This is a genomic window from Nocardioides sp. URHA0032 (genome assembly GCF_000620645.1).
GTDB lineage: Bacteria > Actinomycetota > Actinomycetes > Propionibacteriales > Nocardioidaceae > Nocardioides.
Genome location: NZ_KK211160.1, coordinates 169,927 through 227,597 on the forward strand (window position 1 = coordinate 169,927; position 57,671 = coordinate 227,597).

The 57,671-nt window shown below is 71.4% G+C and carries 50 protein-coding genes and 1 tRNA gene (2 of these 51 only partly in view); 33 read left to right on the forward strand and 18 right to left on the reverse strand.

The features are described from left to right. Positions 1-557 carry the start of a sigma-54-dependent Fis family transcriptional regulator gene (locus tag N538_RS0118895; protein WP_028638598.1) on the reverse strand. 1,243 nt of this gene lie to the left of the window's left edge, so only the first 557 of its 1,800 coding nucleotides appear in the window; the start codon lies at positions 555-557; its stop codon lies off the left edge, out of view. A 233-nt stretch (positions 558-790) separates the two neighbouring features. Between N538_RS0118895 and N538_RS0118900 the strand changes: the two genes are divergently transcribed. Further along, positions 791-2,431, forward strand: coding sequence for a flavin-containing monooxygenase (locus N538_RS0118900; RefSeq protein ID WP_051549441.1), 1,641 nt, complete (start codon positions 791-793; stop codon positions 2,429-2,431). After that, positions 2,428-3,288 carry a 3-oxoacyl-ACP reductase FabG gene (gene fabG, locus N538_RS26215; protein WP_231496273.1) on the forward strand — a complete coding sequence of 287 codons (861 nt, stop codon included), beginning with the start codon at positions 2,428-2,430 and terminating at the stop codon, positions 3,286-3,288. The genes N538_RS0118900 and fabG overlap by 4 nt, the downstream gene beginning before the upstream one ends. Here the strand turns inward: fabG and N538_RS26220 are convergent. After that, complete coding sequence (locus N538_RS26220) at positions 3,203-3,505, reverse strand: LapA family protein (RefSeq protein WP_051549442.1); 303 nt, start codon at positions 3,503-3,505, stop codon at positions 3,203-3,205. The genes fabG and N538_RS26220 overlap by 86 nt on opposite strands. Positions 3,506-3,714: 209 nt before the next feature. On the opposite strand from N538_RS26220, the gene N538_RS0118915 reads away from it, so the two are divergent. Next, entirely contained in the window at positions 3,715-5,085 is a 1,371-nt protein-coding gene (locus N538_RS0118915) for an FAD-binding oxidoreductase (RefSeq protein ID WP_028638600.1), read from the forward strand. Here the strand turns inward: N538_RS0118915 and N538_RS0118920 are convergent. Continuing rightward, entirely contained in the window at positions 5,082-6,449 is a 1,368-nt protein-coding gene (locus tag N538_RS0118920) for an NAD(P)-binding protein (RefSeq protein WP_028638601.1), read from the reverse strand. The genes N538_RS0118915 and N538_RS0118920 overlap by 4 nt on opposite strands. A 75-nt stretch (positions 6,450-6,524) precedes the next feature. Continuing rightward, the gene (locus tag N538_RS26225) at positions 6,525-7,016 is read right to left on the reverse strand and encodes a cupin domain-containing protein (protein WP_036571303.1); all 492 of its coding nucleotides are present in this window, start codon (positions 7,014-7,016) and stop codon (positions 6,525-6,527) included. 59 nt (positions 7,017-7,075) lie between these two features. Between N538_RS26225 and recC the strand changes: the two genes are divergently transcribed. From recC to N538_RS26235, 4 genes are read left to right on the forward strand one after another with little or no spacing between them, the layout of a single operon-like run. Beyond that, positions 7,076-10,354: an exodeoxyribonuclease V subunit gamma gene (gene recC, locus N538_RS0118930; protein WP_028638602.1), complete on the forward strand. Its 3,279-nt coding sequence runs from the start codon at positions 7,076-7,078 to the stop codon at positions 10,352-10,354. Beyond that, positions 10,351-13,695: a UvrD-helicase domain-containing protein gene (locus tag N538_RS26230; RefSeq protein ID WP_081790584.1), complete on the forward strand. Its 3,345-nt coding sequence runs from the start codon at positions 10,351-10,353 to the stop codon at positions 13,693-13,695. The genes recC and N538_RS26230 overlap by 4 nt, the downstream gene beginning before the upstream one ends. Further along, positions 13,692-15,452, forward strand: a complete 1,761-nt coding sequence (gene recD / locus N538_RS0118940; RefSeq protein ID WP_028638603.1) for an exodeoxyribonuclease V subunit alpha — start codon at positions 13,692-13,694, stop codon at positions 15,450-15,452. The genes N538_RS26230 and recD overlap by 4 nt, the downstream gene beginning before the upstream one ends. 45 nt (positions 15,453-15,497) lie before the next feature. Continuing rightward, positions 15,498-16,124 carry an amino acid-binding protein gene (locus N538_RS26235; RefSeq protein ID WP_036571307.1) on the forward strand — a complete coding sequence of 209 codons (627 nt, stop codon included), beginning with the start codon at positions 15,498-15,500 and terminating at the stop codon, positions 16,122-16,124. On the opposite strand, the gene N538_RS0118950 is transcribed toward N538_RS26235, so the two are convergent. The 3 genes from N538_RS0118950 to N538_RS0118960 form a co-directional block, all read right to left on the reverse strand. After that, positions 16,099-17,403, reverse strand: coding sequence for an MFS transporter (locus N538_RS0118950; protein ID WP_028638604.1), 1,305 nt, complete (start codon positions 17,401-17,403; stop codon positions 16,099-16,101). The genes N538_RS26235 and N538_RS0118950 overlap by 26 nt on opposite strands. A 92-nt stretch (positions 17,404-17,495) precedes the next feature. Beyond that, positions 17,496-18,869: an alpha/beta hydrolase gene (locus N538_RS0118955; RefSeq protein ID WP_028638605.1), complete on the reverse strand. Its 1,374-nt coding sequence runs from the start codon at positions 18,867-18,869 to the stop codon at positions 17,496-17,498. A gap of 30 nt (positions 18,870-18,899) precedes the next feature. Continuing rightward, a complete protein-coding gene (locus N538_RS0118960; protein ID WP_028638606.1) occupies positions 18,900-19,343 on the reverse strand; it encodes a nitroreductase family deazaflavin-dependent oxidoreductase in 444 nt (147 codons plus the stop codon). A 55-nt stretch (positions 19,344-19,398) separates the two neighbouring features. On the opposite strand from N538_RS0118960, the gene N538_RS0118965 reads away from it, so the two are divergent. Further along, positions 19,399-20,316 (forward strand): 1,4-dihydroxy-2-naphthoyl-CoA synthase, encoded by a 918-nt coding sequence (locus tag N538_RS0118965; protein ID WP_028638607.1) that lies wholly within the window; start codon positions 19,399-19,401, stop codon positions 20,314-20,316. Between the two features lie 68 nt (positions 20,317-20,384). On the opposite strand, the gene N538_RS0118970 is transcribed toward N538_RS0118965, so the two are convergent. Next, positions 20,385-21,026, reverse strand: coding sequence for a class I SAM-dependent methyltransferase (locus tag N538_RS0118970; RefSeq protein ID WP_028638608.1), 642 nt, complete (start codon positions 21,024-21,026; stop codon positions 20,385-20,387). A 48-nt stretch (positions 21,027-21,074) separates the two neighbouring features. Then, a complete protein-coding gene (locus tag N538_RS0118975) occupies positions 21,075-21,989 on the reverse strand; it encodes an NADP-dependent oxidoreductase (RefSeq protein ID WP_028638609.1) in 915 nt (304 codons plus the stop codon). Between the two features lie 124 nt (positions 21,990-22,113). Between N538_RS0118975 and N538_RS0118980 the strand changes: the two genes are divergently transcribed. Beyond that, positions 22,114-22,503 carry a winged helix-turn-helix transcriptional regulator gene (locus tag N538_RS0118980; RefSeq protein WP_197025416.1) on the forward strand — a complete coding sequence of 130 codons (390 nt, stop codon included), beginning with the start codon at positions 22,114-22,116 and terminating at the stop codon, positions 22,501-22,503. Positions 22,504-22,527: 24 nt separating this feature from the next. Here the strand turns inward: N538_RS0118980 and N538_RS0118985 are convergent, their stop codons facing one another. Continuing rightward, positions 22,528-22,821 carry a nuclear transport factor 2 family protein gene (locus N538_RS0118985; protein WP_231496274.1) on the reverse strand — a complete coding sequence of 98 codons (294 nt, stop codon included), beginning with the start codon at positions 22,819-22,821 and terminating at the stop codon, positions 22,528-22,530. 75 nt (positions 22,822-22,896) lie between these two features. Between N538_RS0118985 and N538_RS0118990 the strand changes: the two genes are divergently transcribed. Genes N538_RS0118990 through N538_RS0119005 form a run of 4 tightly spaced genes read left to right on the forward strand, consistent with a single transcriptional unit; the run spans position 22,897 to position 26,036 of the window. Next, positions 22,897-24,030, forward strand: coding sequence for a GTPase family protein (locus N538_RS0118990; protein ID WP_028638612.1), 1,134 nt, complete (start codon positions 22,897-22,899; stop codon positions 24,028-24,030). Beyond that, positions 24,027-24,641 (forward strand): class I SAM-dependent methyltransferase, encoded by a 615-nt coding sequence (locus N538_RS0118995; protein WP_036571312.1) that lies wholly within the window; start codon positions 24,027-24,029, stop codon positions 24,639-24,641. The genes N538_RS0118990 and N538_RS0118995 overlap by 4 nt, the downstream gene beginning before the upstream one ends. Next, positions 24,638-25,324 carry an NAD-dependent deacylase gene (locus tag N538_RS0119000; RefSeq protein WP_028638614.1) on the forward strand — a complete coding sequence of 229 codons (687 nt, stop codon included), beginning with the start codon at positions 24,638-24,640 and terminating at the stop codon, positions 25,322-25,324. Before N538_RS0118995 ends, N538_RS0119000 begins: the two co-directional genes overlap by 4 nt. Before the next feature lie 10 nt (positions 25,325-25,334). Then, positions 25,335-26,036 carry a hypothetical protein gene (locus N538_RS0119005; RefSeq protein WP_028638615.1) on the forward strand — a complete coding sequence of 234 codons (702 nt, stop codon included), beginning with the start codon at positions 25,335-25,337 and terminating at the stop codon, positions 26,034-26,036. Between the two features lies 1 nt (position 26,037). Here N538_RS0119005 and N538_RS0119010 read toward each other — a convergent pair whose 3' ends face one another. Genes N538_RS0119010 through glgX form a run of 4 tightly spaced genes read right to left on the reverse strand, consistent with a single transcriptional unit; the run spans position 26,038 to position 33,246 of the window. Next, complete coding sequence (locus N538_RS0119010; protein ID WP_028638616.1) at positions 26,038-27,054, reverse strand: nitronate monooxygenase; 1,017 nt, start codon at positions 27,052-27,054, stop codon at positions 26,038-26,040. Then, positions 27,051-28,796: a malto-oligosyltrehalose trehalohydrolase gene (gene treZ / locus N538_RS0119015; protein ID WP_028638617.1), complete on the reverse strand. Its 1,746-nt coding sequence runs from the start codon at positions 28,794-28,796 to the stop codon at positions 27,051-27,053. The genes N538_RS0119010 and treZ overlap by 4 nt, the downstream gene beginning before the upstream one ends. Further along, the gene (treY, locus tag N538_RS0119020) at positions 28,793-31,054 is read right to left on the reverse strand and encodes a malto-oligosyltrehalose synthase (protein WP_028638618.1); all 2,262 of its coding nucleotides are present in this window, start codon (positions 31,052-31,054) and stop codon (positions 28,793-28,795) included. The genes treZ and treY overlap by 4 nt, the downstream gene beginning before the upstream one ends. A gap of 5 nt (positions 31,055-31,059) precedes the next feature. Then, on the reverse strand, positions 31,060-33,246 hold the full coding sequence (gene glgX / locus N538_RS0119025) for a glycogen debranching protein GlgX (protein WP_028638619.1): 2,187 nt from the start codon (positions 33,244-33,246) through the stop codon (positions 31,060-31,062). Positions 33,247-33,366: 120 nt separating this feature from the next. Between glgX and N538_RS0119030 the strand changes: the two genes are divergently transcribed. Then, positions 33,367-34,824 (forward strand): MDR family MFS transporter, encoded by a 1,458-nt coding sequence (locus tag N538_RS0119030; RefSeq protein ID WP_036571322.1) that lies wholly within the window; start codon positions 33,367-33,369, stop codon positions 34,822-34,824. On the opposite strand, the gene N538_RS0119035 is transcribed toward N538_RS0119030, so the two are convergent. Beyond that, on the reverse strand, positions 34,790-35,098 hold the full coding sequence (locus tag N538_RS0119035) for an ArsR/SmtB family transcription factor (RefSeq protein WP_028638621.1): 309 nt from the start codon (positions 35,096-35,098) through the stop codon (positions 34,790-34,792). The genes N538_RS0119030 and N538_RS0119035 overlap by 35 nt on opposite strands. A 94-nt stretch (positions 35,099-35,192) precedes the next feature. On the opposite strand from N538_RS0119035, the gene N538_RS0119040 reads away from it, so the two are divergent. From N538_RS0119040 to N538_RS28650, 7 genes are read left to right on the forward strand one after another with little or no spacing between them, the layout of a single operon-like run. Then, positions 35,193-36,407, forward strand: coding sequence for an MFS transporter (locus N538_RS0119040; RefSeq protein WP_028638622.1), 1,215 nt, complete (start codon positions 35,193-35,195; stop codon positions 36,405-36,407). 52 nt (positions 36,408-36,459) lie between these two features. Beyond that, entirely contained in the window at positions 36,460-37,200 is a 741-nt protein-coding gene (locus tag N538_RS0119045) for a VIT1/CCC1 transporter family protein (protein ID WP_051549443.1), read from the forward strand. Further along, positions 37,197-37,778, forward strand: coding sequence for an RNA 2',3'-cyclic phosphodiesterase (gene thpR, locus N538_RS0119050; protein ID WP_028638624.1), 582 nt, complete (start codon positions 37,197-37,199; stop codon positions 37,776-37,778). Before N538_RS0119045 ends, thpR begins: the two co-directional genes overlap by 4 nt. A gap of 10 nt (positions 37,779-37,788) precedes the next feature. Next, positions 37,789-38,928, forward strand: coding sequence for an NAD(P) transhydrogenase subunit alpha (locus N538_RS0119055; RefSeq protein ID WP_028638625.1), 1,140 nt, complete (start codon positions 37,789-37,791; stop codon positions 38,926-38,928). Next, positions 38,928-39,251 carry an NAD(P) transhydrogenase subunit alpha gene (locus N538_RS26240; protein WP_036571325.1) on the forward strand — a complete coding sequence of 108 codons (324 nt, stop codon included), beginning with the start codon at positions 38,928-38,930 and terminating at the stop codon, positions 39,249-39,251. The genes N538_RS0119055 and N538_RS26240 overlap by 1 nt, the downstream gene beginning before the upstream one ends. After that, the gene (locus tag N538_RS0119065) at positions 39,251-40,630 is read left to right on the forward strand and encodes an NAD(P)(+) transhydrogenase (Re/Si-specific) subunit beta (protein WP_036571328.1); all 1,380 of its coding nucleotides are present in this window, start codon (positions 39,251-39,253) and stop codon (positions 40,628-40,630) included. Before N538_RS26240 ends, N538_RS0119065 begins: the two co-directional genes overlap by 1 nt. A gap of 49 nt (positions 40,631-40,679) precedes the next feature. Then, positions 40,680-40,850, forward strand: a complete 171-nt coding sequence (locus N538_RS28650; protein ID WP_155992248.1) for a hypothetical protein — start codon at positions 40,680-40,682, stop codon at positions 40,848-40,850. A gap of 128 nt (positions 40,851-40,978) precedes the next feature. Here the strand turns inward: N538_RS28650 and upp are convergent, their stop codons facing one another. Then, positions 40,979-41,620 carry a uracil phosphoribosyltransferase gene (gene upp / locus N538_RS0119075; protein WP_028638627.1) on the reverse strand — a complete coding sequence of 214 codons (642 nt, stop codon included), beginning with the start codon at positions 41,618-41,620 and terminating at the stop codon, positions 40,979-40,981. A 99-nt stretch (positions 41,621-41,719) separates the two neighbouring features. Between upp and N538_RS0119080 the strand changes: the two genes are divergently transcribed. From N538_RS0119080 to N538_RS0119110, 7 genes are all read left to right on the forward strand, one after another. Beyond that, positions 41,720-42,205, forward strand: a complete 486-nt coding sequence (locus N538_RS0119080) for a tRNA adenosine deaminase-associated protein (protein ID WP_028638628.1) — start codon at positions 41,720-41,722, stop codon at positions 42,203-42,205. Positions 42,206-42,228: 23 nt separating this feature from the next. Continuing rightward, positions 42,229-42,660 (forward strand): nucleoside deaminase, encoded by a 432-nt coding sequence (locus N538_RS0119085; protein ID WP_028638629.1) that lies wholly within the window; start codon positions 42,229-42,231, stop codon positions 42,658-42,660. 26 nt (positions 42,661-42,686) lie between these two features. Beyond that, positions 42,687-43,997 carry an FUSC family protein gene (locus N538_RS26245; RefSeq protein WP_231496275.1) on the forward strand — a complete coding sequence of 437 codons (1,311 nt, stop codon included), beginning with the start codon at positions 42,687-42,689 and terminating at the stop codon, positions 43,995-43,997. 187 nt (positions 43,998-44,184) lie between these two features. Then, entirely contained in the window at positions 44,185-45,375 is a 1,191-nt protein-coding gene (locus N538_RS0119095; RefSeq protein WP_269320361.1) for an alpha-hydroxy acid oxidase, read from the forward strand. A gap of 42 nt (positions 45,376-45,417) precedes the next feature. Then, positions 45,418-47,274 carry a CocE/NonD family hydrolase gene (locus N538_RS26250; RefSeq protein ID WP_197025399.1) on the forward strand — a complete coding sequence of 619 codons (1,857 nt, stop codon included), beginning with the start codon at positions 45,418-45,420 and terminating at the stop codon, positions 47,272-47,274. A 44-nt stretch (positions 47,275-47,318) separates the two neighbouring features. Beyond that, the gene (locus N538_RS0119105) at positions 47,319-47,891 is read left to right on the forward strand and encodes a TIGR03086 family metal-binding protein (RefSeq protein ID WP_028638631.1); all 573 of its coding nucleotides are present in this window, start codon (positions 47,319-47,321) and stop codon (positions 47,889-47,891) included. A 76-nt stretch (positions 47,892-47,967) separates the two neighbouring features. After that, positions 47,968-48,057: transfer RNA gene (locus N538_RS0119110), tRNA-Ser, on the forward strand. A 254-nt stretch (positions 48,058-48,311) separates the two neighbouring features. Here the strand turns inward: N538_RS0119110 and N538_RS0119115 are convergent. Continuing rightward, on the reverse strand, positions 48,312-50,459 hold the full coding sequence (locus N538_RS0119115) for a hypothetical protein (RefSeq protein WP_155992250.1): 2,148 nt from the start codon (positions 50,457-50,459) through the stop codon (positions 48,312-48,314). Continuing rightward, entirely contained in the window at positions 50,456-51,646 is a 1,191-nt protein-coding gene (locus N538_RS0119120; RefSeq protein ID WP_155992252.1) for a tyrosine-type recombinase/integrase, read from the reverse strand. The genes N538_RS0119115 and N538_RS0119120 overlap by 4 nt, the downstream gene beginning before the upstream one ends. A gap of 518 nt (positions 51,647-52,164) precedes the next feature. On the opposite strand from N538_RS0119120, the gene N538_RS0119125 reads away from it, so the two are divergent. From N538_RS0119125 to N538_RS0119145, 5 genes are all read left to right on the forward strand, one after another. Further along, positions 52,165-52,569 (forward strand): helix-turn-helix domain-containing protein, encoded by a 405-nt coding sequence (locus N538_RS0119125; RefSeq protein ID WP_028638634.1) that lies wholly within the window; start codon positions 52,165-52,167, stop codon positions 52,567-52,569. Continuing rightward, positions 52,569-53,075 (forward strand): hypothetical protein, encoded by a 507-nt coding sequence (locus N538_RS0119130; protein WP_155992254.1) that lies wholly within the window; start codon positions 52,569-52,571, stop codon positions 53,073-53,075. The genes N538_RS0119125 and N538_RS0119130 overlap by 1 nt, the downstream gene beginning before the upstream one ends. A 251-nt stretch (positions 53,076-53,326) precedes the next feature. Next, entirely contained in the window at positions 53,327-54,922 is a 1,596-nt protein-coding gene (locus N538_RS0119135) for a type I restriction-modification system subunit M (RefSeq protein ID WP_197025400.1), read from the forward strand. After that, positions 54,919-56,091, forward strand: a complete 1,173-nt coding sequence (locus N538_RS27605; protein WP_081790587.1) for a restriction endonuclease subunit S — start codon at positions 54,919-54,921, stop codon at positions 56,089-56,091. Before N538_RS0119135 ends, N538_RS27605 begins: the two co-directional genes overlap by 4 nt. Then, a protein-coding gene (locus N538_RS0119145) for a type I restriction endonuclease subunit R (protein WP_028638638.1) crosses the window boundary here: on the forward strand, positions 56,091-57,671 show its 5' portion. The gene runs 1,500 nt beyond the window's last position; 1,581 of the gene's 3,081 nt are visible here — the first part of the coding sequence; it begins with the start codon at positions 56,091-56,093; the stop codon falls past the right edge of the window. Before N538_RS27605 ends, N538_RS0119145 begins: the two co-directional genes overlap by 1 nt.

The following is a 57,671-nucleotide window of genomic DNA, read 5'->3' on the forward strand; positions in this document are numbered from 1 at the left end:
GTGAGCAACGGGTTGCCGGACGTGGCACGGCAGTTCATGGTGATGACGCCCTCGAGGCGCCGGGTGATCGGGTGGTGCACGGGCACGCCCACGCAGGTGAACGGCCGCAGCGCCTCCGCGAGGTGCTCGGGCCCGGAGATCTGGATCGGGCCGTCGGCCTCGATGACGCTGCCGACGCCGTTCGTGCCGATGGTCTCCTCGCTGATGCAGAAGCCGACGTTCGAGTTGATCCGGTCCATCAGCGGCAGGATCCCGGCGTCGGAGACCCAGCGCTGGACGACGATCGCGTCGTGGTCGGACAGCAGCACGCCGGCGTTGAGCCCGGCGAGCTCCTCGGCCAGTCGGGACAGCACCGGGTCGGCGGCCTGCCGCAGCGCGGCGCGGGCGTGGTGATCACCCTTGAAGACGAGGGCGGGGTTGGCGATCTGGGCGCCGCTCAGCAGCGACCGCTTCCAGGACTGGAGCACCTGCGGCCGCACCGACCGGGCGAGGTGCTCGGGGATCACGCCCTCCGCCAGCAGGTGCTCGCGGGCGGCGTCGACCTGTCGCAGCGTCATGCAGTACTCCCTCGACAAGCCCGAGACTGGACCCCCGTGTGACAGCCATTACACCCGCCGATGGTTGAGGAATCCACCACTGTTCCAAATTGGGACACCTGACCTGTCCCAGCGACCGTCCCACTCCCGTCCCGAAATGGGACAACCCCGGGCCGGACCCTCCGCTGACGATGTTGCCCGCCCTCGAACAGGGCCACGAACAAGCATCGACAGCGAGCGAAGGGACTACCGCGATGAGCGACGAGGCGACGTTGGACGGACAGCTCACGGAAGTGGACGCCGTCGTCATCGGGTCCGGGTTCGCCGGCCTGTACAGCATCCACCGGTTGCGCAACGTGCTCGGTCTCGAGGTCCAGGCCTTCGACAACGCCGGCGGCGTGGGCGGCACCTGGTACTGGAACCGCTACCCGGGCGCCCGGTCCGACACCGAGGTCAACGCCTACTGCTACTCCTTCGACAAGGAGCTCTTCCACGAGTGGAAGTGGTCGGAGCGCTACCCGCGGCAGAGCGAGATCCTCGCCTACCTGAACCACGTGGCGGACCGCCACGACCTGCGGCGGAGCATCACGTTCAACACCCAGGTGACGGACGTGACGTGGGACGACGAGCGCGGCCGCTACCTGATCACGACCGACGAGGGGAAGCGGTACGCCGCGCAGTTCCTCGTCGAGGCCGTCGGGCTGCTGTCGGCGACGAAGATCCCCGACTTCCCCGGCCAGGACAGCTTCCGGGGCGAGATCTACCACACCGCCCGGTGGCCGCACGAGAAGGTCGACCTGGCGGGCAAGCGCGTCGGCGTCATCGGCACCGGCTCCAGCGGCATCCAGGTGATCTCCGAGATCGCGCCCGAGGTCGGCCGCCTGACGGTGTTCCAGCGGACCCCGCAGTGGGTCGTGCCGTCGCGGCACCGGCCGATCGCGCCGGGCCTGCTCGAGAAGATCGAGAACGACTACGAGGGCTACTGGCACGACGTCCTCTACTCGACGACCTGCTTCGGCTTCGACGAGAGCGACGTGGCCGCTGAGAGCGTCACCCCCGAGGAGCGGGCCCGTCGCTTCGAGGAGGTCTACGAGGACGGCGGCGGCTTCCAGTACATGTTCCGCGCGTTCAACGACGTCGCGACGAGCCGCGTCGCGAACGCGGCGGCGACCGACGTGATCGAGAAGAAGATCCGCGCGACCGTCACGGACCCGAACCTGGCCAACCAGCTCATCCCGGGCGACCTCTACGCCAAGCGCCCGCTGTGCTGCGACAACTACTACGAGACCTACAACCGCGACAACGTGTCGCTGGTCGCGGTCAAGAACAACCCCATCGTCGAGGTCACTCCCGAGGGCGTCCGGACCGCCGACGGCGTCGTGCACGAGCTCGACGTCCTGGTGCTGGCCACCGGCTTCGACGCGGTGTCCGGCAACCAGCTGAAGATCAAGCACACGGGACGCAACGGCGTCAGCCTCCAGGGCAAGTGGCACGACCGCCCGCGCACCCACCTGGGCCTGATGACGACCGGGTTCCCGAACCTGTTCATGATCTACGGCCCGATGGGACCGTTCACCAACCAGCCGCCCGCGCACGAGGCGCAGGTCGAGTGGGTCGCGCGCGCCATCGAGTTCGTCCGCGACCGGGGCGCCGGCTCGATCGAGGCCATTCAGCAGGCCGAGGACGCCTGGGTCGCCGAGTGCGACGAGATCGCGAACCAGACGCTGTTCTCCGTCGTCGACTCCTGGATCAACGGGTCGAACATCCCCGGCAAGCCGGTGACCAACATGTTCTACATGGCCGGGATGGCGGCGTACATGGACAAGATGCAGGCCGAGGAGGACTCGGAGTACGCCGAGAACTTCGTGCTCGGCAACGCCACCGTCCCCGCGTGACCGGGCTGCTGAGCGGGCGCACCGCCGTCGTCACCGGCGGTGCGCAGGGGCTCGGCCGGGCGATCGCGGAGCGGTTCGTCGCCGAGGGCGCCCGGGTGGTCGTCGGCGACGTCGACGTGGCGGCGGCGGAGTCGTGCGCTGCCGCTCTGGGCTCGGCGCTCGCCGTCCGCTGCGACGTGACGTCCGAGGAGGACGTGGCGGCGCTCGTCGACGCCGCGGTCACGACGTACGGCGGGCTCGACGTGATGGTCAACAACGCGGGCGTGCTGCGGGACGCGACGATGCGCAAGATGTCGCTCGACGACTTCCGGCTGGTGCTGGACACCCACGTGCAGGGCACCTGGCTCGGCACCCGGGCGGCCGCCGCGGTGATGCGGGAGGCCGGCACGGGCTCGATCGTGAACATGTCGTCGATCTCCGGGAAGGTCGGCAACGTCGGCCAGACCAACTACAGCGCCGCGAAGGCGGCCGTCGTGGGCCTCACCAAGGCCGCCGCGAAGGAGGTCGCCCACGCCGGAGTCCGTGTCAATGCGATCCAGCCGGGCCTGATCCGCACTCCGATGACCGAGGCGATGCGGGAGGACATCTGGCAGCAGCGGCTCCGCGAGATCCCGATGCAGCGCTTCGGCGAGCCGTCGGAGGTGGCGGCGGTGGCGCTCTTCCTCGCCAGCGACCTCGCGAGCTACCTGACGGGGAACGGTGTTGGAGGTCACCGGCGGCCGGCACATGTGACGACCACCCGGGAGCCGCCGGCCCGCCCGGCTGGGCGGATCACGGCTGCTGGTCGCGGCGTACCCGCCGGCGCAGCTGCAGGATCCGCAGCGTGCCGACCACCGCGGTCAGCGCGATCCCGATGACGGCGGCGACGAGCAGCGCCACGGACAGCGGGGCGCTGCCGTCCCACCACAGGAACGACAGGTGCGCGTCCTGGGTGTTCTGCGCGATGAAGACCACCAGGAGTAGCAGCAGCAGCGCGGCGGCGACCACCCCGATCCAGGCCCCGCTGGTGCGGGACCGGCGGAGCGGGTCCTTGCCGTTGGTGAGGGTCTCGGAGGTCGTCGGCTGGTCGGTCATGCCGACCGGTACCCGAGCGGGATCCCGTTCAGTCGGTGCCGTCCGAACGGCACGCGAAATGGCCCACCTGAGCGATGCGGCCCGGCAGGTCCCGGGCCTAACGTCGATGGGGACAAGTCCTGCCGCGCCCTGCTGCGCCTCGTGACGCCCTGACTCTCCTCGACGCCCCTGTCGCTCCGGACGCGACCACACCTGCCCGAGGAGGGCGCATGAGCATCAATCTGGACACGTTGCGGGAGTCGATCAGAGGCACCGTCACCGGACCGGACGACGACGGGTACGACGCTGCGCGGGCGGTGCGGAACGGCATGATCGACAAGAGACCCGCGGTCATCGTGCGGGTGGCCAGTGCAGGCGACGTGATGACCGCCGTGCGGTTCGCCGCCGACAGCGACCTGAGCGTCGCCGTACGCGGCGGCGCCCACAGCGTCCCGGGCTTCGGCACCGCGGACGACGCCCTCGTCGTCGACCTGTCCGCCATGCGCGGGGTGCGGGTCGACCCGATGACCCACACGGCGCGCGTCGAGGGCGGCGCGACGTGGGGCGACATGAACGCGGCGACGTACCCGTTCGGCCTCGCGACCACCGGCGGCATCATCTCGACCACCGGCGTCGGGGGCCTCACCCTCGGTGGCGGCATCGGCTACCTCGCACGCGGGCACGGGCTGTCCCTGGACAACGTGGTGGCCGCCGACGTGGTCACGGCCGACGGCAGCTTCCACGTCGCGAGTGAGAAGAACGACCCGGACCTGTTCTGGGCGATCCGCGGTGGTGGCGGCAACTTCGGCGTGGTGACGTCCTTCGAGTTCCGGCTCCACCCGGTCAAGGACATCTACGGCGGCCCGATGTTCTTCGAGCTCGACAAGGCCGGAGACGTGCTGCGGTTCTACCGGGAGTTCATCCAGGACGCACCCGAGCAGCTCGGCGTGTTCCCGGCCTACCAGATCGCCCCGCCGCTGCCGTTCATCCCGGAGGACCGCCACGGAGAGCCGTTCATCGCCATGGTGGCCTGCTGGGCCGGCGATCTCGAGGCGGGGGAGAAGGCACTGAAGCCGATCCAGGACATTGCGCCGCGGGTAGCCGAGATGGTCGGCCCGATGCCCTATCCGGTGCTCAACAGTGCCTTCGACGCGCTGGTCCCGCCGGGGCTGCACCACTACTGGAAGGCCAACTTCGTCAAGGAGCTCACCGACGACGCGATCGCCGCGCACCTCGAGCACGGGCCGAAGCTGCCGGCGGTGAACTCCACCATGCACATCTACCCGATCAACGGCGCCTGCCACCGGGTCGCCCCGGACGCGACGGCGTTCGCCCACCGCGACGCCACCTTCGCGACCGTCATCGCCGGGATGTGGCCACCCGACCAGGTGGACGACGCGACGGGCACGGCCTGGGTCCGCGACTACTACGACGCCACGGCGCCGTACTCCGAGGCCGGCGGCTACACCAACTTCGCCGCCGAGGACGACCAGGACCGGGTCCGCGCGAACTACGGGCCCAGCTACGACCGGCTGCGGGAGATCAAAATCAAGCTCGACCCCGGGAACCTGTTCCGGCACAACCAGAACATCGTGCCCTAGCCACTCAGCTCGACGAGGCGGGCCACGCCCGGCCGGGTGTGGGCCGCCAGCCGGGCGAGCGCGTCGTCGAGCCGGGCGGAGGGTGCCGTGTCCAGCGGGACGCGCGCCGGGTTCAGCGCGACCCGGTTCGACCACTCCTTGATGTCCGGCTCGGCCCCGAAGGCCGCGGTCGCGCGGAAGCCGGTGACGTTCATCTGCGCCCAGTCGACCAGCGTGTTGCCGTACGACGACGGCGGGCACAGCCGGTTCTTCTCGGCGTCGTCGTCGCGGGTCGCCTCGACGTACCCGCTGACGGCCGCGCCGAAGCAGGGGAACCCTGCGCGCACCGGCTGCAGCGTGATCGCGCCGGGCTGCCAGATCGGGACGCGGCCCGGCAGCTTCAGCCCGTCCGCCGCGCAGTGGACGACGACCGCGTCGGGCCGGACGGGCACGTCGCCACCCTCGAGCTCGAGCCGGCCGCGGCTGACGGCTCGGACGTGGCCGAGGCGGACGACGTGCTCGATGCTGCGCAGCAGGTCGAGCTCCCACCGGCCGAGCGTCGGCGCCTTGGCCATCGTCGGGGTGACCGTGCGGTCGATGCGCAGCATGATCCCGAGCTCCTCGAGCCGCAGGAACAGCTCCGGCAGGGACGGCGCGGCCGCGGTTGCCTCCATCAGGTCGGCGACCATGGCGAGGTAGATGGAGGGATCGGGCTGGATCAGCGCGCGGTCGAGCATCCACGGGTCGCGGGGTCGCACCCAGACGATCGCGTCCGGGTCGACGCCGTGACCGAGCAGCCAGATGCAGGTGTCGGTCGCGGTCTTGCCCGACCCGACCACGACGTACTGAGACGGTGCCTCCTCGACGGCGACGACGCCGTTCGCCGGGATCACGCGCGCGCCGTCGCCGATCGCGAAGGGCGGGGGCGTCTCGGCGGGGATGTCGGGGGACAGGTAGCGGGCGTCGACGATCCGGCAGTCGTCCGGAACCACGAACTCCTGCCCGGACACCCGGGACACGAACGTGCGGTCGCCGCGGTAGTCGCAGCCGCTGAAGAGCTCGACCCGGCCGGTGTCGACCAGCCGCCGCAAGGCGCTGCTGTAGTAGGCGGCGATCGCCGGCTGGTCCGCGCGCTCGTGCAGGCCCGCCTCCGGGCCGTGCTCCTGGAGCCGCCCGCCGAGCACCGTCGAGGGGACGCCGTAGAACGTCGAGGACTGGTGCAGCCGGACGAACGGGTACGCCGAGAGCCAATGCCCTCCCGCCGCGTGACGACGGTCGACCATCGCCACGCGTACGTCGGCGTGGTCGACCAGGGCGTCGGTGAACGCCATGCCCATGGCGCCGGCACCGACGACGAGGTAGTCGGCCTCGACGGTTCGGGTCACGCCGTCACCAAAGCACCGCGTGCCCGCGCCCGTCCAGCATCGAGCGCGGTGGGCCAGAGCGGTCGCGCGGCCGGCTCAGTCCGGGATGGCGGCCGGTTCGCCCGTCTTCAGCAGCGTCGAGAGGTAGAGGATCACCGGGGTATCGCCGCCGTTGCGGGCGTGGTGGATCTCGCCCTGCTCCTCGACGAGCCACTGGCCGGGGCGCACCTTGACGGTCATGCCGGGCCTGATCACCTTGACGAGCGTCGGGTCGTCGCCGGAGCCCTTCATCAGCTTCGCCTGCTTGGTCTCGACGGTGTAGGTGAGCACGCCCTCGGCGACGTACCCGAGCTGGGATCCGGGGTGGTGGTGCGAGGCGAGCTGGGCGCCGGGCATGACGACGACCTTGCTGAGGCCCAGGGTCCGGCCGTGGCCGCCCGTCGGGTCCGGGACCTCGGCCAGCGACTGGCGGGTGACGGAGACGGGGGCGGCGGGGTCGTCCGCGGCGGTCGCGGACACGGCGATGCCGGCCCCGAAGCCCGCGGCGACCAGTGACAGCCCGGCGGCCGGGAGGAGAAGACGCTTCATGGCTCGCAGCCTAGGGACGCCGTGACCCCCTGTCCCCGCTTCGCCGTAAGGTGCGCGGCGTGACCCTTCAGCTCCACCGCGCCGCACGCACCGACGTGCTCGCGGACCGGCTGGGGGACCTGCTCGCGACGCCGCTCGACGACCCCTTCGCCGAGGAGGTCGTCGTGGTGCCCGCGCGCGGGGTGGAGCGGTGGCTGACCCAACGGCTGAGCCACCGGCTCGGCACCGGGCCACGGGACGGTGACGGGGTCTGCGCGGGGGTCCGGTTCCTCACTCCGCCGTCGCTCGTGTCCCTGCTGCTCGGGCGCGAGCGCGACGACCCGTGGGACCCCGAGCGCCTCGTGTGGCCGCTGCTCGCCACCATCGACGACAGCCTCGACGAGCCCTGGTGCGCGCCGCTGGCCGCGCACCTCGGGCACGGCAAGGAGGGGGCCGACGACGAGCTGCGGCGAAACCGGCGCTACTCGGTCGCGATCCGGCTGGCCGCCCTGTTCGCGTCGTACGCCCGGCAGCGGCCGTCGCTGATCGCCGGGTGGCGCGCCGGGCAGGACGGTGACCTCGCCGAGGACCTGCGCTGGCAGCCCGAGCTCTGGCGGCGGCTGCTCCCGCGCGTCGACGCGCCGCCGCCCGACGTCCGGCACGCCGCGACGATCGAGGCGCTGCGCGCGGGCGGGCGCGAGCTGCCCTTGCCCGGCCGGCTGTCGCTGTTCGGCCACACCCGCATCCCCCTCACCGAGGTCGAGCTGCTGGTCGCGCTCGGCGAGCACCGCGACGTGCACCTCCACCTCCCGCAGCCCTCGCCCGCGCTGTGGGACGCCCTGGCCGGGCTCGGCGGCGTCGTCGCCCGAGAGGACGACACCTCCGCGGACCGGGTCGGCCACCCGCTGCTCGCCTCGCTCGGCCGCGACGCACGCGAGCTGCGCCGCACCCTCGACGGCATCGGCGCCGAGCTGGTGCGCGTGGACGTGCCGGCGCCCACCACCATGCTCGGCTGGCTCCAGCAGGACCTGCGCGCCAACCACGCCCCGTCGTACGACGAGCGCGCCGACCGCCACCTCGCCGACGGCGACCGCACCCTCCAGGTGCACGCGTGCCACGGGCCGGCGCGGCAGATCGACGTGCTCCGTGAGGTCCTGGTCGGGATGCTCCAGGACGACCCGACGCTCGAGCCCCGCGACATCCTCGTGATGTGCCCGGACATCGAGACGTTCGCCCCGCTGATCTCGGCCGGCTTCGGGCTCGCCACGACCGCCGGCCACCCGGCGCACCTGCTCCGCGTGAAGCTCGCCGACCGCGCGCTCACGAGCACCAATCCGCTGCTCGCGGTGGCGGGCTCCCTCCTCGAGCTGTCCGGCGGGCGGGTCACCGCCTCCGACGTCCTCGACCTGGCGGCGACCGAGCCGTGCCGGCGGCGGTTCGGGTTCACCGACGACGACCTGGACCGGGTCAGCCGCTGGGTGTCGCGCGCGGGCGTCCGGTGGGGGCTGGACGAGGAGCAGCGGGCGGCGTTCCAGATGGAGCGGTTCCCCCACAACACCTGGCGGATGGGACTCGACCGGATCCTGCTGGGCGTTGCGATGAGCGGCGACGACCACCGGCACCTCGGTCGCGGGCTGCCGCTCGACGACGTCGGCAGCAACGAGATCGACCTGGCGGGCCGGCTCGCCGAGCTGGTCGACCGGCTCGACGCCTGCCTCACCGGGCTCGCCGAGGCCCGCACGGTCGCGGAGTGGAGCGAGCGGCTGCGCGACGGCGTGCGCGGGCTCACCGACGTCGCCGCCGACGACGCCTGGCAGCTGCCGCAGTTCGAGCGCGAGCTGGCCCGCGCCGCGGCGTCCTCGCACGAGGGCGAGATCGAGCTGCGCCTCTCCGACGTCCGCGCGCTGCTCCAGTCGCGGCTGGCCGGCCGTCCCACCCGCGCGAACTTCCGCACCGGCACCCTCACCGTCTGCACGATGGTTCCGATGCGGTCCGTGCCGCACCGGGTCGTCTGCCTGGTCGGCCTGGACGACGGCGTCTTCCCGCGCGCCGCCGCGATCGACGGGGACGACGTCCTCGCGCGCCGGCCGCTGACCGGCGAGCGGGACGCCCGCAGCGAGGACCGGCAGCTGCTCCTCGACGCGGTGATGGCCGCGACCGAGCACCTCGTGATCACCTACACGGGCGCGAACGAGCAGTCGGGGGCGATTCGCCCACCGGCCGTACCCCTGGGCGAGATCCTGGACGCCGCGGACCGCACCACCGCCGAGCCGGTCCGCGACCGGGTGCTGACGCGGCACCCGCTGCAGCCCTACGACGCCCGCAACTTCGTGCCCGAGGCGCCGTTCAGCTTCGACGCGGCTGCGCTCGCCGGCGCGCGCTCCGCCTGGTCGGTACGCCGCGAGCCGCCCCCGCTGCTGACCGCGCCGCTGCCCCCGCGGCCGCGCGACGACGTGTCGCTGACGGACCTCAAGGCGTTCCTGGTGCACCCGGTCCGCGCGTTCCTGCGCGACCGCCTCGAGGTCTCGACGCCGTTCGAGCCCGACGACCTCGCCGACGCCATCCCCGTCACCCTCGACAGCCTGGAGAAGTGGCAGATCGGCGACCGCCTGCTGCGCGAGCTGCTCGCGGGCCAGGACGCGATCGCGGTGATGACCGCCGAGCAGCTCAGCGGCACGCTGCCGCCGGGCGGGCTCGGCACCGTCGCGCTCAACGAGGTGGTCGAGGAGTGCCAGAAGCTGTGGGCCCGGACCGCCGAGCTCCGCGCCGGCGAGCGGCGCTCGGTCGACGTCGACGTCGACCTCGGGGACGGCCGCCGGCTCACCGGCACCGTGCCCGGGGTGTACGGCAACCGCGTGGTCTCGCTCGGCTACTCCCGGCTCGGCGCCCGGCAGCGCCTGCAGGCCTGGGTCGACCTCCTCGCGCTGACCGCCTCGCACCCCGACGAGCACTGGACGGCGCATGCCGTCGGCCGCGAGCGGGCCGGGCCCAAGCGGGCGCTGTCCGGGCCGCTCGACCACCGCGCGGTGGACTGGCTGCGCGACCTGGTCGAGCTGCGCGACCGCGGGCTGTGCGAGCCGCTGCCGGTGCCGGTGAAGGCCGGCGCCGCGTGGGCCGACGCGCACGTGCGCGAGCTGATGGGCCAGGACACCCCGCCGTACGCCGCCGCCCTGCGCGAGTGGGAGACCGACCCCTTCAACCAGTTCGGCATCCAGGGCGAGGACGCCGACGCCTACCACCAGCGGGTGTACGGTTCCCGGGCGCCGCTCGACGTGCTCGTCGACGCCGGCCTCGGCGAGCACGCGTGGCGGATCTGGGAGCCACTGCTCACCGGCGCGGAGAAGGTGGGCCCGCTGTGAGTCCGTTCCACATCCGCGACCCGCTGCCCACGGGCACCGTGCTGCTCGAGGCCAGCGCCGGCACGGGCAAGACCTGGACGATCGGCGCCCTGGTCACCCGGTACGTCGCCGAGGGGCGTGCCCGGCTCGAGGAGATGCTGATCGTGACGTTCGGGCGTGCGGCCAGCCAGGAGCTGCGGGAGCGGGTGCGCACCCAGCTGGTCGAGGCCGAGCGGGTCCTCTCCGACGACCCGGCCGCCGTCGCCGCCGGCGACTCCGAGCTGGTCGCGCTGCTGCGCGAGTGGGACCCCGAGCAGCGCCGCCTCGGACACCGGTGGGTCACCGAGGCGCTGGCCGGGTTCGACGCCGCGACGATCGCGACCACCCACCAGTTCTGCTCCATGGTCCTCGACTCGCTCGGGGTCGCCGGCGACACCGACTCGCGCGCCCGCCTCGTCGAGGACCTCGACGACCTGGTGAAGGAGACCGTCGACGACCTCTACCTCCGCGCGTTCGCGTTCGACCCCGGCGGCCCGGTCTTCAGCCACGCCGAGGCGCTCGCGATCGCCCGCGCCGCGGTCGGCGACCCGCAGGCCCGGCTGGAGCCGGCCGGCGAGGACCGCACGACCCCGGCCGGTCGGCGGGTCAGCTTCGCCGATGCCGTGCGCACCGAGCTCGACCGGCGCAAGCGGCGGCTCGGCGTCCTGTCGTACGACGACCTCCTCAGCCAGCTCGCCGACGCCCTGGCCGACGACGAGGGACCCGCCGCGCAGCGGATGCGGCAGCGGTGGAGCATCGTGCTCGTCGACGAGTTCCAGGACACCGACCCGGTGCAGTGGGAGGTGCTCGACCGGGCCTTCTCCGGCCACGCGACGATGGTGCTGATCGGCGACCCGAAGCAGGCGATCTACGCGTTCCGCGGCGGCGACGTCACGACGTACCTCCAGGCGGCGGAGACCGCCGCGACCCGGCAGACGCTGTCGGTGAACTGGCGCAGCGACGCGCCGCTGCTCGACTCCTTCCAGGCGCTGCTCGCCGGTGCCGCCCTCGGCGACGAGCGGATCGTCGTGCGCGACGTCGAGGCCCACCACGGCGAGAGCCGGCTCGCCGGTGCGCCGAACCCCGCGCCCTTCCGGGTGCGCGTGGTCCGCCGCGAGGACTTCCGCCGCGGCGGCAGCGCGATGCTCACCGTCGGCCAGGTCCGGCCCCACATCGCGAAGGACCTCGCGCTCGACGTACGCCGGCTGCTCGCCTCGGGGGCGACGTACTGCGGCGAGCGGCTCCGCCCGCGCGACATCGCGGTGATCAGCTACCGGCACGCCGATCTCGCCGACGTCCGTGAGGCACTGCTGGCCGAGGGCGTGCCAGCGGTGATCGCCGGTGGCGGCAGTGTGTTCGCGACACCGGCGGCCGTGGAGTGGCTGACGCTGCTGGAGGCGCTGGAGCAGCCGCACCGCAGCGCGCGGGTGCGGTCGGCGGCGCTCACCTGCTTCCTCGGCCACACCGCCGCCGAGCTCGACGCCCGAGGCGAGGACCTGACCGACGAGGTCGCCGACACCCTGCGCGGCTGGGTCGAGCTGTTCACCAACCGCGGCATCGCCGCGGTGCTGGAGGCCGCCAACGTCGCCGGCCTCCCCGAGCGCGTCCTCGCCGAGGTCGGCGGAGACCGCCGGCTCACCGACCTGCGGCACATCGGCGAGGCGCTGCACGAGGTCACGCTCACCGAGCGGCACGGCCTGGTCTCGCTGCTGACCTGGCTGCGCGACCAGGTCTCCGAGGGCCGCTCCGGCCGGGGGGTCGAGCGCACCCGCCGGCTCGACTCGGACGCGGCCGCCGTCCAGCTCGTCACGATCCACGCCAGCAAGGGCCTGGAGTACCCCGTCGTCTACCTGCCCGCGCTGTCGGACCGGTTCGTCCCGAAGCCGACCCGTCCGCTGTTCCACGACGACCAGGGCCGGCGCTGCCTGAACATCGGGGCGGGCGGCGCCGATTGGGCCGAACACTGCCGGCGGTGGGCCGACGAGGAGGCCGGCGAGTGGCTGCGGCTGCTGTACGTCGCGATGACCCGCGCGCAGTCGCAGGTCGTCGCCTGGTGGGCGCCGACCAAGAACGCCCTCGCGTCCCCCCTGCACCGGATGCTGATGCGCGACGCCGGCGGCTCGGTGGCCGCCGACGTCCCGGACACTCCGCCGGTCCCGGACGACGACGAGGTCGTCGCGCTGTTCGCCCGGTGGCGGGACCGGGGCGGCCCGACGCCGGAGCTCGCCAGGCACGCCGACCCCGGCGCCGACCCGCCGCACCCCGCGCCTCCGGGCCTCGCCGCCCGGGTCTTCACCCGCGAGGTGGACACCGAGTGGCGGCGGGCGTCGTACTCCTCCCTGAGCAAGCTCGAGGTCGCCACCGGCCCTACGGGCGCGGTCGTGAGCGAGCCCGAGGTGAGCGGCAAGGACGACGAGCCGGTGGCGCCAGAGGTCGAGGTCGCGGCCGCGCCGATCGCCGGTGATGTGCCGTCGCCGATGGCCGGGCTCCCGGTCGGAGCGACGTTCGGCTCGCTCGTGCACGCCGTGCTGGAGCACGCCGACCCGGACGCCCCCGACCTGCGAGCCGAGCTGCTCGGGCACATCGACGACCAGCTCGGCTGGTGGCCGGTCGAACTCGACCGGGAGGAGCTCGCCGACGCGCTCGTGGCGGTCTGCGACTCGCCGCTCGGTCCCCTTGCCGACACCACGCTCCGGCAGGTCCCGCTCGCCGACCGGCTGCGGGAGATGGACTTCGAGCTGCCGCTCGGCGGCCGCACCCTCGGCGACCTCGCCCCGCTGCTGGAGCGGCACCTGCCGCCCGGCGACCCGGTCCGTGATTACGCCCGCACGCTGGCCGGGCCGCTGGGCGAGCAGTCCCTGCGCGGCTACCTCACCGGCTCCGTCGACGTGGTGCTGCGGATGCCCGGGCCGCGCTACCTCGTCGTCGACTACAAGACGAACTGGCTCGGTCCGGCCGACGAGCCGCTCACCGCGCACAGCTACCGCCCCGAGGCGCTGGACGCCGCGATGGGCCACTCCGACTACCCGCTCCAGGCGCTGCTGTACGCCGCCGTGCTGCACCGGTTCCTGCGCTGGCGCCAGCCCGGCTACGACCCCGAGCAGCACCTCGGCGGCGCGCTCTACCTCTACCTGCGCGGCATGTGCGGCCCGGAGACCCCGCTCGTCGACGGCGCCCCGTGCGGCGTCTTCGCGTGGCGGCCGCCCGTCGCGCTGGTCGAGGACCTCTCCGACCTCCTGGACGGGGATTCACCCCACGAAATCGCACGCCTCCCCCGCTCCGCTCCTCCGTCGCACGATTCCGAGGGGACCCCGACTCCGTGACCGAGCTGTTCGAGCCGGTCGGTGAGCACGACTGGCGGATCGCCACCACCGCGACGGGTCTGCTCGCGTCCTTCAACGCGGCCGGGCTGCTCACCTCCTCCGACATCCATGTCGCGACCCGCCTGGGCGCGCTGGGCGGCGAGGAGGACGAGCGCGTGCTGCTGGCCGTGGCGCTCGCGGTCCGCGCCGTACGCCGTGGCTCGGTGTGCCTCGACCTGGCCGCCGCCCGCGACGGCGCCCCCGAGCTCGACTGGCCCGACGAGTGGCCGCTCGCGGAGTCGCCGCTGGTGGCCGCCGGCGTGCTGCGGTGGGAGTTCGGGCTCTTCTACCTCGACCGCTACCACCGGCTCGAGACCCAGGTGCACGACGACCTCGCCGCCCGGCTCGCCTTGGCCACGCCCGCCGTCGACGAGGCCCGGCTGTCGGTGGCGCTCGCGCAGGTGCGCGCCGGGCACTTCAGCCCCGAGCAGGAGGCGGCGGTCGTGGCCGCCGTGCACCGGCGTACGACGATCCTCACTGGCGGCCCCGGCACCGGCAAGACCACGACCGTGGCTCGGCTGCTCGCGCTGCTCGCCGACCAAGCGGGTGGCGGCCTCTCGATCGCGCTGGCCGCGCCGACCGGCAAGGCCGCGACCCGGCTCCAGGAGGCGGTCACCGCGGAGCTCGACGCGGTGGCCGCGACGTGGCCGGAGGCTCCCGGCCTGGTCGGCCGCCTGACCGGCCTGACCCTGCACCGGCTGCTCGGGTGGCGCCCCGACAACGCGACCCGCTTCCGCCACGACCGCGCGAACCGGCTCAAGTACGACGTCGTGGTCGTCGACGAGTCGTCGATGGTCGAGCTCACGATGATGGGCCGGCTGCTGGAGGCACTGCGCCCCGAGAGCCGGCTGGTGCTGGTCGGCGACCCGCGGCAGCTCACGTCGGTCGGCGCCGGTGCGGTGCTCAGCGACCTGGTCGCCGGCTACGACGGCCGCCCCGACTCGCCGGTCGCGGCGCTGACCGAGAACTTCCGCTCCGAGGAGGACATCAAGGGGCTCGCGGCGGCACTGCGCGACGGCGACGCCGACCAGGTCCTCGCCGTGCTGCGCACGCCCTCGGAGCAGGTCTCGTTCGTGGAGGCCGGCGACGAGGCCACGATCGAGGCGGCGCTCCGGCCCGACTCGACGGCTGCCGCCCGCGCGGTGTGGCGCGCCGCCGTGGACGAGGACCCGGCCCGGGCCCTCGCGGAGCTGGACCGCTACCGCCTCCTCTGCGCGCACCGCGAGGGACCGTACGGCGTCCGCCGCTGGAACCACCTCGTCGAGCGCTGGCTGGCCGAGGATCCCGAGGTCGACGCCCAGCAGCTCGGCTACGCCGGGGAGTGGTACGTCGGCCGTCCGCTGCTCGTCACGAGCAACGACTACGCCCTCGACGTCTACAACGGCGAGACCGGGGTGGTCGTGCGCCGGGGCGGGCGGCCCCGGGCCTTCGTCGCCGGGTCCGAGCGGCTCAAGGAGTTCGCGCCCGGCCGCCTCGACGCGGTCGAGACCATGCACGCGATGACGATCCACAAGAGCCAGGGCAGCCAGGCGGACCGGGTCACGGTGCTGTTGCCCGACGAGGGCTCCCGGCTCCTCACCCGCGAGCTGTTCTACACGGCCGTGACGCGGGCCCGGCTGAACGTGCGCGTGGTCGGCACCGAGGCGGCCGTACGCGCCGCCGTCGGGACCCGCGCGCTGCGGGCCACGGGGCTCCGGCTGCGTCTGGCCGGGGAGTGAGAAGCCGAAATACCGGCGCAACAGGACCCGGCTAGGGTCGAGGGCATGCCGTACCTGCTGCGCGTGGAGCTCCCCGACATCCGCGGGTCGCTGGGTCGCGTCGCAACGGCGATCGGTATGGCGGGCGGCGACATCGAGGCGATCGAGATCGTCGAGAAGCGGGACGGCACCGCGGTCGACGACGTACTGCTCGAGACCGCGCCGCAGGTGATGCCCGACTCGATCGTCTCCGCGTGCAACGCGCTCGACGGGGTCCGGGTCGTCTGGATCAGCCGGTACGCCGCGGGTGGCAACCTGGTCCTCGACCTCGAGGCCGTCGAGGAGCTGAGCGCCCGCCCCGAGGGTGCGCTGGACCGCCTCATCGAGCTGCTGCCGGTGACGTTCCGCGCGGACTGGGCGGCCCGGGTGTCCAGGACCGACGGGCTCGGGTACGCGACCGAAGCGGCGCCGTCGACGCTGGACTGGACACCGATCGACCGCGCCGCGATGCTCGAAGCCGTCGACGAGAACACCCTCATGTGCGGCGCGAAGCTCAACAAGACCGAGATCGTCGTCATCGGCCGCCGCGGCGGGCCGGAGTTCCTCGACTCCGAGCTCGCGCGGCTCGGCCACCTGGTCGGCCTGGCCATGTCGATCTCGCGGCGGGCTACGGCACCGAGCGGATCCGCGTGACGAACACCGAGCCGAGGATCGCGGCCACGAACGCGCTGGCGTAGACCGCGCAGTAGCCGACCGAGAACCGGCCGCCGTTCGTCTCGGTCACCCCGCCGAACGCCTCGACCACGATGAGGATGAGCGCCGCGACCGGCGGCGCGACCACCTGCGGCAGCGCGTTGGCGATGTTGATGACGCCGAGGTCCTTCGCGCGGTCCTCGGCGCCGGGCAGCACCTGGGTGATGAGGGCGAAGTCGACCGAGGTGTAGATGCCGTACCCGATCCCCATCAGGACCGCGGCGACGACCGCGGCCGGCCAGGTCTGCACGAGGGCGAGCACCAGCGTCGCGCACGCGCCGACGATCCCGGACCAGATGACGAACACCTTGCGCTTGCCGCTGCGGTCGCTCCAGATCCCGAACGTCACGGCCGTGGCCATCAGCACGGCGGCGTACGTCGCGGTGAGCACGAACACCCGGTCGGCCGCCTGGTCGGAGGTGAAGCCGATCGCGTCCTGCAGGTAGTAGAGGAGGTAGAGCAGGCCGAGCGCGTTGCCGAGGTTGACGAGGAACCGGGTGATCCAGGCCCAGGCGAAGTCGGGGTGCGCGCGGGGTGAGATCCAGAAGGACCGCAGGAACGCGCCCCAGTCGAGCGCCGGCGGCCGCTCCTCCGGGGCGAGCGGGATGTCGCGGGACTGCAGGGAGTACGGCACGGTCAGGGCGAGCAGGACCACCGCGGTCACGGCGTACCCCGCCGCGATGCTGCCGGTCGCCGAGGCGATGCCGGTGCCGCCGACCACGCCGACGGTCTGGGCGATCGCGAGGATGCCGCCGATCCTGCCGCGGCTGCCCACCGGCACCTGGTCGGGGATGGTCGCGGTGACCGCGGCCAGCATCGCGTTGAGGGTCGCCTGGACGCCGCACCAGCCAAGCGCCATCACCACGACGTTGTCGGCGACCGCGAGCAGGAGCAGCGAGAGCGCGCCGCCGACGGCGCCGGCGACCACCCACGGCACCCGGCGCCCCATCCGCAGCGTGGTGCGGTCGGAGAACGCGCCGAAGACCGGGTTGCACAGGACCGAGACGAACGCCCCGAGGCCCAGCACGACCGCGAGGATGACCTTCTTGTTGTCCTCGTCGATCGCCTCGGCCTGCTGGGCGAGCAGCACCTGGATCGGGCCGAAGAACCCGGCCCACAGCCCGACGCTGCACAGCGTCAGGCAGGCCACCCAGCGCGCGGGTGGGCTCTCGGTCGGCTCGGCCAGCGCCGAGCGGCGTACCGGTGTCTCGGCCGTCACCTGCGCATCGTGGCGCACCTGCACCGTCGAGTGACGTGAAATGGTCGTGAAACCGGGGTTTCCTCAGCCAGTACCCGTCACTCGACGGGAGATCAGCAGCCGACGCGGGTGATGTCGCCGCTGCTGACGAGGCCGCCGGCGGTGTGGAGGCCGTACGCCGAGCAGTAGTAGAAGCTCAGGTTGTCGTCGCGCCGGAGCCGGACCGGCTGCCAGGTGTCGGCGCCGACCGGCTCGAGGTAGCGGAACGACGTGTCCAGCAGCGGCCGCGCCGGCTCGTGCTTGAGGTAGTGGCCGAGCCACCGCTGGACGTAGACGCTGGTGAGGTCCTGGCCGTAGCGGCTCGCAGGCAGCGCCAGCGGGATGTCGGTGTACTCCAGGTGGGTCGACGACCTCGGTACGACGAGCATCGAGTCGACCCCGGCCCGGCGCCAGGCGTCGTACCCGGTCTCCCGCTCGCGCATCGGGTCCGGGCCGTCCGGGCTGGGCTGCGGACTGAGTGAGCTGCCGCCGGAGAGGAACCACGGCGAGACCGTGAAGCCGTACTCCGACTGCACCGCGAGCGCCGGGACGGTCGGCAGGTTGCCCGTGCCGTCGAGCGCTCCGCTGGACCCGGGACCGGTGAGCTTGTCGAGGGCGACGACCGTCGCGACCCGGTCGTCGGTGCCCTGCACCTTCGACACGGCCGCCGCTCCCATCGAGTGCCCGACGATCGCGATCCGCGTCGTGCGCCCCGGCGTGAACGGGTCGGGGTCGGGGGAGCGGTCGAAGAACCGCAGGAACGGGTTGGCGCGGGAGGTGAAGAAGTCGAGCGCGTCCTCGGTGCCGGTCGTGAAGTTGTCGAGCTGCTGCGACGGCACGCCCGGGCAGCACTCCCCGTGCGGCAGGGTCTCGCTGGTGCCCTGGCCCTGCACGTCGTAGGTCATGGTGACGTAGCCGCGCTCGGCGAGGTCCTCGGCCAGCCAGGCATACATCTGCTCCGAGCCCTGCACGGAGCCCTCGGTGATCACGACGCCCGGGTACGGCGGGCGCAGCGTGGCGCCGGTGTAGGGGTCGGTCGCGCCGGGCAGCGGCCGGTAGACGTGGCCACGGAGCTGGGCGCCGTACTGGCTGGTGAAGGTGACCGCCCTCGCGATGCCGCGGGTGCCGCTCCAGCCGGCCCGCAGCGGGTTGCCGACGTTCCAGCCGGGTAGCAGGTTGCCCGGCGTGATCGCCGGGTGGTCCTGGGACGCGGCCTGGGCCAGCAGCTGGTCGACGTACTCCGCGTTCGTCGCCTGCACCAGCGCGGGGAGGTACGCCGGGTTCTGGAGCTGGCCGCCCGGGCCGGTGATCCGGCCGTAGGCGTCGGCGACGTTCTGCGCGTCGCGCGCGGTGTAGGCGGGGTCGCTCGGACTCGGGTCTGCGCCGCTGGCCGGCGCCGCGAGGGCACCCGCGAGCAGGAGGGACAGGATGGCGGTCAGCGCACGCATGGCCGGTCAACGACCGACCCCGCGTGCGGGCTACACGCGCTCGAGCAGGAAGACCGGGATCTCGCGGTCGGTGTTCTCCTGGTACTCGGCGTACGGCGCGTACTGCGCCACCGCGCGCTCCCACCACTCCGCGCGCTCCTCGCCCTCGGCGACGCGCACCCGGTAGGTGTGCTTCTCCGCGCCGTCCTGGAGGTCGACCTCCGGGTGCGCGATGAAGTTGTGGTACCAGGTCGGGTTATCCGGGGTGCCCCCCTTGGACGCGACCGCGGCGTAGACGCCGTCGTGCTCGACGCGCATGACCGGGTTCTTGCGGAGCTTCCCGGACTTCGCGCCCCTGGACGTGATCACCACGATCGGCCAGTCCGGACGGCCCCGCAGGATGTTCGCGCGCGCGCCGTTCGATGCCTCGAACTCCTCGACCTGCTCACGGACCCAGCCCTCCGGGCTCGGCTCGTACTCGCCTTCAAGTGTCATGCCTCCACCATGCCCGTCCGGCGGTCGGCATGCCACCGGCGATAGCCTCGCCGGCATGACTGCGATCGACGGGGTGTCGGAGATCTTCGACGCCGACGACTGGGACGCGGTGCCCGGCTTCGAGGACCTGACCGACCTGACGTACCACCGGGCGAAGGCGCACGGCACGGTCCGCGTCGCGTTCGACCGGCCGGACATCCTCAACGCGTTCCGCCCGCACACCGTCGACGAGCTGCTCCGCGTGCTCGAGCACGCGCGCACCAGCTCCGACGTGGGCTGCGTGATCCTGACCGGCAACGGGCCGAGCGCGAAGAACGGCAAGTGGGCGTTCTGCACCGGCGGCGACCAGCGGATCCGCGGTCGCGCGGGTTATCAGTACGCCGAGGGTGAGACGGCCGAGACCGTCGATGCCGCGCGACTGGGGCGGCTGCACATCCTCGAGGTGCAGCGGCTGATCCGCTTCATGCCGAAGATCGTGGTCTGCGTGGTCCCGGGCTGGACCGCCGGCGGCGGCCACAGCCTGCACGTCGTCTGCGACCTCACCCTCGCCTCGGCCGAGGAGGCGCGGTTCAAGCAGACCGATGCCGACGTCGGGTCGTTCGACGGCGGCTTCGGGTCGGCGTACCTCGCCCGCCAGGTCGGCCAGAAGTTCGCCCGCGAGATCTTCTTCCTCGGCCAGGAGTACTCCGCCGAGGACGGCGTCCGCATGGGCACCGTCAACCGCGCCGTCCCGCACGCCGAGCTGGAGAAGGTCGCGCTGGAGTGGGGCCGCCTGATCAACGGCAAGTCGCCGACCGCCCAGCGGATGCTGAAGTACTCCTTCAACCTCATCGACGACGGCCTCGTCGGCCAGCAGCTGTTCGCCGGCGAGACGACCCGGCTGGCGTACATGACCGACGAGGCCCAGGAGGGCCGCGACCAGTTCCTGGAGAAGCGCGAGCCGGACTGGTCGCCGTACCCCTGGTACTACTGAGGCGCCGGTCCTCGCCGGGTCGTCCGCCTCTGGCACGGGTATGAGCCACCCTCAGGCGGACGACCCGATCACGCCTGACGCCGCGCGAAGACCATCGCTCCCGGGCGGTCGGCGTACGGCTGGGTGAGCAGCTCCGCCTCGATGCCGAAGCCCGCGTCTCGCAACCAGCCGCTGACCTGCTCCGGGCGGCGGTGGTGGCTCTCGACGTGGATCGGGCGACCCGTGTAGCCGGTCGTGGACGTGCGCGTCCCCTCGCCGACGTGGAACCCGACGAGCACCGGTCCCCCGGGGCACAGCACGCGGTGGAACTCGGCGAAGACCCCCGGTACGGCGCGGTCGGGCACGTGGATGACAGACCAGAACGCGAGGAGGCCGGCGACCGAGCCCGCGGCCAGGTCCAGGTCGGTCATGGTGTCCACCTCGAACCGGAGGCCGGGGTGGTCACGCCGGGCGAGGGCGACCATCTCGGGCGCGAGGTCGATCCCGAATGCGTCCACGCCGAGGTCGTGGAGGTGGCGCGTGACGTGGCCCGGGCCGCAGCCGACGTCGGCGACCGGCCCGCCGCCGGCGTCACGCACCAGCTCGGCGAACAGCGCCAGGCCCGCACGCAAGTACGGGCTCGCGCCGAGCAGGTCGCGCACCTGCTCGGCGTAGCCCTCGGCGTCGGTGTCGTACGAGGTGCGGGTCTCGCCCAGCCAGTCGTCGGTCACCTGCGTGGTGACCGGTGGCGGCGCCGGAACTCATCGTGCCCGGGTGGCTCAGGGCCTCAGCACCCACCGCCCCCGGACGCCGCCCTTCGCCACGAGGCGGTGGGCGTCGGCCACGTCGGCCAGCGGCAGCTCGCCCGCGACGCGCGTGACCAGCTTCCCCGCGACGGCGTCGGCGAGCAGGCCCGTCGTCCGGGCGCCGTCGGGCACCACGCCGACCACGCGGATCTCCACCCCACGCTCGGATGCGGGCGGGGCCGACGGCTGCACCCCGACGAAGACGCCGCCGTCCCGCACCAGGGCAACGCCGGCGTCCTGCATCACGGCCCCGTCCGCCACCGCGTCCCAGCCCGGCTCGGCAGCAGCGGTGAAGTCGGCGCCGAGGCCGCGCATGAACTCCGCGTCCGCGGCGCGGGCCAGGCCGGTGACCCGCCAGCCGCGCTCGAGTGCCATCGGTACGACGTACCCGCCGACGGCACCGGCGGCGCCGGTGACCAGCAGTGAGCGCCCGCCCCCGTCCCCGAGGAGGTCGACCAGCTGCGCCGCGGTGAGGGCGTTGAGGGGGAGCGTCGCGGCGGCGACCAGGTCCAGGTCGGCCGGGACCAGGCCGACGTCGGACGCGGAGAGCACGAGCTGCTCGGCGTACGTGCCGAAGTCCCGGTCGAAACCGCCGACCAGGCCGGCGACGCGGGTGCCGACCGGGAGGTCGACGCCCTCGCCCGCCGCCTCGACGGTGCCGGAGAAGTCCCAGCCCAGGCCGGTGCGGTCGGGCTGGTCGATCAGCCCGATCCCGTGGAAGTAGCCGTCGGCGACCGCGAGGTCGACGGGGTTGACCGGGGCCGCGGCGACCCGGACCCGGATCTCACCGGGTGCGGGGTCGCGGACCGGGAGGTCGACGAGCTCGATGGCGTCGGGGCCGCCGGGCGTGCGGACGACGGCGGCGCGGAAGGTCTGGGTCGTGGTCATGGAGCGCTCCTCTTGTGGACGTGGTGTTACGTAGTCCACGATGGCGGGGTAACTCTCCATTGGTAAGTAGGCACCTGGAAGTGCGTAACTTGCCCCGAGGTGTCCGGGAGGACCCGTGTCGACGATGACCGCCGCCCAGCAGCGCGAGCAGGCGAAGGTCGCCTACGACGCCTTCGTGGCCGGGTGCCCGAGCCGCCAGCTCCTCGACCGGATCTCCGACAAGTGGGTCGCGCTCGTCCTGGCGGCGCTCGCCGACGAGGGCACGATGCGCTTCTCGCAGCTGGGCCGGCGGCTCGCGGGCGTCAGCCAGAAGATGCTGACCCAGACGCTGCGGTCCCTCGAGCGCGACGGTCTGGTCGTCCGCTCCGTGACACCGACGGTCCCGGTCACCGTCGACTACACCCTCACGCCGCTGGGTGAGTCGCTGGACGAGCTGATGCGCGGGCTCAAGGCCTGGGCCGAGGCGCACATGGACGTCGTCCAGGCGGCCCGCGACGAGTACGACGCCCGCTGAGCGCCGAGATGCCCACGAGCGTCCTCAGTCGGGGCGGATGACCATGGAGCGGATGCGGTCGCCGCGGACCTCGAAGACGAACTCGCTGGTGCCGTTGAACCCGTCACCGGTGACCGTGAGCGTCACGACCCAGGCGTCCCCGTCCTGACGAGTGCCCTCCACCCGGAAGTGCGTGTGCTTGCCGATGTTGTCGGTCTCGTCCCAGGACGCGACGCCGTCGTGCCCATGGAACTGGCGACCCCAGTCCTCCAGGTAGCAGTCCTCGGTGAAGCAGTCCACGAACGCCGCATGGTCACCGGCGTTGGTCGCGTCGACCATGCGCTGCACTGCAGGTGGGGCATCCACGTCTCCCATGCTGCCACGGCCCTTGACCGGCTCTGGGACTCTGGTCCCATGGCGACACCCGCGGACGACTGGTTCCGCCAGGCCTTCGGCAAGGCCTGGAAGGACAAGGCCGACGAGGTCGGACGCTTCAACCTGGCCATCTTCGGCAAGACCGGGGTCGGCAAGAGCACGCTGGTGAACGCCATCTTCGGCACCGAGATCGCGCAGACCGGCATCGGCGAGCCGGTGACCCGGCAGGCGCACCTCTACCTCCACCAGTCCGGGACCCTCGGCGTGCTCGACACCCGCGGGCTCGAGGTCGGCACGGACAACGACGCGCTGCTCGCGGAGCTGCGCGACTACCTGCACGGGATGCGCCGCAAGCCGCTGTCCGAGCAGCTGCACGTCGCCTGGTACTGCGTGCGCGCCGGCGACCGACGGTTCGAGACGACCGAGGCGGAGTTCGTCCGGGCGCTGGCCGAGCTGGGGATACCGGTGATCCTGGTGCTGACCCAGGTGCCCCGATCCGGGCAGCAGGTGCACCCCGACGCCGAGGCGCTCGCGGCCAGGATCGCCGACCTGCGGCTGCCGATCGCCGACGGGCTGATCCACTACACGATGGCCCTGGCGGACGAGTTCACCGGGCAGTCGGCCTACGGACTGCGGGAGCTCCTCGATGCCACCTTTCGAGGTGCGCCTGCGGGCGTTGCCCACGCGATCACGGCGGCTCAACGCATTGACTTCGACCGCAAGCGGGAGCGTGCGGAGGCTGCGATCAAGGTGGCGACGGGAGCCGCCACCACCGCCGGCGCCTCCCCGATCCCCTTCTCCGACGCCGCCATCCTCGTCCCCCTCCAGCTGACGATGATGGCCTCGATCGCGGTCACCTACGGGATCTCCCTCGAGCGCTCGACGGCCGCGTCCCTGGCCGCGACCGCCGCGGCGACGACGGCCGGGCGCTCGCTGGTCGGCAACCTGATCAAGTTCATCCCCGGCGCCGGGACCGCGGTCGCCGGCACCATCAACGCCACCATCGCGGGCACGTTCACCTATGCGATGGGCCACGCCTGGCTGCGCGTCTGCGAGCGGATCGCGCGCGGCGAGCTCCGCGCCGTCGGCGGCGCGCTCGACAGCGACTCGATCCGGCGCGTCTTCATGGACGAGTTCAAGAGCCAGGCGGCGCGCCGGAAGCTGTCGTCGTGAGCACCCGCTGGGAGCAGATTGCCCTCGACACCGTGGGCGAGGGGTACGCCGCCGCGTACGCCGAGCGCTTCCGCCGGCTGGCCGAGGACGGCGCCGAGGTGCACGGCGAGGCGACGTTCGCGGCGTCGCTGGTGCCACCGCCGGCGCGGGCCCTGGACGCCGGGTGCGGCACCGGGCGGATCGCCGTACGCCTGCACGAGCTCGGGTACGACGTGGTCGGGGTGGACCTCGACGCCTCGATGGTCGCCGAGGCCCGCGCCGCGGCGCCCGACCTGGACTGGCGGGTCGCCGACCTCGCGACGTTCGACCTCGGCGCGGTGTTCGACCTGGTCGTCGTCGCGGGCAACACGATCCCGCTGCTGGACGAGGGGACCCTGGCCGCGGCCTGCGACCGCCTCGGCGCGCACACCGCGCGCGGCGGTGTGCTCGTCACGGGGTTCGGGCTCGATGCCGCGCACCTCCCGGGTGACTGCCCGGTCACCCCGCTGCCCGAGGTCGACGCCGCGATGGCCGCGGCCGGTCTCGCGGCCGGCGAGCGCCACGCCACCTGGACCGGTGACCGCTTCGACGACGGCGGGTACGTCGTCGCGACGTACCGGAGGGTGCCGTGAACGTCGTCGTCCTCACGGGAGCCGGCATCTCCGCCGAGAGCGGGGTGCCGACGTTCCGCGACGCGGACGGGCTGTGGGAGGGCCACCGCGTCGAGGACGTCGCGACCCCAGAGGGCTACGACCTGCAGCCCTCGGTCGTGCACCGCTTCTACGACGAGCGCCGGGCATCGCTCAGCCGCGTCGAGCCGAACGCCGCCCACCGGGCGCTCGCCCGGCTCGAGGACCAGCTCGGCGACCGGCTCCTCGTCGTGACGCAGAACATCGACGACCTCCACGAGCGGGGCGGCTCCACCCGGGTGCTGCACATGCACGGGGAGCTCAGGTCTGCGCTCTGCCGGGCCTGCCGAGGCCGGACGCCGTGGGAGCACGACCTCGCCGACTACCCGCCCTGCCCGCGCTGCGGGGTGAGCGAGCTCCGGCCGGACGTGGTGTGGTTCGGCGAGATCCCGTACCAGATGGACCGGATCCAGGACGCCCTCGACGCGGCCGACCTGTTCGTCTCGATCGGCACGTCCGGGGCCGTCTACCCGGCCGCCGGCTTCGTCCAGTTCGCCGCCCGGGCCGGTGCCCGCACCCTGGAGCTCAACCTGCAGCCCAGTGCGGGCACGCACCTGTTCGACGACGCCCGGCACGGCCCGGCGTCGTCGCTCGTGCCGGCGTGGGTGGACGACCTGCTGCGATAGCGTGCGCGCCATGGCACGCATCGCACTGGCACTGGCAGGCATCGGCGCGATGGCGGTCCTGACCGCGTGCGGTGGCAACGACTTCGCCGACGGGTCGGCCGACTCGATCGTGAAGTCCTCGAAGGACGCCATGGGCGGCCTGAAGGCGGTCAAGGTCGAGGGCGACCTCACCACGAGCGGCCAGGCGATCTCGATCGACCTCCAGGCCAACTCGGACGGCGACTGCACCGGCTCGCTCGGCATCGCGGACGGCACGGCCGACCTTCTCGGCGTGGGTGGCGTCACCTGGATGAAGCCCGACGAGGCGTTCTGGCGGTCCTTCGCCGGTGACACCGCGGACCAGGTGATGGCAGTCGTCGGCGACAAGTGGGTGGTCGTGCCGGACGGCGAGGACTCGATCAAGCAGTTCTGCGACGTCGACGAGCTGCTCGACCAGCTGCTGTCGGACACCGAGGGTGAGAAGGCGACGTTCAGCAAGAACGGCACGGACACCGTGGACGGCGACGACGTCGTCAAGGTCGACCGCGAGGACCCCGAGGACGGCACCTCGACCGGGTACGTCCTCGTCGACGACCCGCACTACCTGGTGAAGATCGAGAAGACCTCGGGCGACGACACCGGCACCGTCACGTTCTCCGCCTTCGACGAGGAGTTCGACGTCTCCGCGCCGTCGGACGACCAGGTCGTCGACCTCAGCAGCCTGGCCGGCTGACTCAGGGGCAGAGCGACCCGAGGATGTCGCGCGCGGCACCCGGGCGGATCGCGCGGTGCCCGGCGCCGGCCCACAGGTGCAGCAGGTCCGGCTCGTCGTTCGCGGCCGCCCAGGCGCGCAGCGGCGCCGTGAGGTGGTGGACGGCGGGGTAGCCGACCGGTGCGCCGTCGTCGTACGTCGTGCTGAAGCGGTTGCGCAGCCCCCGGGCGACGCGGCCGGTGAAGGCCCGCATGGTCACCGTCCCGGGGAAGCGATCGGGGGCGGCGAGCGCGGCCCGGTGGACCGGACGGGTGCCGGCCTCGTCGGCGAGCAGCAGCATGGTGCCGACGGCCACGGCCTCGGCGCCGGCCTCGAGCAGCGCCGCCACCTGATCCGCCCCGGTGACGCCGCCGGCGGCGACGACCGGCAGCCCGGTCGCCGCGCGCACCCCGGTGACGAGGTCGAGCAGCGGGACGTCGTTCGGCGTCCGGTGCTGGTCGAAGGTGCCGCGGTGCCCGCCCGCGTCCTGCGACTGGACGACGAGCCCGTCCACCCCGAGCGCCGCGGACTCCCGGGCCTCGTCGACGTCGGTGACCGTGGCCAGCAGGCGCGACCCGGCCCGGCGCAGCCGGTCTGCCGTCGCCGCGTCGGGGAGGCCGAACGTGAAGCTGACCCACGGGACCGGCTGCTCGACGAGCAGGTCGACCTTCGCGGGCCAGTCGTCGTCGTCGGACCAGCGCGGCTCGGGCACGGCGATCCCGGCCCGCTCGTACTCCGGTGCGATCCGGTCGCGGTACGCCGTCACCGCCGCCCGGTCGAACGGCGCGTCGTCCGGCACGAACAGGTTCACGCCGACGTCGTCGGTGTGCTCGCGCACTGCCGCGAGGTCACCGGCCAGCTGCTCGGCCGATCGGTAGCCGGCGGGCAGGAAGCCGTACGACCCGGCCGCGGTCGCGGCCGCCACCAGCTGCGGTGTCGACGGCCCGCCGGCCATCGGCGCGGCGAGCACCGGGAGTCCGCCCAGGCCGAGCCCGGTCACCCGAGCACCGCGCCCGCGTGGGCCGGCAGCACCAGCCGGCCGTCGGCCAGGGTCGCGCCCGCCGGCGTCGCGAAGAGCAGCTCGCCGCTCTCCACGGGCAGGCCGGCCTCGGCGTCACCGAAGTTCACGACGACGAGCATCCCGCCCCGGCGCATCGTGAAGAGCCGGGACTCCTCGTCGGCGGTGCACGCGACCGATCCGAAGGACGGGTCCGTCAGGTCCGGGTGCTCACGGCGCAGGCGGGCCAGGTCGCGGTAGGCCTCGAGCAGGACGGCGTGTCGCCCGGTCGCGGCCTCGGCCCAGTCGAGCTTCGAGCGCGTGAACGTCTCGGGGTCCTGGGGGTCCGGCACCACGGCCGGGTCCCAGCCCATCTTCTCGAACTCCCTGATCCGGCCCTCGGCCGTCGCGCGGCCGAGGTCGGGCTCGGGGTGGGAGGTGAAGAACTGGAACGGCGTGGATGCGGCCCACTCCTCGCCCATGAAGAGCATCGGCGTGAACGGGCCGCACAGCGTCAGCAGGGCCGCGCACGCCAGCTGGTCGTCGTCGAGCACCTCGGTGATCCGGTCGCCGCGGGCGCGGTTGCCGACCTGGTCGTGGTTCTGGTTGCACACGACCAGCCGCCACGTCGGCATCGCGCGCACGTCCACCGGGAAGCCGTGCGGACGCCCCCGGAACGACGACCAGGTGCCGTCGTGGAAGAAGCCGCGCTCGCACACCTTCGCCAGCGAGGACAGCGGCTCGAAGTCCGCGTAGTAGCCGGTCGTCTCGCGCGTCAGGGCGACGTGCACCGCGTGGTGGAAGTCGTCGCTCCACTGGGCGTCCAGCCCGTAGCCGCCCGCCTCGCGCGGCCGCACCAGGCGGGTGTCGTTCAGGTCGGACTCGGCGATGAGGGTCAGCGGCCGGCGCTGGTGCGCCGACAGCGCCGCCACCTCGATGGCCATCTCCTCGAGCAGGTGCTGGTGCGCCGCGTCGTTGAGGGCGTGCACGGCGTCGAGCCGCAGGCCGTCGACGTGGTAGTCGTCGAGCCACATCCGGACGTTGTCGAGGATGTAGCGGCGCACCTCGTCGGAGCCTGGCCCGTCGAGGTTGAGGAAGTCGCCCCACGTGTTCGCGCCCTGCTTGAGGTAGGGCCCGAACTCCGGCAGGTAGTTCCCGGACGGGCCGAGGTGGTTGTAGACGACGTCCTGGATCACGCCGAGGCCGGCCGCGTGGCAGCCGTCGACGAAGCGCTGGTAGGCCTCCGGGCCGCCGTAGCCCTCGTGCACCGCGAACCAGCCGACGCCGTCGTACCCCCAGTTGTGGGTGCCGTTGAAGGCGTTCACCGGCATCACCTCGACCAGGTCGACGCCGATCTCGCGGAGGTGGCCGAGCTTCTCGAGGGCGGCGTCGAAGGTGCCCTCGGGCGTGAAGGTGCCGATGTGCAGCTCGTAGACCACGGACCCGGCCAGCTGCCGACCGGTCCAGGCCCCGTCGTTCCAGGTGTAGCGGGACGGGTCGTGGGTTCGCGAGCGCTGGTGGACGCCCGCCGGCTGATGCCGCGACCGCGGGTCGGGTCGGGGCGTGTCCGCGTCGTCGATCAGGTAGCCGTAGTCGACCTCCTCTCCGGCCCGGTCGGGAACGGGCTGCGCCGGTGTCCACCAGCCGTCGACTCTTCGGGTCATCTCGACGGTGGCATCCCCCACCGACAGCCGCAGCCGTCGTGCACCGGGCGCCCAGACGTCGAACGGTCCGCGGGTCGTCATGCGTCCTCCCTCACCAGCAGCGCGACCGGGTGGGTGTCGAGCAGGTCGGCGAGCCGGCCGTCCGTGGCCGACCCGGTCAGCACGTCGTGCCACCGCCCGGGGGGCAGCTCGAGCACGGTGTCGCCCCAGCCGCCGCGCGCGGCGAGGCCGGCCGGCAGCCGGGTGGCGACGGCGACCGCGCCGCCGCGGTCGAACGCGAGCACGTGGTCGGCGGCCGGTCCGGAGGCAGCCACCGGCGTGTACGTCGTGAACAGGTCGGCCCGGTCGCGCCGCAGCCGCAGGGCGGTGCTGGTGACGTGCAGCTTCTCGACCGCGTCGTCGCCGTCCTCGCCGGCGAGCACCGCGGCCCGGTGGTCGAAGTCGACGGGGCGGCGGTTGTCCGGGTCCACCAGCGACGTCTCCCAGAGCTCGCTGCCCTGGTAGACGTCCGGCACGCCGGGCATCGTGATCGCGAACAGCTTCAGGGCCAGCGAGTTCGACCGGCCCGGTGCGTCGACGAGGGCCGCGAGCTCGCCCAGCACCCGCTGCACGTCCGGGGACTCGAAGACCGCGTCCACGGCGGCGTGCACCGCGGCCTCGTACTCCTCGTCCGGCTCGGTCCACATGGTGCGGTCGCCGGCCTCGCGCATCGCCTTCTCGGCGTACCCGTGCAGACGGTCGCGCAGGTCGGGGAGGTGGTCGGTGGTCCACGCGCCCAGGACGGCCTGCCAGAGCAGCGAGCCGAAGCCCGGGTCGGGGACCGGCGCGAGCCGGAGCAGCTCGGCCAACGCGGTCTCCCACGCGTCCGGGATCTCCGCGAGCACGGTGATCCGGGCGCGCACGTCCTCGCCGCGCTTGGTGTCGTGGGTCGACAGCGCGGTCATCGCGTGCGGCCAGTCGCGCTGACGCCCGGCCATGGCGTCGTGGAAGTCCGCGACCGACACCGAGAAGACCGACGGGTCCGCACCGACCTCGTTCAGAGACGTCAGCCGGGACCAGCGGTAGAAGGAGCAGTCCTCGACGCCCTTGGCCATCACCATGCCGCTGGTCTGCTGGAACCGCCGGGCGGGCTGCGAGTAGGGGTCGGACAGCACCGGCAGCAGGGCGTCGTACGTCGCGGCCAGGTCGGGCCGGTGCTTCCGGGCGAGGTCGAAGGCCTCGTCGAGGTGCTCGCGGCCACCGGGCAGGTAGGAGCGGTAGACCGGGAAGCAGGCGAGCAGCTCGGCGACCGCGTCCTCGACGTCGGCGAACGGGAGCGGGACGATCCGCAGCACCTCGCGGGTGATCCGGCGGACCTCGGAGTGCAGGATGCCGTCGGCGACGGCGCGCTTGTTGTCGTGGACCATCGCCGCCCAGTCGACCGGCGCTCCGCGGAGCCGGGCCTCCAGGGCATCCAGCGGGGCCTCGCCCGCCGGGTCCGTGAGCACCCGGTCGAGCAGGACGAGAGCGTCGTACCCCGTCGTGCCCTGCGTGGCCCAGCCGGCCGGGAGCGCCTCGCCGGGCTCGAGGATCTTCTCGACGAGCACGTAGGCGCCGCCGGTCATCGCGGCGAGGTCGTCGAGGTAGCGCCGCGGGTCGCGCAGGCCGTCGGGGTGGTCCACCCGCAGGCCGTCGACGAGCCCCTCGTCGAGCCAGCGCCGGATCTCGACGTGGGTGTCGGCGAACACCTCCGGGTCCTCGACGCGCACGGCGGCGAGCGTGTTGACCGCGAAGAACCGCCGGTAGTTGAGGTTGTCGTCGGCCTCGCGCCAGTTCACCAGCCGGTAGTGCTGCTCCTCGAGCGTGGTCGTGCCGGGCGCAAGCGGGAAGCGGTGGTCGTGGTAGCGCACCTCGCCGTCCTCGATCCGGATCGCGCCCTCGTCGCCGTCGCCGACCACCGGGACCAGGAGCTTCCCGTCGCCCGCGGCCCAGTCGACGTCGAACGCGGTCGCGTGCTCGGACTCGCGGCCCAGCGCGAGCAGGTCCCACCACCACGGGTTCTCGGCCGGCGTGGCGACGCCGACGTGGTTCGGGACGATGTCGACGAGCACGCCCATGCCGAGGCGTCGCGCCTCGGCGGACAGCGCGGCGAGACCCGCGGCGCCGCCGCGCTGCGGGTCGACGCGGTCGAACGCGACGACGTCGTACCCGTGCTGGCTGCCGGGCTCCGACGCGAGGAGCGGGGACAGGTAGACCCAGTCCACCCCGAGGTCGTGGAGGTACGGCAGCCGCCGGGCGGCCTCGAACAGGTCGAACTCCGGCGTGATCTGGAGCCGGTACGTCGAGACGGGGACTCGCACCGCGATCAGGCCTTGCGCGCCTGGGAGGCGGCGACCGACGCCGCGACGGAGAGGTCCGGCTCGTCCTCGGCCTCGATGTGCTCCCGCAGCACGACCATGCTGCGGGACGGGATCGTGAACGTCTCCCCCGCCGCGAACGTGCCGTCCTCGTCGGCCGAGCCGCCGGTGTCGATGACCACGTCCCACGCGTCGGCGTACTCATCGGGCGGCAGCGTCACCTGCGCCTCGCCGTCGGCGTTGAAGTACAGGAGGAAGTGGTCGTCGACGATCTTCTGCCCGCGCTCGTCGAGGCCGGCGATCCCGTGCCCGTTGAGGTACATCCCGAGCGCCTTCGCCCCGTCGGCCCAGTCCTCGTCGTCCATCGGCCGGCCGTCGAGGTGCAGCCAGACGATGTCGTTGAGCCGGTCACCGTCGCCGCCGTCCGGCACGCGCACGGTGCCGCCCGTGAAGAACCGCTTGCGGCGGAACGTCGGGTGGTCGCGCCGCAGCCGGGAGACCGCGGCGGTGAACTCGACGAGCGGCCCGTCGGCCTCGTCCCAGTGCACCCACGACAGCTCGTTGTCCTGCGCGTACGTGTTGTTGTTGCCCTGCTGGGTGCGGCCGAGCTCGTCGCCGTGCAGCAGCATCGGCACGCCCTGGCTGAGCAGCAGCGTCGCGATGAAGTTCCGCTGGGCCCGGGCGCGGGCGGCGAGGATGTCCGGGTCGTCCGTCGGGCCCTCGACGCCGTGGTTCCAGGAGCGGTTGTGGCTCTCGCCGTCGTTGTTGTCCTCGCCGTTCGCCTCGTTGTGCTTCTCGTCGTACGACACCAGGTCGCGCATCGTGAAGCCGTCGTGCGCGGTGACGAAGTTGATGCTCGCGAACGGGCGCCGGCCGGAGTGCTCGTAGAGGTCCGACGACCCCGACAGGCGGGACGCGAACTCACCGAGCGAGGGCTCGCCCCGCCAGAAGTCGCGGACGGTGTCGCGGTACTTGCCGTTCCACTCGGTCCACTGCGGCGGGAAGCCGCCGACCTGGTAGCCGCCCGGGCCGATGTCCCACGGCTCCGCGATCAGCTTCGCCTGGCTGACGACCGGGTCCTGCTGCACGAGCTCGAAGAACGTCGAGAGCCGGTCGACGTCGTAGAACTCGCGGGCCAGCGTGGACGCGAGGTCGAAGCGGAACCCGTCGACGTGCATCTCGGTGACCCAGTAGCGCAGCGAGTCCATCAGCAGCTGGAGCGAGTGCGGGTGCCGGACGTTCAGGCTGTTGCCGGTGCCGGTGTAGTCCATGTAGTACCGCTGGTCGTCCTCGACGAGGCGGTAGTACGCCGCGTTGTCGATGCCCTTGAAGCTCAGCGTCGGGCCGAGGTGGTTGCCCTCGGCCGTGTGGTTGTAGACCACGTCGAGGATGACCTCGATGCCGGCGGTGTGCATGGCCTTGACCAGCGACTTGAACTCCTGCACCTGCTGCCCGAGCGCGGCCTGCCCGTCCCGCGCCGCGGAGGAGTAGTCGGCGTGCGGGGCGAAGAACCCGAGCGTGTTGTAGCCCCAGTAGTTGCGCAGCCCCTGGTCCAGCAGCGTGCTGTCCTGCACGAACTGGTGCACCGGCATGAGCTCGATCGCGGTCACGCCGAGCTTCATGAGGTGCTCGATGACGGCCGGGTGCGCGAGGCCGGCGTACGTGCCCCGCAGCTCCTCCGGTACGTCGGGGTGCAGCTGGGTCAGCCCCTTCACGTGCGCCTCGTAGACGACGGTCTCGTTGTACGGGTAGTCGAGGCGCCGGTCGCCCTCCCAGTCGAAGAACGGGTTGATGACCACGCCGTGCGTCATGTGCGGCGCCGAGTCGTCGTCGTTGCGCGAGTGCTCGTCGCCGAAGTTGTAGGAGAACAGCGCCTGGTCCCAGTCGATCTCGCCCGCGGTCGCCTTGGCGTACGGGTCGAGCAGCAGCTTGCTCGGGTTGCAGCGCAGCCCCTGCTCGGGGTCCCACGGTCCGTGCACCCGGTACCCGTAGCGCTGCCCCGGCTGCACCGTCGGCAGGTAGCAGTGCCACACGTACGCGTCGACCTCGGTGAGCTCCACCCGGGTCTCGGCGCCCTCGGCGTCGAAGAGACACAGCTCCACCCGCTCCGCGACCTCGCTGAACAGCGCGAAGTTCGTGCCGCTCCCGTCGAATGTCGCTCCCAGCGGGTACGCGCGCCCCGGCCAGACCTCCACCACGTTCTCCACCCTGCCAGTCCGCTCGATTGGATCGATCAAAGCACGGTGTACCCCCCACCGGCACCCGCCGAACCTCCGGGGGAACAAATCACACCCGGCGGTAGGTTGCCGCGGGACATGGCCGTCAACGAGATCTCCCGCGCCAGCGTCGGACTGCGCAGCGAGCGCGGGCCGGTGCTGCTCGCGGTCATGCTCAGCATCGGGCTGGTCGCGATCGACTCGACGATCCTCGCGACGGCGGTGCCGGCGGTCGTCGCCGACCTCGGCGGCTTCAGCCAGTTCCCGTGGCTGTTCTCGATCTACCTGCTGGCCCAGGCGGTCACGGTCCCCGTGTACGCCAAGCTCGCGGACCTGGTCGGCCGCAAGCCGGTGATGCTGGTCGGCATCGGGCTGTTCCTGCTCGGCTCGCTGCTGTGCGGCCTCGCCTGGAGCATGGGCGCGCTGATCGCGTTCCGGGCCGTCCAGGGCATCGGCGCGGGCGCGGTCCAGCCGATGAGCATGACGATCGTCGGCGACATCTACACGCTCGAGGAGCGCGCCAAGGTCCAGGGGTACGTCGCGAGCGTGTGGGCGCTGTCGGCGGTGGTCGGCCCGACGCTCGGTGGCGTCTTCACCGACTACCTCTCGTGGCGATGGATCTTCTTCGTCAACCTGCCGCTCGGCATCGCCGCGTTCGTGGCCCTCTGGCGCCGGTTCGAGGAGCGCGTGGAGCGGCAGCGGCACACCATCGACTACGCCGGCTCGCTGCTGCTGACCGGCGGCGGGATCCTGCTGCTGCTGGCACTGCTCGAGGGCGGCGTGCGCTGGTCCTGGGACTCGGCCACCAGCGTCTCGCTGTTCGCGGTGGCCGCCGTGCTGCTGGTCGGCTTCGTGCTCGCCGAGCGCCGCGCGCCGGAGCCGGTGCTGCCGATCTGGGTGTTCCGCAAGCGCGTCCTGCTGTCGGCGATGCTCGCCTCGCTCGTCGTCGGCGTCCTGATGATGGGGCTGTCGTCGTACATCCCGCTGTACGCGCAGAGCGTGCTCGGCCACGACGCCCTGGTGTCCGGCCTCGCGCTGGCCGCGATGACGCTCGGCTGGCCGATCGCGGCGTCCAACTCGGGGCGGCTCTACCTGACGATCGGGTTCCGGGCCACGATGCTGATCGGCAGCGTCATCGGCTTCGTGGGCGCCGCACTGCTGCTGCTCATCGACACGGACAGCTCGATCTGGCTGCTGGCCGCGCCGTGCTTCGTGATGGGCCTGGGCTTCGGCCTGGTCGCCAGCCCGTCGGTCATCGCGGCGCAGTCGTCGGTGACGTGGCAGCACCGCGGCGTCGCGACCGGCAGCACCATGTTCGCGCGCTCGGTCGGCAGCGCCGTCGGCGTCGCGGTGTTCGGGGCGATCGCCAACGGCGTCGTCGCCTCGAGGCTGGGCCGCGGCGTACCCGACCTCGAGCACCTGACCCCGGACGTCCTCAACCCGGCCATTCACGCGGTGTTCGTGGCGTCGGCGGTCTTCGCCCTCGCGCTGCTGCCGGTCGGCCTGCTCATGACCCGGAGGATCAGCGAGCCGACGGCACCGCCAGGATCGAGCTGAGCACGCCGGGGTAGGCCGCCTCGACGTCGGCGAGACGCAGCCGCTGGTGGGTCTTCCCGGCGATCAGCTCGACCTCGATCACCCCGGCCTCGCGCAGGATCTTGAAGTGGTGGCTGGCGGTGGACTTGCCGATGCCGTCGTAGAGCTGCCCGCACGCCACGGGCGCGCCGTCCGGATCGAGCCGCCGGAGCATCTCGAGCCGCACCGGGTCGGAGATCGCGGCGAGGACGTCCTGCAGGGGCGCCACGGGCGGCCGCTCCTGGTTGTCGCTCACATGACCCTCCTCACATCGGTTTGATATCCATCGAACCGGAGTCTACGGTGATGCCTGTTCGATCTACGTCGAACTTAGCACGAGGAGGAAGCCGATGAGCACCAGCACCGCCGCCCGGGCCGCCGAGGCACACCGGGCCGAGCAGCGTTGGGCCTACCCCCTGCTCATCGCCCTCCTGGCCGCGTCGCTCGGGGTGTCCGGGGCTCCTGCTCCGCTCTACGGGCTCTACCAGCAGCGCTGGGGCCTGGCCCCGATCACGACCACCGTGGTCTTCGCGGCGTACGCCGTGGCGGCGCTCGGTGCCGTGCTCGTCGCCGGCCAGGCCTCGGACAAGTACGGCCGCAAGCCGCTGCTGCTCGGCGCGGCGGTGGTGATGGTCGCCGGGCTCGCGGTCTTCATGACGGCGGACGGCGTCGCCGCCCTGCTCGTCGCGCGGGTGCTGCACGGCGCGGCGGTCGGGACCGCGGTCGTCGTCGGGAGCGCCGCGCTGCTCGACCTCCGCCCCGAGCGGGGCGCGCGGACCGGCCACCTGACCGGGATCATGTTCAACGTCGGCATCGGTGCGACCGTCCTCGGCGCCTCCCTGCTCGCGCAGTTCGGTCCGCACCCCTACGTCACGCCGTTCGCGGCCGTCGCCGTCGTCGTCCTCGCGCTGCTGGTCGGCCTGCTCGGGATGGCCGAGCCGCACGCCGGTCGCACCGGCCGCGCCTCCGGTCCGCTCCGCGTCGCGCGGCCGAGCGTGCCGGCGTCGATCGCGGGCGACTTCCGCTTCTCGGTCATCGGCGTGATGGCCGCCTGGTCGGTCCTCGGCGTCTACCTGTCCCTCTTCCCCGCCTTCGCCGGGCAGTCGACCGGCATCCACAGCGTCGTGTTCGGCGGTGCCGTGGTCGCGGCCATGGCCGGCGCGGCCGCAGTCAGCCAGGCGTTCGGCGGCCGGCTGGCCGCCCGCCGGGCCGCGATCGCCGGTGACTTCGGGACCGCGGTGGCGCTCGGCCTGAGCGTCGTCGCCCTGGACAGCCACCACGCGCTGCTGATCACCCTGGCCGCCGTCCTGATGGGTCTGTCGTTCGGGCTCGCGTTCGGCGGCTCCCTGCGGCACCTGGGCAGCGTCGTGCCGGCGGCTCACCGCGGCCAGGTGATGTCGGCCTTCTACGTGCTGGCGTACGCCGCGATGGCGGTCCCGACGATCCTCGCCGGGTGGGCGGCCACGACCTGGGGCCTGGCCGCGGTCTTCCCGTGGTTCTCGCTGGCGGTGGCGCTCAGCTGCGTGCTCGCCGGCGTGCTCGGGCTGCGCTCGAGCCGGGCGTGAGCGGAGCCTGTCCTTGGTTGCGAGGGCGCCCGGTCGGCGTTTGGATCGACCCGTGACTGCCAGCGGGCTCAGTGATGCCGTCCCCCTGGGGCCGCACGACGGCGAGCCGCACCAGGCGGGCCTGAACAACCGGCTGAACTGGCTGCGCGCCGCCGTGCTCGGCGCGAACGACGGCATCGTCTCCACGGCCGGCATCGTCATCGGTGCGGTCGGCGCCACCAGCGACCGCTCCGCGATCATGATCGCCGGCGTGGCCGGGCTCGCGGCCGGCGCGATGAGCATGGGCGCGGGGGAGTACGTCTCGGTGAGCACCCAGCGCGACTCCGAGCTCGCCCTGCTGGCCAAGGAGCGCCGAGAGCTGCGCGAGGAGCCCGAGGAGGAGCTCGCCGAGCTGGCGGGCATCTACGTCGGGAAGGGTCTCGACGAGGAGCTCGCGCTCGAGGTGGCGAAGGCGCTCACCGCCAAGGACGCGCTCGGGGCGCACGCCGAGGCGGAGCTCGGCATCGACCCCGACGACATCTCCAGCCCGGTGCACGCGGCCTGGGCGTCGATGCTGTCGTTCACGATCGGCGCGCTGCTGCCGCTGCTGACGATGACGCTCGCGTCGGACGCGATCCGGATCTGGCTGACGGTCGCCGCCGTCGCCGCCGCCCTCGCGGTCACCGGGTTCGTCAGCGCTCGGCTCGGCTATGCGCGACCCGGCCGTGCGGTGCTCCGCAACATCGTGGGCGGGCTCTTCGCGATGGCCGTCACGTATGCGATCGGGTCCGCCCTGGGGACCCAGATCGGGTGAGGCTCTTCGTCGCCCTGGTTCCGCCGGACGAGGCGGTCCAGCACCTCGACGACTTCCTCGACGTACGACGCGGCGCCGCGGCGTACCGCTGGGCGAGCAGCGAGCAGTTCCACGTGACGCTGGCGTTCCTGGCCGACGTCGAGGAGCGTCGGCTCGACGACCTGGGCGAGCGGCTGGAGCGGGCGGCCGCGAAGCGGTCGGCCTTCGAGACCGCGATCGCCGGCGGCGGTGCGTTCCCGAACCCCGGCCGGGCCCGGGTCCTGTGGGCCGGGCTCGACCTCGACCAGCGAGGCCGCACCGAGATGGACCGGCTGGCGACGGGCTGCCGGGCCGCCGCCGGCCGCGCGGGCATCGCGGTCGACGGCCAGCGGTTCCGGCCGCACGTCACCGTCGCGCGGCTCGGCCGGCCGGCGGAGGTGTCGAGCTGGGTCCGCCTGCTGGACGGTTACGCCGGTCCGAGGTGGCTCGCCGACCGCGTCACGCTGGTCGTCTCCCACCTGGGAGAGGGACCGCGCGGACGACCCCGCTATGTCAATGTTGAGGAGTTCACACTCGCAAGGCCCCCCGAAGTGCCCTAGGTTGCCACGGGTGAAGATCGCTGTGGCCAGGGAGACCCGCGAGGGTGAGGCGCGGGTGGCGATGGTCCCCGAGCTGGTCGGCAAGCTGACCGGGCTGGGGTACGACGTCGTCGTCGAGCCGGGTGCGGGCAAGCATGCGCTGATCGCCGACGAGGACTTCGTGGCGGCAGGCGCGACGGTCGACGCCGGCGCGGTCGAGCAGGCGGACGTGCTGGTGGCGGTGCAGCCGCCGGGCACCGACGTCGTGCGGCGGCTGCGCGAGGGCGCCGCGACGGTGTCCTTCCTGCCGACCGGGCAGGAGCCCGAGGTGGTGACCGCACTCCGGGACGCGCGGGTGACGTCGTTCGCGATGGAGCTGGTGCCGCGGATCTCGCGGGCCCAGTCGATGGACGCGCTGTCCTCGCAGGCGCTGGTGTCGGGCTACCGGTGCGCGATCGTGGCGGCCGGGATGCTGCGCCGGTTCTTCCCCCTGAACATGACGGCCGCGGGCACGGTGCCGCCGGCCGAGGTGGTGGTCCTGGGTGCGGGCGTCGCCGGGCTGCAGGCGATCGCCACCGCCAAGCGGCTGGGCGCGGTCGTGAAGGCGTACGACGTGCGCGCGGCCGCCGCCGAGGAGATCCGGTCGATGGGCGCGCAGGCGATCGACCTGGAGCTGGACACCCTCGAGGGGGCGGGCGGGTATGCCCGCGAGATGACGGAGGAGCGCGCGGCACTGCAGATGGAACGGCTGGCGCCGTACGTCGCCGCCGCGGACGCGCTGATCACGACCGCAGCCGTGCCGGGTCGCCAGGCGCCGCTGCTGGTGACCAGCGCGATGGTGGAGCAGATGAAGCCGGGGTCCGTGGTGGTCGACCTCGCGGCCGAGACCGGCGGCAACGTGGAGGGCGCCGTGGCCGGCGAGGTGGTCCGGATCGGCAACGCGCAGGTCTGGGGCGGGCGGAACGTGCCGTCGCAGATGCCCGGCCCGGCCTCGAGGCTGTACGCGCAGAACATCGTGAACATCGTGACGTTGATGAGTGCCGACGACGGCTTCGCCCCCGACTTCGAGGATGAGATCGTCGCCGGGTCCTGCGTGACCCACGACGGCGCCATCCGGCACGAACCCACGCGCACCCAGATCGAGGGCGATGCTCTGGAAGGAGCCAACTGATGGACGAGGCCGTCGTCTGGCTGACGATCTTCATCCTGAGCGTGTTCGTCGGGATCGAGGTGATCTCGAAGGTCTCCTCGACGCTGCACACCCCGCTGATGTCCGGCGCGAACGCCATCCACGGGATCATCCTGCTCGGCGCGGTCCTGGTGACGGGTGCGACCGACAACGACGTCGCGCTCGTCGTGGGCCTGGTCGCGATCGTGCTGGCCGCGGTGAACATGGTCGGCGGCTTCGTGGTCACCGACCGGATGCTGCAGATGTTCGTGCGCAAGAAGCCCAAGCCCGCAGCGGCTCCGACCGACGGCGGGAGCGCCGCCTGATGCCGACGTGGGTGCAGCTCGTCTACCTGGCCTGCGCGGTCTGCTTCATCCTCGCGCTGAAGGGCCTGTCCGGCCCGAGGACCGCGCGGGCCGGCAACCTGGTCGGGGCGGCCGCGGCGGTGGTCGCGGTGATCGTGCCGTTCATCTACCTCGACCTCGACCACGTGCCGCTGATCCTCGCCGCGATCGCGGTCGGCACCGCCGGTGGCGTGGTCGGCGCCCGCCGGGTGCAGATGACCCAGATGCCGCAGATGGTGGCGCTGTTCAACGGTGTCGGCGGTGGCGCCGCCGCGCTGGTCGCCCTGCTGGAGCTGCACGAGATGACGCCGCACGTCGACGACGTCTCGTGGTTCACGCTCGCGGCGACGGCGTTCACGATCGCGGTCGGCTCGATCTCGTTCGCGGGCTCGATCATCACGTTCGCGAAGCTCCAGGAGCTGATGACCTCGCGGCCGGTGATCTTCCCCGGGCTCCGCTACGTCTTCCCGATCGCCGTCGCTGCCGCGGTGGTGCTCGGTGTGCGCGTCGTCATCGACCCGACCATGTGGGTCGGCATCGTCCTGGCGCTGCTGGGGCTGCTGGTCGGCGTGCTCCTGGTGCTGCCGGTCGGCGGCGCGGACGTGCCGATCGTGATCTCGCTGCTGAACGCGTTCACCGGCCTCACGGTCGCCGCGGGCGGCTACGTGCTGTCCAACGTCGTGCTGCTGGTCGCGGGCACGCTCGTCGGGGCGTCCGGCACCTACCTGACCATGCTGATGGCGAAGGCGATGGGTCGCTCGGTCGCCAACATCATGTTCGGCGCCCTCAAGGGCGGCTCGACCCTGGGTGGTGGCGAGGCGTCGGACCGCCCCGTGCGGTCCGCCGGCCCCGAGGACGTCGCGATCCTGCTCGGGTACGCCGACCGCGTGATCATCGTGCCCGGCTACGGCCTCGCGGTCGCCCAGGCCCAGCACACGCTGCGCGAGCTCGTCGACGTCCTGATCGCGCGCGGCACCCAGGTCGACTACGCGATCCACCCCGTCGCCGGCCGGATGCCCGGGCACATGAACGTGCTGCTCGCCGAGGCCCAGGTGCCCTACGAGCAGCTCATCGAGATGGACGAGATCAACGGCGAGTTCAAGCACACCGACGTCGTCCTGGTGGTCGGCGCCAACGACGTGGTGAACCCGGCGGCGAAGACCACACCGGGCGCGCCGATCTACGGCATGCCGATCCTCAACGCGGACGAGGCGCAGCAGATCGTGTTCATGAAGCGGTCCATGCGCCCCGGCTTCGCCGGCATCGAGAACGAGCTGCTCTTCGACCCCAAGACCACGCTGCTCTTCGGCGACGCCAAGGACTCGCTCGGCAAGCTGCTCAACGCCGTCAAGGCGCTCTGAGTCACACGCACCGCGCGGGACGTCTCGCGTCGTCACTCGTTGGACGGCCATGACTGACGACGACGAGCGCTTCGGTCGCCCGGACGGGCACCGGTACGACGCGCCCGAGCCCGACGAGACCCGGGTCGGCAAGGAGTGGGCCTACGCCGTGCTCGGCGTCCTCGTGCTGGTGCTGCTGGTCCTCATCGCCACCGGCAAGGTGCAGATGATCCCGGGCTGAGCTGGGCGTCGGGATACCCGGTGAACCGGGGATCCCTGCGCTTCACGGGCGTTGCAACACCCCATAAGCGTCGGCATACCCGGCGAGCCGGGGATCCCGACGGCCCCCGACGCTCAGACGACGTCCGGTCAGCCGACGACGCCGTACAACCGGTCCCCGGCGTCGCCGAGGCCGGGGACGATGTAGCCCTTGTCGTTGAGCCTCTCGTCCATCGCGGCCGTCACGATCGTGACGGGGACGTCGAGTCCCTCCAGCTCCTTCTCCAGCCGCGCGCAACCCTCCGGCGCGGCGAGCAGGCAGATGGCGGTGATGTGGTCCGCACCGCGGTCGGTGAGGAACTTGATGGCCGCCGCGAGGGTCCCGCCGGTGGCGAGCATCGGGTCGAGCACGTAGCACTGCCGGCCCCGCAGGTCCTCCGGCAGCCGCTCGGCGTACGTCGAGGCCTGGAGCGTCTCCTCGTTGCGGATCATGCCCAGGAAGCCGACCTCCGCCGTCGGCAGCAGCCGCATCATCCCGTCGAGCATGCCCAGGCCCGCCCGCAGGATCGGGACCACCAGCGGCTTGGGGTTCGCCAGCGAGACACCGGTCGTCGGCGAGACTGGCGTGACGATGTCGTACGCGGCCACCCGGACGTCGCGCGTCGCCTCGTACGCCAGCAGCGTGACAAGCTCGTCGGCGAGCCGGCGGAACGTCGGGGAGTCCGTCTTCTCGTCGCGCAGGTGGGTGAGCTTGTGGGCCACCAGCGGGTGGTCGACGACGTGGGTGCGCATGGTCGAAACCCTAGTGGGTATGGGCGCACAGGGGCTTGGCCGCGTCGCAGCGGTCTGCCACTCTGGAGGGCACCCGGCGAGCAGGAGCGGAGGAAGACGATGGTCGAGCAGATCGACGCGATCGACTTCGCCGTGGCCGCCTACCGCGAGGAGGGCTCCTGGACCGTGCAGGAGCTCGCCCACGACGTGCTCGAGGACATCGACAAGCTGTCCCACGCGCTGCGCCGGTTCCCGGGCGACGGAGGGGCGGTCGGCATGATCGCGACCGACGACGACTTCTTCGTGATCGTCCGGGTCGCGGGTCCCACCATCCGGGTGCTGCTCTCCGACATCACCGCCGCCGACGAGTGGGAGCTGGCCAGCTCGGCCGTCGAGTTCCTCGGCCTGCCGCAGCCCGAGGACGAGGACGACCAGGTCCCGGCCGGCGACCTGGACCTGCTGGGAGACCTCGGCATGCACGCGATGGACATGGCGGTGCTGCTCGACGACGTCGACCTCTACCCCGACGAGATGCTCTCCGACGTCGCCCGCAAGCTGGGCTTCGGCAAGCTCTTCGACGACACCGTCGGCCTCACCTCGGCGTGAGCGACGGGCGCTGGGACGACCCGATGCGGGTCGCCCTCGACGAGGCGCGGGCTGCGCTCGCCACGGGCGACGTCCCGATCGGCGCCGTCGTGCTGGCGCCGGACGGTACGCCGGTCGCGCGCGGCCGCAACGTCCGCGAGGCCGAGGCCGACCCGACCGGGCACGCCGAGGTGGTCACCCTCCGGGCGGCCGCCCGCGACCACGGCGAGTGGCGCCTCGACGGCCACACCCTCGTCGTCACCCTGGAGCCGTGCACGATGTGCGCCGGCGCCGCCGTGCTCAGCCGGGTCGAGCGGATCGTGTTCGGCGCCTGGGACCCCAAGGCCGGCGCCGTCGGCAGCCTCTGGGACGTCGTCCGCGACCGGCGCCTCAACCACCGGCCCGAGGTGGTCACGGGTGTGCTCGCCGACGAGTCCGCCGCCCTCCTGGAGGCGTTCTTCGGGGACCGTCGCTGATCGGTCCGTGGGTCATGATGGAACGCGTGCGCGAGCAGTGGCGTGGCCGGTTCAGCCGAGAGTTGAGACGGCTGCGCGTGGGCTGGCGACCAGCGGTGTTCTGGTCGCTGCGGATCACCACGGCGGCGGTCGCCAGCTACGTCGCCGCCACGATGATCTTCCCGGACACCCAGCCCCTGCTGGCGCCGCTGACCGCGATGCTGGTCGTCCAGGTCACGCCGGTGTCGCTGCTGGCCAGCGGGCTCGACCGGGTCGTGGCCGTCGTGGCCGGTGTCGCCCTGGCGGTCGGCTTCGCGGCCGTCGCGCCGCTCGAGTGGTGGAGCCTCGGTGCCCTGATCTTCGTCTCGATCACCGTCGGGCAGGCGCTGCGACTGCGCTCGAACCTCATCGAGGTCGCGATCAGCGGCATGCTCGTGCTCGGCGTGGGCGCGCTCGGCGCCGAGGCCGCCGCGAGCCAGCGCATCGCGGAGACGCTGGTCGGCGCCGCGGTCGGGATCGCGGCGAACCTGCTCTTCCCGCCGCGCATCCCGACCTCGGACGCCGGTCGGGAGATCGAGGGGCTGGCCGACGCGGTGAGCGACCTGCTGCGCCGTTCCGCGGATGCGCTCGAGCAGCTGGCGGGCGAGCCGGACGAGGTCGCCCCCGCTGCCGCCGCGTGGCTCGATGACGCACGGGTGATCACGCACCACGACGTACCGCGTGTGGGGGCGGCGCTGCTCCGGGCCGAGCAGGGCCGCCGGCTGAACGTGCGGGCCGTCGCCACCCCGGACCTGGGACCCGGCCTGCGGCACGGCCTGGAGTCGCTCGAGCACACCGCGCTGGCGGTGCGGTCGATGTACCGGACCCTCGCCGACACCACGGCCGGACGTCCGGGCTGGCTCGCCGACGACAGCGCGGAGGACCTCCTGCTCGGCCTCGCGCAGACATTCCGCGAGCTGGCCGCCGCGGTCGACGCGTTCGGCGAGCTGGTCCGGCTCGAGGCGGCGCCGCTCGGCCAGGTGCGCACGGCGGACTTCGCGGCGCTCCGGGAGGCGATGGCCGGGCTGCCGGAGGCGCGTGCCCGGCTCGAGGAGCTCGGCACGGTCGCGGCCGATCCGGCGCTGCGCGAGCTGCAGGCCAGCGTGCTGTCGACCGTCAAGAGGGTCGAGCGCGAGCTCGACCTGGCCCAGCGCGTGCGGCGCCAGCTGCAGCTGCAGGGCCCGGTCCGTCCCAGGCCGGCGCCGCTGCGGCCCCGTCCCCCGATCGCTCCCGAGAGCAGCCCGGACGCCGAGACGGTGCGGATGCCACGGCTCCCGGCCGACGGGGACCGGGACGACCCGGACGCGGGTACGCCGTAGCCGGCCCCGTCGAGGCGACCGCGCTGGGGAACGTCCTGGTGCGGGGTCGCGCGCACGGCGCCCTGTCGGGCACCCTCGAAGACCTGCGGACCCTGGCCGCCCGCGCCCCTGCACCTGTCGTCCACGAGCCCCACGGAGCTGTTCGATGAAGCGGCAACTTCCGAAGCGTCACGACCTGGCGCCCCTGATGAGGTTCAAGCGTCCGGTCTGGTCGCCGAAGGACCGCCGGCTGGCGGGGGCCCTCACCATCGAGGACCTGCGGCGGATCGCCAAGCGGCGTACGCCGAAGGCCGCGTTCGACTACACCGACGGCGCGGCCGACGGGGAGGTGTCGCTGGCCCGCGCCCGGCAGGCGTTCGGCGACGTCGAGTTCAACCCCGCGATCCTGCGTGACGTCTCGACCGTCGACACCTCGCGCGTGGTGCTCGGGAAGCGGGTGGCGCTGCCGTTCGGCATCGCGCCCACCGGCTTCACCCGGATGATGCAGGCCGAGGGCGAGATCGCCGGCGCGACGGCCGCGGCCGCGGCGGGCATCCCGTTCTCGCTGTCAACGATGGGCACCACGTCGATCGAGGACGTCGCCGCCGCGGCGCCGGACGGCCGCAACTGGTTCCAGCTCTACATGTGGAAGGACCGTGACCGCTCGATGGCGCTGGTCGACCGGGCCGCGAAGGTCGGGTACGACACGCTGCTCGTCACGGTCGACGTGCCGGTCGCGGGCGCCCGCCTGCGCGACGTGCGCAACGGCATGACGATCCCGCCGACGCTGAGCCCGCGCACCATCGTCGACGCGATCCCGCGCCCCGCCTGGTGGATCAACTTCCTGACGACCGAGCCGCTCGCGTTCGCGTCCCTGGACTCCTGGTCGGGCACGGTCGCCGACCTGCTGGACACCATGTTCGACCCCACGGTCACCTACGACGACCTGGCCTGGATCAAGGAGCAGTGGCCGGGCAAGCTCGTGGTGAAGGGCGTGCAGACCGTCGACGACGCGCGGCGGCTCGCCGATGCGGGCGTCGACGCGGTGCTGCTCTCCAACCACGGCGGCCGCCAGCTCGATCGCGCACCGGTGCCCTTCCACCTGCTGCCGCAGGTGGTGGCCGCGGTCGGGAACGACGTCGAGGTGCACCTGGACACCGGCATCATGTCCGGCCAGGACGTCGTCGCCTCGATCGCGCACGGCGCGCACTTCACGCTGGTCGGCCGGGCGTACCTGTACGGGCTGATGGCCGGCGGCCGCGACGGCGTGGACCGGGCCATCGAGATCCTGCGCGGCCAGGTAGAGCGGACCATGCGGCTGCTCGGCGTGCGCACGCTGGACGAGCTCGAGCCCGGCCACGTGACCCAGCTGGTGCGACTGGAGCCGCGCCGCCTGTAACTCGGGGTTACATGTCGTCGTTGGGCCGGTATGCGCCGGTTCGTGCCAGCCCTCGTCGTCGCCCTCGTCTCCAGCTGCATCGCGCTCTGCGTCGACGCCGCGCCCGTGTCCGCCCACGCGGCGCCTACCGCCGTGCGCAGCGGGTGGCAGCCCCGGCCGGCGACCTACCCGGGCACCGTGACGCAGACCGACCTCGCGATCCCGATGTCGGACGGCGTCGTGCTGCGCGGCGACCTCGAGCTGCCGGCCGACGCGAACGGCAACGCGATCGACCGGCGGTTCCCGGTCATCGTCACGATCACGGCGTACAACAAGGCCTCCGGCAGCTTCAGCGGCGGCCTGACCGGAGGCAGCCCCAGCTACCTGGTGCAGCGCGGCTACGCCCAGCTCACCGTCGACGCCCGCGGCACCGGCAGCTCCGAGGGCCAGTGGGCGGCGTTCAGCAAGCGGGAGGACCAGGACGCCGGCGAGATCGTCGAGTGGGCGCACTCGCGCCAGCGCCCGTGGAGCAACGGCAACATCGGCATGAGCGGCCCGTCGTACATGGGCATCGGCCAGATCTTCGCGGCCGGCGCCCGGCCGAAGGGGCTGAAGGCGATCTTCCCGCAGGTGCCCGCCGACGACGTCTACCGCGACGTGGTGGCGTCCGGCGGCCAGGTCGACGTCGGCTTCATCCCGCTCTGGCTCGGCCTGGTCACCGGCACCAGCGTCATCCCGCCCGCAGTCGCCGCCACCGACCCGCAGTCCGGCTTCGGGGCGCTCGTCGACCACCTCACTGCCGCGGCCACGTTCACGCTGCCGCTGGTGCTCGACGCGATGACCGGTGGGGATGCGGCGTACGACGGCGAGTTCTACCGCGACCGCTCGCCGGAGCGCGTCATCGACCGGGTGCAGGTCCCGACGTTCCTGGTCGGCGGCGAGTTCGACATCTTCCAGCGCGGGACCCCGCTGCTGTTCGAGAGCCTGCAGGAGCGCGGAGTCCCGGTGAAGATGATCATCGGGCCGTGGAACCACCTCCAGGGGTCCTCGGGCGAGGGCATCGGCGACGCCGGCTACGGCTCGCTCTCGGAGCTGCAGCTGCGCTGGTTCGACCGCTACGTGCGCGGCACGCCGGACCCGACCCTGGACACCGACATCCCGCCGGTCACCTACTACGAGCAGGGCAGTGGCGAGTGGACGCACGCGCAGCGCTGGATGGGCGACCAGCACGCCGAGACGTTCCGGCTCTCGGGCTCCGCAGCTTCCGGCGGCGGCATCGGCGTGCTGACGCAGGGTCGGACCGTCGACGGCCGCGCGATCGTCCCACCGGTGCCGGTCTCGGGGATGTGCACCCGCTCGACGAGCCAGTGGATGGCCGGGGTCCCGTCGACCGCGCTCGCCGACCTGCCGTGCTGGAGCAACAACGCGCCGAACGACAAGTCCGGCGTGGTCTTCCAGACCGACCCGGGCGACACCGCTCTGCGGCTGCGCGGCCCGATCAACGCCCGGCTCTACACCTCCAGCCCCAGCGGCGACGGGATGCTGTCGGTGTCGGTCTCCGACGTGGCGCCGGACGGCACCGTCACGCGGTTGAGCGGTGGCTGGCAGGTGATCTCCCAGCGGGCCCTCGACCAGTCGCGGAGCCGCTACCTCGACGGCCGGCTCATCCAGCCGTACCACCCGTTCACCCGGGCCTCGAAGAAGCCCCTCGCCGCGGGCGAGGTCGCGCCCGTCGACGTCGAGGTGTTCCCGACGGCCGCCCGGATCGCGCGCGGCCACCGGCTGCGGATCGCCATCCAGGCCTTCGACGCCCCGCACCTGCTGCCGTCGGCGCCCGACCTCCCCTCGAGCCTGGTGCCGCTGACGGTCCGCACGGGTCCGCTGTGGCCGTCGGTGCTGACGATCCCGGCCGTGCCCTGACCTCCGAGCGATGAGTACGCCGCCCGGCGCCGGTCGACACGGGCATGGGAACCCTCGACTTCGGACCTGCCACAACGACCGTCGCCCGGATCGTCTCCGGCGTGCGCGACGACCAGCTGGCTGACCCCACACCCTGCCCGGCGATGACGGTCGCCGACCTGCTCGACCACCTGCACGGGCTGTCCCTCGCGTTCACGCTCGCCGCGCGCAAGGAGCCGATCCCCGGCGGCGGGGCGCCGTCCGCCGACGGTGCGCGCCTCCCGGACGGATGGCGTGAGGAGGTCGGCGGGCGGCTCGCCGCGCTGGCCGCTGCCTGGGCGGACCCGGCGGCGTACGACGGCCTCACGATGGCCGGTCCCGTCGAGATGCCCGGCGAGATCGCTGCGCTGGTCGCCATCGACGAGGTGGTCGTGCACGGCTGGGACCTGTCCCGCGCGACCGGCCAGGACTACGACCCCGGCGAGTCCGCCGTACTCGCGGCGCTCGGCTTCGCGCAGACCTTCGACGGCCCCACCGACGGTGGCCTGTTCGGCCCGCCGGTGGCCGTTCCCGACGACGCCCCGGCCCTGGACCGGCTCGCCGGCGCGACCGGTCGCGACCCCGCCTGGAGGCCCTGAGCAGCTCGCTCGAGCACGTCCCGCGCCCACCGGCCGGATTTCCGTCGCACCCGATGGCTCCGGTACATTCTCCGGCGGTGGCGTGTCCGAGCGGCCGAAGGTGCATCACTCGAAATGATGTGTGGGGTCAAACCCACCGTGGGTTCAAATCCCACCGCCACCGCCAGGGGGCGGCGACTCTTTGAAGTCGCCGCGCCGACAAAAAGTGGAAGCGCTTCCGCCGAGGCCCGAAATCGGGTTAAGGCGGAGGCGCTTCGCTGTTGGTGAGCGCTCTGAGCGCGCGCGACCACGGTCTGCGCCTGTGCACCGGCGCAAATTTCCGCTGGACGGCGGGTATGCGGGCATGGCTCTAGCCCGGCTGGCGGGCCGGGCTAGTGGAGAACGACTGATGAAGTTCCGAAGGCCCCCGCGTCGAGGCCGCTAGGCGACTGCGGGAAGTTCTTCGGGCGGTGGATCTGGTGCCGCGTCGCCCGGCGGGGTCCGGAGTGCATCGGTTAGCGCTTCCCGCTTGACCCAGCGGTGGCCGGTCTGGGGGCTTCGTTCAGCCGTGCGGAGAAACTTGCGGATCTTCGCGATCGACGACGCCGCGAGGAGCAGTGCGGCGAACAGCGTCTGTGCGGCCTTGCCTCGCACGAGGCGGGCATCGGGATTGTCGAGTGCTTGGGCGGCGTGCTTCTTGGCGAACCCGTGCACCCCTTCTTGTGCCTGTCGGAGCCGCACGTAGGTCCGCTGGTGCTGGTCGGTGCCGTAGCGCAGTTCCTGGCGGTATCGGCTGTACGACTCGTCGCCATCCTCGGTGTAGTCGATAGTGATGGTTTGCTGCTTGCACACGTCGAGCAGCGGTTCGTCGTTGGGTCCCTTGAGGTGTTCGGGAGGGTTGATGGTGAGTCGGACGTCGACGACCTTGCCGTCGGGCTGCCGGGTCTTGCGCTCGGGGAGCGACTTCTCCTTGAGTGGGCAGCGAGCGGTGGGGTTGTTCCCGGCAGCGGGGCAGGCGAGCCGCTGCTTGCCGTCCTCTTCCTTGCCGTGGGTGCGCATGAGGTAGTCCTCGCGGGACTGGATATTCCCGAGCCACTCCTCGTGAGTCCGGAGTGGTACGCCGTCGCTGTCCTTGGTGCGACGCAGCACGGTGGCGTTGATGAGTTCTTCGGGCATGGCGGGGCAGATGAATGTGCCTTCGACCATCCGTGCACCGGTACGGTGGGTGCCTTGGCTGCCGTGGTGCTTGGAGCCGTACCCGAGGACGGGCTGGTAGCCCACTTCTCGGGCGGCGTCTTGGAACTTTCCCGGGATCTGGTCGGTGTAGAGAAGGTCACCGGCGAGCCACTTGCGGGGCAGATCGCGGATTTGTGCGAGGTAGGCGAACATGCGCCGCGCGTTGCCCGACGGGTCGAATCCTGGGCGGTCGGTCGTCATGCAGAGCGGGAGCGCAGGCAACCACTGGCGGTCGCCGTTGTGACAGTCAACGGCGACGATGAGGTGAATCTCCAGCGCCCAGAACACGCCACGGGAGAGGACTGCTGGCTCTCCATGGTCGCCGACGTGATCGTAGACGCCCCCGTCGGGATCGGAGGAGCAGTACGCGTTGTGCTTGCCGCGCATCTTCGAGTAGAGACGCATCGGTGTGGCGTCGATGCAGGCTGACCCTTGGTACTTGCGGCGTACCTTGCGCGGAAGGCACCGGAACGCGGTCTCCAGTAGCCGATTGCAGACCCAGTCCAGGCGGGCTTGGAAGAGTTGCTGCTGAGCAACCGTGAGAGACCGCTTTCTCTGCTCCACGTCTTGCCACTCCAGGTTGCGGTTCTTCGGCAACACGGACGGGTCGATGGTGGCGAGCATCCGTGCGAAGGTGCGGGCGACGGTCCGCTCTGAGTTCTCGTCCCAGTTCCGGTCGGCGAGCGCGAGCGGTTGGTCGCGGGCCTCGTCGGCGGGGCGGGTAGGTCGGTCGGAGTAGGTGATCCCGAGCCGCGCGCGGGACGTAGCGCTTATCTTGTGGAAGAGCACGTCTCGGACGTTGGTCATCCAGAGGTTCCCACCGTCGGTGGCAATCAGCCAGAGCGCGACCATGATCGCGTGGAACGGGATGGTCTCCTTCCGTCCCCGGTGGTCCTTGCCCGCAACGTGGTGGTCGGTCATGTATCGGCAGACACCGGAGCGGGTGATGAAGGCTGATGCTGACTGGACGTGAGCGTCGGTGTAGTGGTGGAAGTGCTTGTTGATGTCGAGGTCGTCGGCCTCGATCGGTGTGACGGGCGGCAGCATCGCGGCGTACTCATCGACGGTTCCGGTAGGGATGATCTGCCGGTGCGTTGCTGCGCAGGCTTCACCGGGCTCGGCCCGGCGCGACCGGATGGGTCGACCGGCGTACGCCTTGGGCTTTTCAGCGTCAGCCGTCTGCTTGGCTCTCTTGTTTGCGGCGCGCTTGGCTGGATTCCCAGACCGCCTGTCAGCGTTCAGACTGGCGTCCGGATTGTCGTCCGGCTCCTCGGACGATCGCGTTGCTGTGGCGTTCGGGTGGTTGGCGAACGCGGCGGTCGCCCGGCGACGACGCTCCGGCTTCCGGCTCACTGTGGCCCCCGGAGCGCGGCGGCGATCTCCTCATCGGTCTGAGGCTCGCAGTAACCCATCATCCGCGAGAGCGACTCGGTGGTGCGCAGCCCGGCAGCCTTCATCAGCGACCGCAGCGGCACCCCGGCTTCCATGTGCCGCACCAGCCACGTGTTCCGAAGGCTGCTGGAGTTGAAGTACACCGGCGGGGTGTACAACTCCTGCGCCTTGTTGAGGACGATGTAGTGGGTCGCCTCCGTAATGGGCGTATCGCGCCACGGCGTCGTCATGTAGCGCCGGGCCGAGGTCACTTCCAAGAGCGCCGCGACACGGTCCTCCCACTCGCGACGGCAGGTGACGGTGCGGGTCTCGTCGTTGAGCGTCGTCAGAACGACGTGGATGCCCTGGTCGTCGACAGCGAAGTCTTCGGGCGTCAACTGGAGCAGTTCTGAGGTGGTCGGTCCGAACGCCAACCCGAGTGTCACCACGGCAACCACCCGGTCACGGCGCTGAGCGGGCCGCACACCACACGCCCACTGGTAGAGCGCGGCTTCATCCGTGGACGTCAAGGGCGGGATCGCCTCGCCGCTCGACAACGACGGCTGCGACTTCGGATTCCGGATCGTGACCCCCTTGAGGGCGACCTGGATGAAGTCCGTCCGGCGTCGATAGTTCGCCACCGTCGACGGGGCGTGTCCACGCATATGGTGGTACAGGAACCGGTCCACGACCGGCTTGGAGAACACGTGCTCCCGGGTCAACGGACCGTTGTCGACCGCGACCGACCGGACGAGCATCCCGATGCACGAGAGGGTGAACTCGACCCAGGTCTTCGTCACCGGTTGCGGAGCGATCATCAGGCAGTCGCGAACCATGTCGTGGGTGAAGCCCAACAGGTGATCGGGCATCGGCGGATGCCCGCGCCACTTGTTGATGATCAGGTACGCCAACTCACGAGCCTGCTCGGCGTCGGGGTGCAGCGGAAGGCCACGCTTGCTCATCAGGACCCACCACTCAGGGGCGGGAACCCGGTGGCGGCACTCGCGGACGGGTCCGCAGTGCGCGAGGTGCTTGCGCCAGCGATCCGAGGGCCAGTCGCCGACAGCATCTGCCGGGACGGTGCCAACGAGCCCCGACTCGGTCCACTTGATGGAGTAGTCGGTACGCGCAGACTGCGCGAGCCGCTCACCGGGCGCGAGCCGCGCCACGACCTTGGCGTCGTGCGGGTCAGTGCAGGACTGCGGGGAAGTGGCGCGGGACTCGCGCCGGAGCGTCTGAGGAAGGACGGGCTCGACAGAGTCGACAGGTCCGTCAGAGTTGACGGACCGCAGTCGGGCACCGCCCGAAGGGGCGTCGCGCATCTAAAGTTCTCCTGGGTGACAACTGGGACCCAGGAACACCTCGTGCTAAGGCACAAGTGCACCAGGGTCGTCGAGGACCGGTGTGCCGGGGCTTCCGGCACTCGATCTGTTCGACGACCTGTTGGTGCGCATGTCGACGTCCTAACACACCCTTCCCTGGTCGAACAAGCGTTCGACTGGGCCGGGGTGGGTGGGCTAGTCCGCCTCACGTCTCAAGCGTTTCGCGAACTGGTCCAGTCAGCCAATGGGCGCGACCAGGTCGGGCAGGTCACGTGCGCGCTTCCCGTCGATCACATGATCGGGTTGACAGCGCGTATGCGCGATTCGAGTCATCATATCTCGGAGTTCGCTCTAGGGTGCGACCCATGACCAGCCGCTCCGTTGGGATCCCGCCTAGGGAATGGTTGCTGACAAGGTCAACCGGTGCGAGTCAGAACCAGCGGAGCGGCCCGTTCGGACACGTCGACGAGGACCTCCTCCGCTGGAAGCGCGCCCGCACCGAAAAGGAGCGGGCCGACCTGGCGGCGGCCAAGGTTCAGCACCGGCTCGCGCAGGAACTCGATTCACTCATCCGACGACGAGGCCGCAGTCGGACAGCGATTGCCGACGCCATCAACATGACCGAGGACCACTTCGGGAAGATCCTGACGGGATACGCCCACATCAACCTTACCGACGTCGTGCGCATCGCCGCGTTCCTCGGACAAGACGTCCAGATCACTCTTGAACGGCGAACGAATCCCTCCGGGAGGGGCCAGGAGAGCCAGTGATGCAGTCTCAGTCGCAGATTGACCGCATCACCCAGTTCGGTTTCGACCGCGCCGCAGCCGCTGGCCTCGTACGCGCATGGGGCGACGATGCCACGGCGGCACTGCTTGGCATGGTCCCGAGCGAACTGCGACAGGCTGGATACAGCGCCGCAGACGCCGTCGAAGCCGTCTACCACGACCTCGACTACCCCGAGGTGCTCCAGTACTTCCGCCACGGACTCACGGCCCACCAAGGCGCACTCATTGAGTCCAAGGAAACCGCCCGCCTGAACCTGTTCGCGGGAGGCCCTGGCGCCGCCGACGACTTCCTCGGAGTGGCGGCGCCCAGAGACTTCCTAGTAGGCGTCCTCCTCGTCGCAAAGAGTCCGCAAGAAGCGGACCACCTGCTCGATCGCTACGAGGCCGCCGCGCAGGCGGGCGACATGAGGGCGGTCGAGGTCCTAACCGGCGAAGTCCGAATGCTCGCTGGACTGGTCGCGCCAGCCCTCGATTGCCCCTGCCGCTAGAACACCTCGACGACCCGGGACAGATGCACCGCCATGCAACCCACCTTCGGTGTCGAGACTGGCCCGGTGCGGCGGCTCCCGAGGAACCCCGTCTAGGGCGGACAAGGCATGCCCCGGCACGCCCTGACCGGCGCGTCGGAGGTGCCTTCGTCGTTGGGCAGGCCGGAGGCCGAGCGTCGTTCGTACTCCTGTGTCTCCGGCATTGCCTAAGGTGCTCCACGTCAGCATTGACCTGACGTATGCGAGCCCCCGTGCCCGTGAACGTCCAGCAACGGGCCAAAACTGACGATGTCGACGCAGACAACATCAGGTCAAGAAGCAAGGCGGACATACCGGTGAAGTTGACCCAGCAGGAACTCGAATCTCGACTCTGGGGAGCCGCCAACGCGCTCCGAGGACCCGTCGACCCCGCCGACTTCAAGACCTACGTCTTCCCCATGCTCTTCTGGAAGTGGATCAGCGACACCTGGCTCCACGAACACCACGAAGCCGTCTCCAAGTGGGGCGACAACCTCGATGACGAGATCGAGGCCGACTTCCACCGCTTCGCGGTGCCGGATCAGTGCCTCTGGTCCGACGTCACCACCAAGACCGGCGAGAACCTCGGCGTCCGCGTCCGGCGCGCGCTCGACAAAGTCGAGCAGGCTAACCCCGCGACTCTCGCCAACGTCTTCGGTGACGCGCAGTGGGGCAACAAGGAACGCCTTCCCGAATCCGCTCTCATCGCGCTCGTCAACGCCTTCAACGGCGTTCCCCTTGACCCCGAGTCTGTCTCGCACGACGCGCTCGGCCACGCCTACGAGTACCTCCTCAAGCAGTTCGCCGAAGCCTCCGGCAAGAAGGCAGGGGAGTTCTTCACGCCGCCAAGTGTCGTGCACCTGCTGGTCAACATCCTCGACCCGAAGCCCGACGAGGAGGTCTACGACCCCGCCTGTGGCTCCGGGGGCATGCTCGTCGAAACCATCAACGCCATCGAAGCGCACGGCGGCGACTCCCGCGAGGTCCGACTGTTCGGACAAGAGGTCAATCTCACCACCTCCGCCATCGCCCGCATGAACCTCGCCTTCCACCAGAAGGTCGGCTCCGAGATCCGACGCGGCGACACCCTCCGAGAACCCAAGTTCTGGAACACCGACGGAACCTTCCGCCAGTTCGACGTCGTCCTCGCCAACCCACCCTTCTCGCTGGAGAACTGGGGAGCGGACACCTGGCCCGCCGACCCCCGCTCCTTCTGCGGCGTGCCTCCAGCGAAGAACGGCGACTACGCCTGGATCCAGCACATGATCGCCTCGATGAAGCCTGGGCACGGACGTGTCGGCGTCGTCATGCCCCACGGCGTTCTCTTCCGAGGCGGATCCGAAGCCAAGATCCGGCAGTGCCTGATCGAGGAGGATCGGTTGGAAGCAGTCATCGGTCTGCCTAACAATCTCTTCTACTCAACGACCATCCCGGCCTGTCTCCTCATCTTCCGTGCGGAAAAGTCGGAGGAGCGCAGGAATCACGTCCTGTTCGTCGACGCCACTGCCCGGTTCACTAAGGACAAGAACCAGAACACGATGACCGAGGGCGACGTCCAGGTGACGCTGGACGCATACCGCACAGGTGGCAATCCAAACGACGAGGGGATTGAGGCCCGGCTCGTACCCTTCGACGAGATCAAGGCGAATGGGTTCGACCTCAACATCACGCGTTACGTCGCAAAGGCCCGAGAAGAGTCCTTTGATGTCGGGTCGGCTCTAGTGGCCTACGGCGACTCACGGGAAGTTCGCCGAGAGACCGAGCGCGCCATGTTTGCGCGGCTGGCTGCTGCCGGAGTTGATGTGTCGACGTTGGGGGTCGGCGAATGAGTGAGTGGCGGATTGCGACCCTAGGTGCTGTCGCGAACCTTCAGAACGGCTACGCGTTCAAACCCGCTCAGTTGACAGGTCGTGGTGCCCCTGTCGTACGGATCAGGCAACTGCTGGACGCCTCTGCTGAGGTTGACTACAGCGATGTCCAAGTTCCAGAGCAGTTTTGGATCGAGGACGGTGACTTGATCTTCAGTTGGTCCGGAACGCTCGCCGCAGCGGTGTGGGGACGTGGGCCAGCGATACTGAACCAACACCTCTTCAAGGTAACGTCCGCGGACCAAGCAGTGGACCTGCGTTGGCTTCATCTTGTTCTCGATCACGCGATCGATGACCTCAACACCAAGACCCATGGCACGACGATGAAACACATCACCAAGAAGGTGCTAGAGGCCCAGGCTGTTCCTGTCCCTCCGCGTGCGGAGCAGCGCCGCATTATTGATCTGATCGGCGGGATCGATGTGCATATTGGCGCGCTGTCCGAGGAACTTCAGTCCGCCCGGGCCTTGTATCGAAACGCTTCCAGTCGTCTGTGGCTAGATGTTGACGAGATGGAGGCTCCGGCGCGCGCACTCGGCGACGTGATGGCCCTCGACATCGACCGGATCACGTTGGAGCCGGATGAGACATATTCGAGCGCGGGTGTTCTCGGGGCGGGACAGGGACTCATCAACAAAGGAACCTTTCGTGGGGCTGACACGGGCTACGCCGTCATGAACAGACTTCGTGTGGACCAGGTCGTGATGCGAAAACTGACCGCCTGGGAGGGACCAATCACGATTGTTCCTGTCGCGTTCGACGGCTTCGTGGCCAGCAATGAGTTCCCCACCTTCAGCCTCACCTCTGAGGTGAGGGCCGGGTGGATGCGGCACGTCTGCCGGACCGAGCGGCTCTGGGAGGAGATGAAGAACAGGGTCACTGGCTCGGTTCAACGACGCAAGCGTCTGAATCCCGAACAACTGATGACGGTGTCGCTACCAGTGCCGAGCCGCGATGCGCAGGACCTCGCAGCCGCCGCGCTTGACGAAGTCGACGCGCTTGTCGGCGCTCTCGAAGTCGAACTTTCGACTACCCGCACATTGCGCCGTGCCTTGTTGACCGCACTCTTGCGCCAAGACCTCAATATTCCTGACTCATACGACTCTCTCCTGGAGAAGGCAGTCGTCTGATGGCTGGGTTCAACGAATCATCCACGGTCCAGGCGTGGCTGGTGAAGCACCTGCAGTCCCTGGGATGGAAGCACGTGCCGGGCAACCAGTTGTCGCGTGCGAAAACGGACGTCTTCGTTGACGAGTGGCTGATCGAGGCGCTGGAGGTCCTGAATCCGGAGATTCATGGCTACCCCGAGCGCGTCGACGAGGTTATGCCAGTCGTACGCTCCGCTGCTCTCGCGGGTGCGACGGACGGGTTGGTGCCTGCGAACGAGCGCATGGTCGAGTTGCTGCGGGGTTCGAAAACGGTGCGTTTCGTCGGCACGGATGAGGACGTGCCGGTTCGGTTGATCGACTTCGGGGATCCGGACGACTTGCGCCTCGGGAATGCTCCGACCGAGAACGATTACGTCGTCTCCGATGAGGTGAGTTTCGGACCGCCGGGCAAGGAGCGGCGTTTCGACGTGGTGCTGTTCGTGAACGGCATCCCGCTCGTCGTAGTCGAGACGAAGACGCCGGTGAACGCGAGCGTGTCCTGGTACAACGCCGCGAAGGACCTGGCGAACGTTTATTGCGTCGAGCATCCGTCGTTCTTCGTGCCGAATGTGCTGATGGTGGCCACCGAGGGCCGGGAGTACCGGTTCGGTGCGGTGGGGCAGTTCCCAGAGGAGTGGGAACTTTGGGGCTCGACCGACGATCCGTTCGACCTCGACGGGTTGCCGCGCGTGAAGCGGTCGGTCGAACTCCAACTGACACCCGCGCGGGTGCTGAGCATCCTGCGAGACTTCACCCTGTTTGAGAACACCCTCGCCGGACAGAAGCGGAAACTACTTCCTAGGTACCCGCAGGTCGAGGCCGCTGAGGCAATCTTCGAGAAGGTCCTCACCGGACGCCCCGGCGGCCTCGTCGAGCACTACCAGGGCACCGGCAAGACGCTGCTGCAGGCGTTCGCCGCCGTCATGCTGCTGCGCGACGACCGCATCGGTGGACCGACGGTCATCTGTGTGGTCGACCGCCTCGACCTGATCGAGCAGACCCAGCGGCAGTTCACCACCGCCGGACTCCCGCGCCTCACCGTCGCCACCTCGAAGTCTCACCTCCGGCAACTGCTCGCCGAGGACTTCCGGGGCATCATCATGACGACCATCCACCGGTTCGACCGAGAGAACAAGACGCTCCCGCCGCCGGTGCTCAACCGCCGCACCAACATCATCGTCACCGTCGACGAAGCGCACCGGACCACCGAAGGCTCTCTCGGCGATGACATGCGCGCCGCGCTGCCGCACGCCCGGTTCTTCGGCCTCACCGGCTCGCCGGTCGCGGACAAGGACCGCAACACCTTCAAGTTGTTCGGCGACCCGAACGACCCCGGCTACGTCATGTCTCGCTACGAGCCGGAGCGCTCGATCGCTGACGGTGCCTCGGTGCCGATCCATGTCGAGCCCCGCCTGGTGGATTTCCACCTCAACAAGGCCGCGCTCGACGAAGCGTTCAAGGAACTGGTCGCGCAGGAGGGCCTCACCGAGGAGCAGACCGACTTCCTCTCCGGGAAGGCCGCCTCGGTCAAGACCCTCATGATGAACTCCGAGCGCATCCGC

Coding starts and splice junctions, on each gene's coding strand:
- N538_RS0119080 (WP_028638628.1), top strand. CDS start 41,720: ATGGTCGAGCAGATCGACGCGATCGACTTCGCCGTGGCCGCCTACCGC.
- N538_RS26240 (WP_036571325.1), top strand. CDS start 38,928: ATGGACGAGGCCGTCGTCTGGCTGACGATCTTCATCCTGAGCGTGTTC.
- N538_RS0119105 (WP_028638631.1), top strand. CDS start 47,319: ATGGGAACCCTCGACTTCGGACCTGCCACAACGACCGTCGCCCGGATC.
- N538_RS0119030 (WP_036571322.1), top strand. CDS start 33,367: ATGGCCGTCAACGAGATCTCCCGCGCCAGCGTCGGACTGCGCAGCGAG.
- N538_RS27605 (WP_081790587.1), top strand. CDS start 54,919: ATGAGTGAGTGGCGGATTGCGACCCTAGGTGCTGTCGCGAACCTTCAG.
- N538_RS0118965 (WP_028638607.1), top strand. CDS start 19,399: ATGACTGCGATCGACGGGGTGTCGGAGATCTTCGACGCCGACGACTGG.
- upp (WP_028638627.1), bottom strand. CDS start 41,620: ATGCGCACCCACGTCGTCGACCACCCGCTGGTGGCCCACAAGCTCACC.
- N538_RS0119040 (WP_028638622.1), top strand. CDS start 35,193: ATGAGCACCAGCACCGCCGCCCGGGCCGCCGAGGCACACCGGGCCGAG.
- N538_RS0119005 (WP_028638615.1), top strand. CDS start 25,335: ATGGCACGCATCGCACTGGCACTGGCAGGCATCGGCGCGATGGCGGTC.
- N538_RS0119065 (WP_036571328.1), top strand. CDS start 39,251: ATGCCGACGTGGGTGCAGCTCGTCTACCTGGCCTGCGCGGTCTGCTTC.
- N538_RS26220 (WP_051549442.1), bottom strand. CDS start 3,505: ATGACCGACCAGCCGACGACCTCCGAGACCCTCACCAACGGCAAGGAC.
- N538_RS0119130 (WP_155992254.1), top strand. CDS start 52,569: ATGCAGTCTCAGTCGCAGATTGACCGCATCACCCAGTTCGGTTTCGAC.
- N538_RS0119095 (WP_269320361.1), top strand. CDS start 44,185: ATGAGGTTCAAGCGTCCGGTCTGGTCGCCGAAGGACCGCCGGCTGGCG.
- N538_RS0118900 (WP_051549441.1), top strand. CDS start 791: ATGAGCGACGAGGCGACGTTGGACGGACAGCTCACGGAAGTGGACGCC.
- N538_RS0119125 (WP_028638634.1), top strand. CDS start 52,165: ATGACCAGCCGCTCCGTTGGGATCCCGCCTAGGGAATGGTTGCTGACA.
- N538_RS28650 (WP_155992248.1), top strand. CDS start 40,680: ATGACTGACGACGACGAGCGCTTCGGTCGCCCGGACGGGCACCGGTAC.
- N538_RS26225 (WP_036571303.1), bottom strand. CDS start 7,016: ATGAAGCGTCTTCTCCTCCCGGCCGCCGGGCTGTCACTGGTCGCCGCG.
- N538_RS0118955 (WP_028638605.1), bottom strand. CDS start 18,869: ATGCGTGCGCTGACCGCCATCCTGTCCCTCCTGCTCGCGGGTGCCCTC.
- N538_RS0118960 (WP_028638606.1), bottom strand. CDS start 19,343: ATGACACTTGAAGGCGAGTACGAGCCGAGCCCGGAGGGCTGGGTCCGT.
- N538_RS0118980 (WP_197025416.1), top strand. CDS start 22,114: ATGACCGCCGCCCAGCAGCGCGAGCAGGCGAAGGTCGCCTACGACGCC.
- N538_RS26235 (WP_036571307.1), top strand. CDS start 15,498: ATGCCGTACCTGCTGCGCGTGGAGCTCCCCGACATCCGCGGGTCGCTG.
- N538_RS0118915 (WP_028638600.1), top strand. CDS start 3,715: ATGAGCATCAATCTGGACACGTTGCGGGAGTCGATCAGAGGCACCGTC.
- N538_RS0118975 (WP_028638609.1), bottom strand. CDS start 21,989: ATGACCACGACCCAGACCTTCCGCGCCGCCGTCGTCCGCACGCCCGGC.
- N538_RS0119085 (WP_028638629.1), top strand. CDS start 42,229: ATGCGGGTCGCCCTCGACGAGGCGCGGGCTGCGCTCGCCACGGGCGAC.
- treZ (WP_028638617.1), bottom strand. CDS start 28,796: ATGACGACCCGCGGACCGTTCGACGTCTGGGCGCCCGGTGCACGACGG.
- N538_RS0118985 (WP_231496274.1), bottom strand. CDS start 22,821: ATGGTCGACGCGACCAACGCCGGTGACCATGCGGCGTTCGTGGACTGC.
- N538_RS0118990 (WP_028638612.1), top strand. CDS start 22,897: ATGGCGACACCCGCGGACGACTGGTTCCGCCAGGCCTTCGGCAAGGCC.